The sequence below is a fragment of the Prevotella sp. C0026C3 genome (assembly GCF_056590795.1).
In genome coordinates this window covers 173,015-230,685 of record NZ_JBWPWW010000001.1, presented here as the reverse complement: position 1 = coordinate 230,685, position 57,671 = coordinate 173,015, and the positions used below count along the sequence as shown (strand labels likewise).

At 44.4% G+C, this 57,671-nt stretch carries 41 protein-coding genes, 1 pseudogene and 1 riboswitch (2 of these 43 running past the window's edge); of the genes and pseudogenes, 27 read left to right on the top strand and 15 right to left on the bottom strand.

The features are described from left to right. From AC1EK4_RS00885 to AC1EK4_RS00875, 3 genes are all read left to right on the top strand, one after another. Positions 1-220: the 3' end of an AGE family epimerase/isomerase gene (locus tag AC1EK4_RS00885; RefSeq protein ID WP_480356650.1), read on the top strand. It extends 965 nt beyond the left edge of the window; 220 of the gene's 1,185 nt are visible here — the last part of the coding sequence; the start codon falls outside the window, past its left edge; the stop codon is at positions 218-220. A 97-nt stretch (positions 221-317) separates the two neighbouring features. After that, positions 318-3,065 (top strand): bifunctional fucokinase/fucose-1-phosphate guanylyltransferase, encoded by a 2,748-nt coding sequence (locus tag AC1EK4_RS00880; protein ID WP_480356649.1) that lies wholly within the window; start codon positions 318-320, stop codon positions 3,063-3,065. Between the two features lie 5 nt (positions 3,066-3,070). Continuing rightward, on the top strand, positions 3,071-3,868 hold the full coding sequence (locus AC1EK4_RS00875) for a GSCFA domain-containing protein (protein ID WP_480356648.1): 798 nt from the start codon (positions 3,071-3,073) through the stop codon (positions 3,866-3,868). Positions 3,869-4,170: 302 nt separating this feature from the next. Here AC1EK4_RS00875 and nrdG read toward each other — a convergent pair whose 3' ends face one another. The 3 genes from nrdG to AC1EK4_RS00860 form a co-directional block, all read right to left on the bottom strand. Next, positions 4,171-4,680, bottom strand: a complete 510-nt coding sequence (gene nrdG, locus AC1EK4_RS00870; protein ID WP_480356646.1) for an anaerobic ribonucleoside-triphosphate reductase activating protein — start codon at positions 4,678-4,680, stop codon at positions 4,171-4,173. Further along, complete coding sequence (locus AC1EK4_RS00865) at positions 4,677-6,899, bottom strand: anaerobic ribonucleoside triphosphate reductase (protein ID WP_036899192.1); 2,223 nt, start codon at positions 6,897-6,899, stop codon at positions 4,677-4,679. The genes nrdG and AC1EK4_RS00865 overlap by 4 nt, the downstream gene beginning before the upstream one ends. 487 nt (positions 6,900-7,386) lie before the next feature. Beyond that, positions 7,387-7,944: an RNA polymerase sigma-70 factor gene (locus AC1EK4_RS00860; protein WP_480356644.1), complete on the bottom strand. Its 558-nt coding sequence runs from the start codon at positions 7,942-7,944 to the stop codon at positions 7,387-7,389. 197 nt (positions 7,945-8,141) lie between these two features. On the opposite strand from AC1EK4_RS00860, the gene AC1EK4_RS00855 reads away from it, so the two are divergent. From AC1EK4_RS00855 to AC1EK4_RS00825, 7 genes are all read left to right on the top strand, one after another. After that, positions 8,142-8,453, top strand: a complete 312-nt coding sequence (locus tag AC1EK4_RS00855) for a hypothetical protein (protein WP_480356642.1) — start codon at positions 8,142-8,144, stop codon at positions 8,451-8,453. 228 nt (positions 8,454-8,681) lie between these two features. Then, positions 8,682-8,831, top strand: a complete 150-nt coding sequence (locus AC1EK4_RS00850) for a hypothetical protein (RefSeq protein WP_480356641.1) — start codon at positions 8,682-8,684, stop codon at positions 8,829-8,831. Between the two features lie 77 nt (positions 8,832-8,908). Next, positions 8,909-11,203 (top strand): hypothetical protein, encoded by a 2,295-nt coding sequence (locus AC1EK4_RS00845; protein ID WP_480356640.1) that lies wholly within the window; start codon positions 8,909-8,911, stop codon positions 11,201-11,203. Positions 11,204-11,854: 651 nt separating this feature from the next. After that, positions 11,855-12,256 (top strand): BlaI/MecI/CopY family transcriptional regulator, encoded by a 402-nt coding sequence (locus AC1EK4_RS00840; RefSeq protein WP_480356639.1) that lies wholly within the window; start codon positions 11,855-11,857, stop codon positions 12,254-12,256. Then, positions 12,237-13,718, top strand: a complete 1,482-nt coding sequence (locus tag AC1EK4_RS00835) for a M56 family metallopeptidase (RefSeq protein WP_480356638.1) — start codon at positions 12,237-12,239, stop codon at positions 13,716-13,718. Before AC1EK4_RS00840 ends, AC1EK4_RS00835 begins: the two co-directional genes overlap by 20 nt. A 412-nt stretch (positions 13,719-14,130) precedes the next feature. Then, the gene (locus AC1EK4_RS00830) at positions 14,131-16,608 is read left to right on the top strand and encodes a bifunctional UDP-N-acetylmuramoyl-tripeptide:D-alanyl-D-alanine ligase/alanine racemase (protein ID WP_036899169.1); all 2,478 of its coding nucleotides are present in this window, start codon (positions 14,131-14,133) and stop codon (positions 16,606-16,608) included. 62 nt (positions 16,609-16,670) lie between these two features. Continuing rightward, positions 16,671-18,119 (top strand): MFS transporter, encoded by a 1,449-nt coding sequence (locus AC1EK4_RS00825; RefSeq protein WP_036899165.1) that lies wholly within the window; start codon positions 16,671-16,673, stop codon positions 18,117-18,119. Positions 18,120-18,247: 128 nt separating this feature from the next. Here AC1EK4_RS00825 and AC1EK4_RS00820 read toward each other — a convergent pair whose 3' ends face one another. The 5 genes from AC1EK4_RS00820 to AC1EK4_RS00800 are packed head-to-tail and all read right to left on the bottom strand — an operon-like array spanning position 18,248 to position 26,746. After that, entirely contained in the window at positions 18,248-19,300 is a 1,053-nt protein-coding gene (locus tag AC1EK4_RS00820) for a DUF1735 domain-containing protein (RefSeq protein WP_036899162.1), read from the bottom strand. 26 nt (positions 19,301-19,326) lie between these two features. After that, the gene (locus tag AC1EK4_RS00815) at positions 19,327-20,529 is read right to left on the bottom strand and encodes a DUF1735 and LamG domain-containing protein (protein ID WP_082721747.1); all 1,203 of its coding nucleotides are present in this window, start codon (positions 20,527-20,529) and stop codon (positions 19,327-19,329) included. Positions 20,530-20,555: 26 nt separating this feature from the next. After that, a complete protein-coding gene (locus AC1EK4_RS00810) occupies positions 20,556-21,791 on the bottom strand; it encodes a glycoside hydrolase family 18 (RefSeq protein WP_062434899.1) in 1,236 nt (411 codons plus the stop codon). 40 nt (positions 21,792-21,831) lie between these two features. Then, on the bottom strand, positions 21,832-23,409 hold the full coding sequence (locus AC1EK4_RS00805; protein ID WP_062434902.1) for a SusD/RagB family nutrient-binding outer membrane lipoprotein: 1,578 nt from the start codon (positions 23,407-23,409) through the stop codon (positions 21,832-21,834). Between the two features lie 31 nt (positions 23,410-23,440). Then, positions 23,441-26,746: a SusC/RagA family TonB-linked outer membrane protein gene (locus tag AC1EK4_RS00800; RefSeq protein WP_062434905.1), complete on the bottom strand. Its 3,306-nt coding sequence runs from the start codon at positions 26,744-26,746 to the stop codon at positions 23,441-23,443. A gap of 278 nt (positions 26,747-27,024) precedes the next feature. On the opposite strand from AC1EK4_RS00800, the gene AC1EK4_RS00795 reads away from it, so the two are divergent. Both AC1EK4_RS00795 and AC1EK4_RS00790 read left to right on the top strand, forming a co-directional pair. After that, positions 27,025-27,555, top strand: a complete 531-nt coding sequence (locus tag AC1EK4_RS00795) for an RNA polymerase sigma-70 factor (protein WP_036899148.1) — start codon at positions 27,025-27,027, stop codon at positions 27,553-27,555. 97 nt (positions 27,556-27,652) lie between these two features. After that, positions 27,653-28,621 (top strand): FecR family protein, encoded by a 969-nt coding sequence (locus AC1EK4_RS00790; RefSeq protein WP_036899145.1) that lies wholly within the window; start codon positions 27,653-27,655, stop codon positions 28,619-28,621. A gap of 186 nt (positions 28,622-28,807) precedes the next feature. Here AC1EK4_RS00790 and AC1EK4_RS00785 read toward each other — a convergent pair whose 3' ends face one another. Continuing rightward, on the bottom strand, positions 28,808-29,545 hold the full coding sequence (locus AC1EK4_RS00785; protein WP_036899142.1) for a nitroreductase family protein: 738 nt from the start codon (positions 29,543-29,545) through the stop codon (positions 28,808-28,810). A 171-nt stretch (positions 29,546-29,716) separates the two neighbouring features. Between AC1EK4_RS00785 and AC1EK4_RS00780 the strand changes: the two genes are divergently transcribed. The 7 genes and pseudogenes from AC1EK4_RS00780 (at position 29,717) to dnaA (ending at position 38,592) form a co-directional block, all read left to right on the top strand. Continuing rightward, positions 29,717-30,349, top strand: coding sequence for a type IV toxin-antitoxin system AbiEi family antitoxin domain-containing protein (locus AC1EK4_RS00780; protein WP_052052931.1), 633 nt, complete (start codon positions 29,717-29,719; stop codon positions 30,347-30,349). After that, a pseudogene (locus AC1EK4_RS00775) lies at positions 30,346-31,170 on the top strand (nucleotidyl transferase AbiEii/AbiGii toxin family protein). The gene AC1EK4_RS00780 and the pseudogene AC1EK4_RS00775 overlap by 4 nt, the downstream one beginning before the upstream one ends. A 434-nt stretch (positions 31,171-31,604) precedes the next feature. Continuing rightward, positions 31,605-34,184, top strand: a complete 2,580-nt coding sequence (locus AC1EK4_RS00770; RefSeq protein WP_480356634.1) for an adenosylcobalamin-dependent ribonucleoside-diphosphate reductase — start codon at positions 31,605-31,607, stop codon at positions 34,182-34,184. 80 nt (positions 34,185-34,264) lie between these two features. Next, the gene (gene folB, locus AC1EK4_RS00765) at positions 34,265-34,642 is read left to right on the top strand and encodes a dihydroneopterin aldolase (RefSeq protein WP_036899175.1); all 378 of its coding nucleotides are present in this window, start codon (positions 34,265-34,267) and stop codon (positions 34,640-34,642) included. A gap of 54 nt (positions 34,643-34,696) precedes the next feature. Beyond that, a complete protein-coding gene (locus tag AC1EK4_RS00760; RefSeq protein WP_480356633.1) occupies positions 34,697-35,881 on the top strand; it encodes an N-acetylmuramoyl-L-alanine amidase family protein in 1,185 nt (394 codons plus the stop codon). Positions 35,882-35,893: 12 nt separating this feature from the next. Further along, positions 35,894-36,799 carry an MlaD family protein gene (locus AC1EK4_RS00755; RefSeq protein WP_036899133.1) on the top strand — a complete coding sequence of 302 codons (906 nt, stop codon included), beginning with the start codon at positions 35,894-35,896 and terminating at the stop codon, positions 36,797-36,799. Between the two features lie 386 nt (positions 36,800-37,185). After that, complete coding sequence (gene dnaA / locus AC1EK4_RS00750; RefSeq protein ID WP_036899130.1) at positions 37,186-38,592, top strand: chromosomal replication initiator protein DnaA; 1,407 nt, start codon at positions 37,186-37,188, stop codon at positions 38,590-38,592. Positions 38,593-38,940: 348 nt separating this feature from the next. Here the strand turns inward: dnaA and AC1EK4_RS00745 are convergent, their stop codons facing one another. From AC1EK4_RS00745 to AC1EK4_RS00730, 4 genes are all read right to left on the bottom strand, one after another. Beyond that, the gene (locus AC1EK4_RS00745; RefSeq protein WP_480356630.1) at positions 38,941-39,582 is read right to left on the bottom strand and encodes a thiamine diphosphokinase; all 642 of its coding nucleotides are present in this window, start codon (positions 39,580-39,582) and stop codon (positions 38,941-38,943) included. After that, positions 39,557-40,177, bottom strand: a complete 621-nt coding sequence (pnuC, locus tag AC1EK4_RS00740; protein ID WP_480356628.1) for a nicotinamide riboside transporter PnuC — start codon at positions 40,175-40,177, stop codon at positions 39,557-39,559. The genes AC1EK4_RS00745 and pnuC overlap by 26 nt, the downstream gene beginning before the upstream one ends. 11 nt (positions 40,178-40,188) lie before the next feature. Beyond that, positions 40,189-42,510 (bottom strand): TonB-dependent receptor, encoded by a 2,322-nt coding sequence (locus tag AC1EK4_RS00735; RefSeq protein ID WP_036899122.1) that lies wholly within the window; start codon positions 42,508-42,510, stop codon positions 40,189-40,191. Positions 42,511-42,543: 33 nt separating this feature from the next. Next, positions 42,544-42,640: riboswitch (TPP riboswitch) on the bottom strand. Between the two features lie 70 nt (positions 42,641-42,710). Continuing rightward, entirely contained in the window at positions 42,711-42,953 is a 243-nt protein-coding gene (locus tag AC1EK4_RS00730) for a transcriptional regulator (RefSeq protein ID WP_369796373.1), read from the bottom strand. Between the two features lie 802 nt (positions 42,954-43,755). Between AC1EK4_RS00730 and AC1EK4_RS00725 the strand changes: the two genes are divergently transcribed. The 8 genes from AC1EK4_RS00725 (at position 43,756) to AC1EK4_RS00690 (ending at position 56,209) form a co-directional block, all read left to right on the top strand. After that, positions 43,756-47,175, top strand: a complete 3,420-nt coding sequence (locus tag AC1EK4_RS00725; protein ID WP_480356626.1) for a TonB-dependent receptor — start codon at positions 43,756-43,758, stop codon at positions 47,173-47,175. A gap of 20 nt (positions 47,176-47,195) precedes the next feature. Then, positions 47,196-48,767 (top strand): RagB/SusD family nutrient uptake outer membrane protein, encoded by a 1,572-nt coding sequence (locus AC1EK4_RS00720; protein ID WP_480356624.1) that lies wholly within the window; start codon positions 47,196-47,198, stop codon positions 48,765-48,767. A 105-nt stretch (positions 48,768-48,872) separates the two neighbouring features. Next, entirely contained in the window at positions 48,873-49,907 is a 1,035-nt protein-coding gene (locus tag AC1EK4_RS00715; protein WP_036899312.1) for a hypothetical protein, read from the top strand. Then, complete coding sequence (locus AC1EK4_RS00710) at positions 49,904-50,839, top strand: Tat pathway signal protein (protein ID WP_036899310.1); 936 nt, start codon at positions 49,904-49,906, stop codon at positions 50,837-50,839. Before AC1EK4_RS00715 ends, AC1EK4_RS00710 begins: the two co-directional genes overlap by 4 nt. A gap of 12 nt (positions 50,840-50,851) precedes the next feature. Continuing rightward, the gene (locus AC1EK4_RS00705; RefSeq protein WP_082721748.1) at positions 50,852-52,186 is read left to right on the top strand and encodes an endo-1,4-beta-xylanase; all 1,335 of its coding nucleotides are present in this window, start codon (positions 50,852-50,854) and stop codon (positions 52,184-52,186) included. Between the two features lie 31 nt (positions 52,187-52,217). Then, positions 52,218-54,359 carry an alpha-N-acetylglucosaminidase gene (locus tag AC1EK4_RS00700; protein WP_062434943.1) on the top strand — a complete coding sequence of 714 codons (2,142 nt, stop codon included), beginning with the start codon at positions 52,218-52,220 and terminating at the stop codon, positions 54,357-54,359. Between the two features lie 235 nt (positions 54,360-54,594). Further along, entirely contained in the window at positions 54,595-55,173 is a 579-nt protein-coding gene (locus AC1EK4_RS00695) for a sigma-70 family RNA polymerase sigma factor (RefSeq protein ID WP_231725655.1), read from the top strand. 67 nt (positions 55,174-55,240) lie between these two features. After that, a complete protein-coding gene (locus tag AC1EK4_RS00690; protein WP_480356621.1) occupies positions 55,241-56,209 on the top strand; it encodes a FecR family protein in 969 nt (322 codons plus the stop codon). Between the two features lie 126 nt (positions 56,210-56,335). On the opposite strand, the gene AC1EK4_RS00685 is transcribed toward AC1EK4_RS00690, so the two are convergent. Together AC1EK4_RS00685 and AC1EK4_RS00680 are read right to left on the bottom strand one after the other, a co-directional pair. Further along, positions 56,336-57,505, bottom strand: coding sequence for an acyltransferase family protein (locus AC1EK4_RS00685; protein WP_480356620.1), 1,170 nt, complete (start codon positions 57,503-57,505; stop codon positions 56,336-56,338). Between the two features lie 149 nt (positions 57,506-57,654). Beyond that, a protein-coding gene (locus AC1EK4_RS00680) for a fumarate hydratase (protein WP_036899299.1) crosses the window boundary here: on the bottom strand, positions 57,655-57,671 show its final stretch. It continues 1,639 nt past the right edge of the window; 17 of the gene's 1,656 nt are visible here — the last part of the coding sequence; the start codon falls outside the window, past its right edge — the gene reads right to left on this strand; its stop codon occupies positions 57,655-57,657.

The following is a 57,671-nucleotide window of genomic DNA, read 5'->3' as shown; positions in this document are numbered from 1 at the left end:
TACCGGTGATGACGAATATTTGTACCGTCATCGGCAGATAAGTGAGTGGACATACGCCCACTTCCCCGATGCACAATTCGGTGAATGGTATGGTTATTTGCATCGCGATGGAACGGTAGCACAGCCTGCTAAGGGTAATCTTTACAAAGGACCGTTCCATATCCCACGCATGATGGTGAAGTCGTATGAACTCTGTGATGAGATTTTGAAGACCTTATAAGAGTACGATAGTACACAGGAAATCCTTATTTTCTGATTCTCCAGGGGGCGAATGTGAGTTTTTTTTCTTATTTTTGCAAGAGATAAAATCTACAAAAATGAAGAAACTCCTTTCGCTCCCTCCTAATTTGGTAGGTTGTTTCCATGACCTTACCGGTTATTCTCGTGATGAATGGTTTTGTACCAACGACCCTGTTGGGCATAAGTTAGGCTCCGGTGGTGGTTCCACGTGGTTGTTACAAGCTTGCCATGAAGCGTGGGCACAAGGCCAAGATATGCACGAATGGCTCGGCAGTGAGCGTAGATTGCTGCTCCATGCCGGCGGACAAAGCCGTCGATTGCCTTCGTATGCGCCTTCCGGAAAGATTCTTACGCCTATTCCCGTGTTCCGTTGGGAACGTGGACAGCGCCTTTCTCAAGACCTGTTGTCACTGCAAATACCTCTCTATGAACGTATCATGGAGGCTGCTCCGGAGCATCTTCACACCATGATAGTAAGTGGTGACGTGTATATTCGTGCCACGAAACCATTGCAGGAAATACCCGATGCCGACGTCGTTTGTTATGGACTGTGGCTTGATTCAAGCATTGCGAAAGACCACGGAGTCTTTGTATCGTCTCGACAGACACCCGGTGTGATGAAATGTATGCTGCAAAAGCCGTCAGTGGAGACGTTGAACGGCTTGTTGAAGGATTATTTTTATCTCACGGATATTGGTATTTGGCTTTTCAGCGACCGTGCTATCGAGTTGATGATGAAGCGTTCGATGAAGGATGGAAAGCTTGTCAACTATGACATGTATAGCGATTTCGGTTGCTGTTTGGGTACCCATCCGACGATGCTTGACGAAGAAATAGCGCAATTGAAAGTCGCTGTTTTGCCGTTACCGGGTGGAGAATTCTACCATTTTGGGACATCTCACGAACTTCTTTCTTCTACTTTGGCCGTTCAAAATTTGGAGAACGACCAGCGTAAAATCATGCATCACTCACGCAAACCGCATCCTTCAATGTTCGTACAGAACTGTCTGTTGCGTGTAAAACTGACCGCTGAAAACCAGAATCTGTGGGTAGAGAATAGCTGTGTGGGCTCGCATTGGACGCTGTCTCACGAACATATTATCACCGGTGTGCCCGAAAATGATTTTGAACTAACGTTGAAAGCCGGACAATGTGTAGACGTTGTGCCTGTTGGAGAGTCGCAATACGTGGTTCGTACCTATGGTTTCCAAGACCGTTTTGATGGAGAATTACAGCAAACACCGATGTTCCCGGTGGTTGATTCGGTAGAGGATATAGGAGTGGTATTGCGCTATATGCTTGGCTTGGATGCGAGTCGAGAGGCTCAAGAACTCTTTGATGGATGTCGAAAGATGAGTGCCGAGGATATTTCTGCGGTTGCTAATCTGCGTCGACTCTTTGCGCAACGCCGCTCATTCCGTAATGATAACTGGCCGGCATTGGCCCGTAATCATGAACATAGTGTTTTTTATCAAGTGGATTTAGAGGATGCTGCTAAGGAATATGCGGATGCTAATCTGCCTGAACCGGCTGCATTGACGGGTGAAGAACCGCTGATGACGCGTATTCATGACGCGATGTTCCGCAGCGAGTTGCATCGTTTGAAGGGAGAACAGGGTTACAGTGAACAAGGTGAAAAGGCTTTTTCATTGTTACGCCAAGGTTTAATGGATCAGGTAGCTGCGGCTGGTCAGCGCCCACATCCCACCATTTATCAAGATCAAATCGTCTGGGCACGTAGTCCGGTGCGTATAGATATTGCCGGCGGATGGACCGATACGCCTCCTTATTGTTTGATGGAAGGCGGTCGAGTCATAAATCTTGCCATAGAGTTGAACGGTCAACCGCCTTTGCAAACCTATGTAAAGCCTTGCAAGGAGCGCCATATCATCTTGCGAAGTATCGACCTTGGTGCGGCCGAGGAGATTACTACGTACGAGCAATTGGGCGATTTCAACCACGTGGGAAGTCCGTTCTCCATCCCGAAAGCTGCTTTGGCTTTGGCCGGTTTCCATCCTTCTTATGGTGAAGAAAGTTTTGCTTCGCTCGAACAACAGCTTGGTGCGTTTGGTAGCGGTATCGAGCTTACGATGCTGTCTGCTATTCCTGCGGGCAGTGGATTGGGTACAAGTAGCATCCTTGCAGCTACTGTTTTGGGTGCATTGAATGATTTCTGCGGTCTGTTGTGGGATAAGAGCGAGATTGGTAGACGCACATTGGTGCTCGAACAGTTGCTTACTACGGGTGGCGGATGGCAAGATCAGTTTGGTGGTTTGCTTCAAGGAGTGAAGTTATTGCAAACCGATAGAGGCTTTGAACAGACGCCTGATGTACGCTATTTACCCAACGACCTCTTCGTACAACCCGAATACAAGGCTTGTCACCTATTATATTATACGGGTATTACGCGCACGGCAAAGACCATATTGGGTGAGATTGTACGTCGTATGTTCCTCAATCAGCACGATGAGATAGAACTGTTGCGTCGCATGAAGGAACACACCAAGGAGATGTACGAGGCGTTGCTAAGACAGGAATTCAATACAATGGGTACGTTGGTTCGCCACACTTGGCAACAGAATCAGCTACTCGATGCTGGAACAAATCCTGCCGAGGTGGCTCAACTAACAGCTTTGATAGACGATTTGTGTCTAGGTTATAAGTTGCCGGGAGCCGGTGGAGGCGGTTATCTCTATATGGTTGCGAAAGATCCGGAGGCAGCTGCGCGTATCAAGAAGATACTCAACGACCATCGTTTGAACTCTAATGCCCGCTTCGTGGATATGAGTCTCAGTACTACAGGTCTGCAGGTGAGTCGTAGTTAGAATGTATGGAACTTCAAACGAAAGTCGATATAGCAAGTTCGGCGTGGACCATTGAGCCACGCCATCGTCTCTTTTTCGTTGGCTCATGCTTTGCCGAGAACATCGGTCGACGTTTTGCCGATTCGCAATTCCGTGTGGTCGTCAATCCGTTTGGCGTGATGTACAATCCCGCGAGCATCCTTCATACTGTGCAGCGATATGAGGGTGATGTGCCCGATGTAGCTGTATTTACGCTCGGTACCAACCATGTGTATGTGTTGAAAGAGACCGGTGAGATAGTCGATAACTGTCAGAAGCGGCCACAAATACTTTTCGATGAGCAGGAATTGAGTGTAGAACAGTGTACGGATTATTTGCGGAAAGCTGTTCAACTGCTTACGAAGAAGAATCCACAGGTACATGTTATTGTGACCGTCAGTCCTATTCGCTATCGCAAATATGGTTATCATGGCAGTCAACTATCTAAATCTACGCTCTTGTTGGCAGCCCATCAACTCGTTCAGACCATGCCCGAATGCGTCACGTATTTTGAGGCTTACGAGTTGATGAACGATGAATTGCGCGATTATCGTTTCTATAGTGAAGATATGTTGCATCCCAGTGAGCAAGCTGTATCGTATATTTGGCAGCGCTTTGGAGAGACTTTCTTCTCCAAACAAACCTTTCAGTTTATTGAAGAATGGCGACCGATAGGGCAAGCTTTGGCTCATCGTCCATTCAATAGTGATGCTCCTGAATACCAATCGTTCTTGAAACAGGCGCAAGAACGAGAACAGGCATTCCGTCAAAAGTATGATTTATAGTAGTTCATTCCAATATTTTATTCTGTTTAATAGCCTTTTAAACAGAATCAATCCTTAAATTTTGCGGTTTCAAATAAATTGCGTACGTTACGCAACGTAATTTACGTAACGCTTATACATAGTATGTTCCGGGCAGGCAGCTTTACTGGAAGCGATAGCTGCGGAAGGGTGTGTGGCCTTGCCATTCAGCCATTTGTTTGTGAATGGTTATAAACTAAAGGCTGTCAGTAGTGTGAAGACGGCACTGAATACCTTGCTTCATCGTTTCTTCGGATATTGGTTGAAGCAACGTTCTTTTATGATTAAATAGCTATGGGATATGGTTGGTAGTCGAATAATATCGGACTGCCGGCCGTCAGAGAGCGGCGTACATCAATGAGTCGTTGATTGGATGAGCCGCGGAATAATAGGTCGGTATCGCGTAGCGATTGCACGAATGGGCCGTCCACCAATACATCTATTTGTTCTAAGAGCGCACGAGTGTGCTCTTTTTTTTGTAGGGTTTCAAAAGTAAAACCCGAAAAACACCAAATTGTTTTATTCGTTTCGCGTCGAATAGCCAGTGCCAATTCCAAGAATCCTTCGGCTTGAAACATAGGGTCACCACCTGAGAATGTGACGTTGGCAAATGGGTCTTGCGTGATTTCATGCATGATTTGCTGGGTCGTCATAGATGTTCCGCTGTTGATGTCCCACGATTGTGGGTTGTGACAACCGGGACATTCGTTCGGACAACCGGCACAGTAGACGGAGGTACGAAAGCCCGGTCCGTCTACTGTGGTGTCGTGTATGATGTCTAAAACACTTATCATTCTTTTGGAGTATCAATATGGGTAACGCGGTCGTTTAGCTCGGCCAATTTCCCTTGATTCCATCTATCGGTTGTACCAACGAGGTAACCGGTGATGCGTTGCAGCTTGTCGATGTGATGACTACCGCATTTTGGACATGCATCCAAATTGACATCGGCATTCTCATGACCACAGTCCATACAACGATTACGGTTGTGATTCACCGAGCCATAGCCCATATTCAGCTTGTCCATCATGTCTACCACGTTCATAATTACCTGTGGGTTGTGCGTCGCGTCGCCATCTATCTCTACGTAGAAGATGTGACCGCCACGTGTTAAGTCGTGATAAGGAGCCTCTACTTGAGCCTTATGCAGAGCCGAACATTTATAATATACCGGTACATGGTTGGAGTTGGTGTAGTAGTCGCGGTCGGTCACGCCTTCAATGTTGCCAAATTCCTTGCGGTCTTTCTTCGTGAATTTACCCGAAAGTCCCTCAGCCGGTGTGGCCAATACACTGTAGTTGTGGCCGTATTGTTCTGAGAAATCTTTCACGCGGTCGCGCATATAGGTGACAATCTTTACACCCAACTGCTGCGACTCTTCGCTTTCGCCATGGTGTTGGCCTGTCAATGCCTTCAAACATTCGGCCAATCCGATGAATCCAATACCCAAAGTTCCTTGGTTGATGACGCTCTCTATGGTGTCGTTGGCATTGAGATGATCGGCACCGGTCCATAGATAACGCATGAGTAATGGGAATTGCTTGGCGTAAGCTGTCTTTTGGAATTGGAATCGTTCGTCTAGTTGTTTGGCCGTCAACTCAAGCATACCGTCGAGCTTGGCAAAGAACTTATTGATACGTTCTGCCTTGTCTTCGATACCCATACATTCGATGGCGAGCTTTACTATATTAATAGTGGTGAAACTAAGGTTGCCTCGTCCCACCGATGTCTTGTCTCCATATCTGTTTTCAAACACACGAGTGCGACATCCCATGGTTGCAATTTCCCAATTATAACGTTCGGGGTCGTTGGCTCTCCATTTTTCATTTTGATTGAAAGTAGCATCCAAATTCAGGAAGTTCGGGAAGAAACGACGAGCCGTTACTTTGCATGCCAGTTGGTAAAGATCATAGTTACGGTCTTCGGGCAGATAGTTTACGCCACGTTTCTTCTTCCATATTTGGATGGGGAAGATGGCAGTCTCACCATTACCCACGCCTTCGTAGGTGGAGATGAGTAGCTCGCGCATCACGCAACGACCTTCGGCCGAAGTGTCGGTGCCGTAGTTGATAGACGAGAATACCACCTGATTTCCTCCACGGCTATGGATGGTATTCATATTATGGATGAATGCTTCCATGGCCTGATGTACACGTCCGGCAGTAGAGTTGATGGCATGTTGCTTTACGCGCTCTGCTCCTTGTAGGCCGTCGAGAGGTCGATTGATGTAGTCGTCTATCTCTGCATCGTAGAGCGCGGAGAAGTCTTCGCCATACAATTTCTCCAAATTCTTCACTTCTTGCTGGTACGATAAACGTACATAGGGAGCGAGATAGAAGTCGAAGGCTGGGATAGCTTGCCCACCGTGCATCTCGTTTTGGCATGTCTCCAGTGAGATACAAGCCAATACGGCAGCCGTCTCGATGCGCTTAGCCGGGCGCGAGCTGCCATGCCCTGCGGTGAATCCGTGCTTCAAAATGATGTCGAGCGGGTGCTGTACACAGGTCAGCGACTTGGTAGGGTAATAGTCCTTATCATGAATATGGATATAGTTATGCTGTACGGCCTCGCGTACTTCTTCTGATAACAAGTAATCGTCGACAAACGGTTTGGTTGTTTCTGAAGCAAACTTCATCATCATTCCGGCCGGTGTATCGGCGTTCATGTTGGCATTTTCGCGCGTCACGTCGTTGCTTTTGATGTTGACGATGTCCAAGAATATGTCGCGTGTCTTAGCCTTGCGAGCTATCGAACGCTGGTTACGATACTGGATGTACTTCTGCGCAACGTCTTTACGAGAACTCTTCATCAGCTCTTTTTCTACGGCATCTTGAATATCCTCTACGGTCATCTGTGCCTTGCCTTTGAAGTTTACATGGTCGGTGATTTTGACAATGAGTGCTTCGTCTTCTCCTTTTTCTGTGTGAAGCATGGCCTTACGAATCGCCGCACTAATCTTCTGCTCGTTGAATCCAACGATGCGACCATCTCTCTTTACAACCGTTTGTATCATGATAGGGTAAATAGTGTATTTTAAATGTTCTTATGTTGTTAGTTGATTGCTTTTGCAAAGATAGCTTATTTATTAATATGAAATTCATTTTGGGAAACTTTTGTCGTGTTAAAATATGTCAAGTCTATGATATTCAATTGGTTGAAAAATAAAATGGAAAACTTTATTTTAAATTGTATGAATTTAGTTTTCCATAAAGGTAAACTGTTATGTTGTTTTGTTTACTATTTGTTGTACTTTTTAATAGCCTCGCCATGTAGCTGTGTATGGGTCATTAGATTGCTTATTTGTCGCCCTATTTGCCAGTTAATGAATTCATTGCAGTGGCTTGGCAACATCGCTGAGTGGGCTAGGCAGCACTGCTGAAGAGGCGATGCAGCGATGTTGCCGAGCCTTTGCAGCGGAAGGATGAAAACTAGATGGTTCTCTTATAGACTAGCAAGCCATAACAATAAGAGCATAGGTAAGTCGGGTGAATCCATATCTTTCAAGCTGGTATGGAGGGTGTGAAGCACACGACTGATGTGTCTTTCCACCATTTTATAGAGATACCGAGCTGCTCGGCAATCTCTCTGTTCTTTAGATTTTCCCTTCTGCTCAGCAAGAAAATCTCTTTTGAACGTTCGGGCAAGCTCTCGAATACGGAGTCGATTTGTGCTTTCAACTCTTCGCATAAAAGTTGTTGGTCAGCATTGTCGGTAAAATCGAAGAGGTAAAGTCGCTCGTTTTCCTGTTTGTTTTGTTTCATGTATTCGGCCTTCATCTGCCTGGTTATCACCTTGTGCTCCAAATAGTTCAGGCAACCGTTACATACAATGGTGAATAGAAGTGATTGTATGGAGATGGGTTGCAGTTGTCCGCGACGTTCCCAAAGTTTGAGATAAGATTCCTGTAGTATGTCTTCGACAATGTCACTATCGCTGACGAAGCGTAGCGCGTAATTGCGCAAACGCGGGTAATAGGTCTTGAATAGATATTCAAAAACTTCAGATGAACTTTGGTTCAGTTGGTCGGGTAGATAGTTTTTGTCGTTGTATATAGTCACTGTACAGTGTGTTTGTCTATGCAAAAATACGAAAGAAAAAGATGAGAGCAAAGTTTTGTGTTGTTTTTCTTAATTTCTATTATATCTCGTAACGAATTTACTAGTTGGTATAAGATTTCCAGGAAAATTGATTTTTTATTTCATGGAGGGGGTGGGTAAACGCAAGTTGGGTTGTTACAAATATAAACGGCCGAAACATGAAGAGCAATATTGACATCAATCAACTAGCCATTCGCTATTTCAACGGAACGATAACTCCTGAGGAGGAAACGCATCTGTTGGCCTTCGTCAATGAGAGCGAAGCCCATCGTCGCCTATTCCGCCAGTGGGAGAAGGATTGGGAGAGGAATCATATCGTATCGGCTAGTACGGAACAAGCGTGGAGTCGACAGCAAGCATTGATGCAGGACGCTCTAGAAGATGTAGCTACCTCGCCGCGTCGTTGGTCTCGCTGGGTGGCAGTGGCAGCCTCTGTGGTCTTGCTAGTGTGGAGTCAAATTGCTCCATGATTAAAAAAATCATACAAAAGGAGTGAGTCTCTCAGATTTAATTTGTAACTTTGCCATGTCTATCGTCGGATTCTCTTGTTTTTTAGCAACACTAAGATAAGTGAAAATTCTGACATGGCAAAATCCTGAGTAACTTTTTGTTGCTCAGGTACTTAAAAAGTTTAATTTATAATAGTGTTGCGGAATTAAGGTTTATAATAGTGTTGTGGAATTAAGGAGGATATTAAAATGATGACAAAAAAGCAGTATGTATCTCCCCAACTTACAGCGATGTATGTGAATGTGGAGCATTTTATTTTGGCAGGTTCAGAGCCTAAAAAGGAAACCAGGCCTGTCAATTCAGAACTTGAGGGTTTTGACGAAGGAGAAACTTGGTAGGACGTGATGCCTGCGTACATATATCGTGGGTAGTGGCACAGAGAGTAAGGAAAAAGAAGAACAATATTATTATTATTATGAAAGTAAGACAAATAATCGCTGTAGCTGTCCTCGGACTCCTGTCGATGGGGCTCTATAGCTGTAGCAGTGACGAGCTAACAAATAAGAAAGAGATAGTGCCCGGAGCATCGGAGGTAAAACCCGTCACCATGCATGTGCATCTTGAGGGTCAGGCTGGAGGCAGCACAGCAACTACCCGTGCCGGTGGTGTGTATATGTCGTTTGACGGACTTGTGCCTCTCTTCAAGGTAGATGATGCAAAAACCGTGTTGGCCAACTGTGTCTTCATGCGTTTTAAGAAAGATACCGATGAGCTCGAAGAGGGTACGGAGATGTATGGGCAGCTGGAGTTTAAAAAGAAGGAAGGATCGGAGCCTAGTCTTGAAGGAGATGCGGGTTCAAGAAATGCGAAGCCTGTGCAGATGGTGTGCGACCAGACCGTGCAGCTCACGCCTGCCAATCCGGGTGTGACCGTTCGCGTAGGCGATAGATGGGCTGTCATGGGTATTGTAGGCGGTGCCTACTCTAAAGATGCAGCCGCAGGTACTCACAAGGTTGCTGTAGATGGTATGGTGATTGCTATAAAGGATGGTGGACAGTTTTCAGAACTGGATACTCCTGAAAATGCCGATTGTACTGTGCCTTTCCTTGCTAAATGGACAAAGCTCAACCCTATCGTGCAGACTAATAAGGTGTCGTCGGCAGAGACGATGAAGTTTAAGGCACAGGGCTTGCTCATCAAGATAGATCTCACCAATAAGACCAAGTATCATCTTGATCCAATGCTCATAAAGATACAGTCGACAGAGCTTGCCAAGACGATAGCCTATGACCTGAGTCCGGGCAAGCTGCCCAACTATGGTTCTGATGAGAAGAAATACCTATGGGAGTATACTGGAAAAAAAACTAAAACAGGTACATGGATGGTCAACTCGATATCCTTAAGCGGGTCTAATGGTTCTTTGTTCCATTTGGATCCTATGGAGGATGGAAAGAAGTCGGAGCTGCATGGTAAAAACGATACGGAGAAACGTACCATCTTTGTATGGTCTCATGTTGTCAATGCTAAAATTCCAAGTACAGGTTTCTATGTAGAGAGTGTCAACACGGAGGCTAAACCTTCTGGTGTAGCCAATACCATCGCTAAGCTTGAGGAAAAAAAGGAAAATCTGAAACAGTATAAGTATGTCTTGACTTCAGACAATGAACTGGATGATATTATGGATCCCTTTAACTTTCGAAAAAAGCACAGCAAGTTTAATCCAGATATCAAGATTGCTCCGGGTGTAAACTGGTTACTTGTTAAGGTGCTACGTAAGCATCTTTCCAGCAATATTGGTAAATTTGTTACGTGCCCGTTGGTCATACCACAGCGTGATGTCATGCCAATAGAGATGATGGCACAAAACAACTTGCAGGAGTACCGTACGGCATTTCCTAATGGACAGCATGAGTTTGCAGGCTATCCTAATACAAAGAATCCGGACGCTAGGAAAACTGCAAGTTATACGCAGACATGGGTTGGTGATATTCAAAAAAATAATAAGTGGCAGACATGGGCTATGCCTACTTTCGAACAGTGGACAGCTATGCTTATTGGTAACGGTAATAAAGATCATGTCAAAAACTTTGACCATGAGGATGATCATTACAATTGGATCGAGTTTGATAATGAGGCGTTAGAGTTTGCTGACGGAACTAAACGTCCATATTCATCGGCATATATCCGTCTACCAAAGGATGACAAGTATCCTAATCGTGATGTGGTCTATGGTTTGCGATTCTTTGAAGCTGGCAGTCAGACTAAGGGTTCTAAGTATTTTAGTCTCTATAGATACGATATGCGTAATTACGATGGCCTAGGTACCAAAAGCTTCTGTGTGGATGCCATCTATCTTGGCCCGCTCTTTATGCAACTCTACGAAGGATTCTATAAAGATTTGAAGGATCTGATGCACATAATTGCGATCAATGATGATGGTAAACCAGGTAGTGTCTTCACCGAATATTATTATGACACAGTGAACCGTTATCTCCTTATGGAAGATCCAAAGGATCAGCAGTATGACTATGGACATGTCAAAACTACTATTTTTGACGAGAGTATGGGTGCCGGATATTTCTACGCTCCTACCAAGGATTATACTACAAGTGCAGCAAAGGCTATTGTGTTTAAGCAAAATCGTATCTTCACAGGTAAATCTGAAAATCTGGGACCTACAGACTTTACCGACTATAAGAGAAGGCGTGGCGCTGCAGTCAAGGGGTATATCCGCCCAATCCGTAAAAACTTTATGCAGTTTAAATATTAAGATCTGATCATAGCAGAACTGCTATATACGCCAGTGGGAACATTCGACAGCGAGTGTTCCCACTGTTGGTATATAGACCTGTGCATACCAGCCTCGCCTCCTTATTTCTCCTTGGTCTTTTCTCCTCTTCGTCCCCCATTGTATTATGCACCCTCGACAATGGCATGAAAATAAAATGGACATAGAGCATCCCATGGTTGGGAGATCCGTGTCTATTGATGTAGTAGTGGTTCAGGCAGATGCCCGTGATGGTGCTCTTGCCATTCTGTGCCATGACGGAAGAGGGGGCAAGAGATAGGCAGGCCAGTGATATGATAAGGGTTTTCATGATGGTTATGTTTTGATGTTCACACCTGTTTACTTGCGTCTCTCACGATAGGTCACATCCACGATGCGGCCAAATCCTTTAAACTCAGCGGGCTAGGCAGCACTGCTGAAGAGGCGATGCAGCGATATTGCCGAACCTTTGCAGCTAGCTTCAAGTGAAGCGTTATAGAGTTTATAACATTCATATACTTGTTAATTACTAAAAATATGGTGGTGCATTACTAAATATAGAAGTTAATGTTTGGCAGTTTTTGAGAGTGTAAAAGAGTAATTACGAAAAGTTTAGTATATATTTGCGATGTGATTACTAAAACTTTCGTAGATATGAATAGAAGTAAAAAAGAATATCCGGTCTTGACGAAAAGCGAGATGGATGTGATGAAGATACTTTGGCAAATAGGGGATGAAGCTACCGTGAAAGATATATTGGCGAGGTATACAGAGCCTAAACCGGCATACACAACGGTTGCTACATTCTTGAAAATATTGACAGCCAAGGGGTATTTATCAGAGTCGAAGCGTCTCGATATGGGCAAAGCTTTGTATTACAAGCCGCTGCTTAGTCAAGAAGAGTACACCTCGCGAGTGATGGATGAAGTGACGACCGACTTCTTTGGTGGGTCGGTTGGTTCTTTGGTCAACTTCTTCGTACGCGAAGAAAAGATTAGTGTTAGTGAGATAGAGAAATTACTTCAGATGATTAAAGATGCTGATCTACGTCATTAAATCTGTGGTTTATTTGAGCCTGATGTACATTCCGTACATGTTGCTCTTGAAGAAGGAGTCGTTCTTTCGATTCAATCGATTGATGCTTATCCTTGTGATGTTACTCTCCTTGGTGCTTCCTTGGGTTAATATCCCGGCTATCTCGTGGGGCGATTATGCCGTCAGTGTGTATCTGGAGTCGGGGAGTGGAGTGGTGGTAGAGTCTACTGATGCTGGAAATACGGTAGGATTGCCCACATCGGTGTCTGTCAATTGGTGGGGTATAATTGGCTATCTATATATAATCGGTGTTGCGATAACTCTGCTTATTAAGATGTTCCAGTTGGGCATGCTCTATCGAAAAATACATCAAGGTGTACTTTGGACCGAAGTGAAAGACGGTATCCGACTGTTCTGCCATGCCGATGATGTGTCTCCTTTCAGTTGGTTTAACAGTATCGTTATCAGTCAGGCTGATTATGAGAATGATGCCGATGCGATTTTATGCCATGAGCGCGGACACGTGCGTGCGTACCATTCATGGGACATACTGCTGTTGAATTTGGTGCAAACGGTACAATGGTTTAATCCCTTGGCGTGGATTATGGGTACTTCTTTACGCGATGTACACGAGTATGAGGCCGATGATGCGGTGCTTGCCGGTGGTATAGAGGGTTCCCGATACCAGTATTTATTGATTCGTAAGGCAGTGGGGACAAGTCCTTATGCCTTTGCAAATAGTTTTAATCACAGTCTATTAACAAAAAGAATTACAATGATGTTACGTAAGAAATCTAACCCATGGATGCGTACAAAAGGTTTGTACGTAGTGTTGGTGGCATCGATTGCACTCAGTGCTTTTGCCACTCCAGAATTGAATCAACAAGTAGATAAGCTTGTTGGTGAGTCACAAAGTATGAGTAAAGGAATGGTTTCAAATGACTTCCAGAATATGGAGAGAGGTGGAAAAACTACGTTATCGGACTTTACCGATGGACAGAAGAAAACAAAAATGCGCAAACTGGTGAAAGCAAAAAAGGTGGAAGATGTGGTTCAGTGTGTTGTTTCTGATGAACAGAAATCCAAGGCGGAATATATGGGAGGCCATGATGAAATGATGAAGTTTTTGGCCATGCATCTCAAATATCCTATTGTTGCTAGAGATAATGGCGTAGAAGGTAATGTGCAGGTTACTTTTACGGTAGGGGATGATGGTAGTCTTGTAGATGTGAAGGGGGTTTATGTCCCAACACAAAAAGCAATTTTGCAGAACGATATGATTATAATAGGGTATAAAAAAGCTGATGCCGGTGAGAATGGTACGGCTGGTGCAAATGAAGAACAACTTGCTCAGGCTCGCAAAGCGCTTGTAAATGAAGCGATAAGGGTAGTGAGTCTGATGCCTAAGTGGACACCCGCCCGAAAAGACGGTAAGCAGGTTAGCTCTTCAGAGCAGTATATGTGCCGATTTAGATTGAAATAAATTGATTTAAATCAAAAAGGTGTTATATATAGAAGAAAATGCCATGAAATATTTGGAACGTATACAAAAACCATATATCTTTGCATCGTGTTTTTCATGGTATTAGATTATTAAGGTTAATAAAAGATTGGTTGTCGTGATGATAATCAATTTTTTTTTGCCCTTTTGGCAAAGGAAGTGTGACAACCATGTAGGTTATTACTAACCGACTGACCAATGTTGAGGAATAAACTTGGTGTCAACAAATCAATGATAAATTTTCATTTGTCTTTGAATAGCATTATCTTTGCATAAGATAAGCTGCACTCGGCAATTTGAGAATAAATTCTCATTGCGCTCATTTGCATTATCTTTGCAAAAGCTAAGTTGCCTTTAATGGTAGCTGTATACAAGACATTCAACACATCATACGATGACATATACTATTGAAAAAGTAACCACACTGATAGGTGCGCGTCGTTTTGGAGAACATGAAGCAAACATCGGATTCGTTTTAACCGATAGTCGTTCACTCTGTTTCCCTGAAGAAACTTTGTTTTTTGCATTGAAGTCCGTGCGTAACGACGGACATCATTATATCCCGGAATTATATCGTCGCGGTGTTCGCAACTTTGTTGTAGAACATGTACCGCATGATTTTGCACAGCAATATGCTGATGCTAACTTCTTGAAAGTGGTCAACTCATTGGAAGCTTTGCAGCGTTTGGCCGAGCGTCATCGCGATGAATTTAATATTCCTATCGTCGGAATTACTGGTAGCAATGGTAAAACGATGGTGAAGGAGTGGCTCTACCAACTGGTATCTCCACAACTAATGACGACACGTAGTCCCCGTAGTTACAACTCGCAGATAGGTGTCCCACTCTCGGTATGGTTGATGAATGAACAGACACAAGTAGGTATCTTTGAAGCAGGTATTAGTTTGCCGGGCGAGATGTTGGCTTTGGGCGATATTATTCAGCCTACTATCGGGGTGCTCACCAGTTTGGGATTGGCTCATCAAGAGAATTTCTCGTCGATGGAAGAGAAGTGCATGGAGAAGTTGAAGTTGTTCCATGATGCGCAGAATGTGGTTTATTGTTCAGACGACGACATCGTTGTGCGTTGCTTGGCGGAATCAGAATATAAGGGTGAGAAGACTGATTGGAGCATGAAGAATCCGCAGGCTGCCCTCTATATAAATAAGGTGGAGAAAGGAGAGACTACTACTCGTGTATCGTATGTGTTCCATGGCACGGAGCAAGGAGAGTATGAACTGCCTTTCATCGACGACGCTTCGGTGGCTAACAGTGTCACTTCGGCAGCTGTGGCTTTACTGCTTGGTGTGTCAAAGGAGGATTTGAATCTGCGGATGGCGGCTCTCGAACCGGTGGCTATGCGCTTGGAAGTGAAACAAGGACAGCATGGTTGCACGCTTATTAATGATAGCTACAACTCGGATATAAACTCACTCGACATAGCACTCGACTTTATGAATCGTCGACCAGACCATCAAGGGCGTCGCCGAACTTTGATTCTGAGCGATATATTCCAAAGTGGTGAACAGCCCAAGTTGCTTTATCAAGAGGTGTCGAACATGGCTGTGGAGCGTGGTGTACAGAAGTTTATCGGTATTGGTCCGCAGTTGTTGCAGCAGGCGGATGTGATAGCTGTGGGCGAAAAGTATTTCTTTGAGAATGTCGAAGAATTTATTCACAGTGATGTGTTCCATGGTTTGCGCGACGAAGTGATTCTGTTGAAAGGTGCACGCCAATTTGGTTTCGACCAATTGACGGAACTCTTGGTGCAGAAAGTGCATGAGACTATCTTGGAAGTAAACCTGAATGCGGTGGTGAACAACTTGAATTGGTATCGTTCATTCATGCGTCCGGAGACCAAACTTGTGTGCATGATTAAGGCCGATGCGTATGGAGCGGGGAGTGTGGAGATAGCTAAGACATTGCAAGACCATCGTGTGGACTATCTGGCCGTGGCTGTTGCCGATGAGGGAGTGACGCTCCGCAAGAATGGAATCACGAGCAATATCATGATCATGAACCCGGAGATGTCGGCGTTCAAGACCATGTTTGATTATGATTTAGAGCCCGAAGTCTATAGTTTCCGCCTGTTGGAAGCACTCATCAAGGCTGCTGAGAAAGAAGGTATCACCGGTTATCCCGTACATATCAAACTCGATACCGGTATGCATCGGCTGGGGTTTAATCCTCGTGAAGACATGCCGCGTCTCATAGATCGCCTAAAACACCAAAATGCTATTATCCCTCGGTCGGTGTTTTCGCACTTCGTTGGGTCGGATAGTGATGACTTTGATAGTTTCTCTGCTGCTCAATTTGCTCTCTTTGAAGAAGGTAGCAAGCAGTTGCAAGATGCTTTTGAGCATAAGATTTTGCGACATATAGATAATTCGGCAGGCATTATTCACTTCCCGAACCGTCAACTCGACATGTGTAGATTGGGACTAGGGCTCTACGGAATCAACTCTCGTGACAACGCAACCATTAACAATGTGAGCACACTGAGGACCACAATACTACAGCTACGCCATGTTCCGGCCGATGAAACGGTGGGCTATAGCCGTAAGGGAACGTTAGAGAAAGACAGTGTGATAGCTGCTATCCCTATCGGATATGCTGATGGTTTGAATCGTCACTTGGGCAATCGACATGGTTATTGCCTTGTCAACGGGCAGAAAGCATACTATGTCGGCAACATTTGTATGGATGTAGCGATGATAGATGTGACGGGAATAGACTGCAAGGAAGGCGATACTGTCGAGATATTCGGTGATCATCTGCCGGTAACGGTGCTGAGCGATGTGCTTGATACTATCCCCTATGAGGTGCTTACCGGTATCAGTCTACGAGTGAAGCGTATCTACTTCCAAGACTGATAGGGCTTTTTTGAAAGATAATAGCTACTTGTTAAACACGATATAATTAAAACCTTAATAATATGAAGCAACAGAAAACAGGCCGGATGTCTAACTTTCGTTGGGTCATCTGTGCCTTGCTGTTCTTGGCAACAACAGTAAATTATTTAGATCGCCAAGTGTTATCGCTCACTTGGAAAGACTTTATTGCTCCCGAATTTCATTGGACCGATAATGACTACGGTACCATTACCGGTTGTTTTTCTATCTTTTATGCCATTGCAAACCTATTTGCCGGAAAGCTCATAGACTGGTTGGGAACGAAGAGAGGGTATCTCATTGCTATTCTTGTTTGGTCTACCGGAGCTATCCTTCATGCCGGTTGTGGTTGGCTGGCCATGCACATTGAAGGGTATAATAGCATGGAAGAGTTGGCTCTTATACAGTATGGAAGCGATGCGGCGGTGGCTTTGGCTACTGTCAGTGTGTGGTTGTTTCTAGCCTGTAGACTCGTTCTTGCTGTCGGCGAAGGGGGGAATTTTCCGGCTGCTATCAAGGTGACGGCAGAGTATTTTCCTAAGAAAGACCGGGCTTTTGCTACTTCCATCTTCAATAGTGGAGCCTCTGTAGGGGCGTTGGCAGCTCCGGCTACCATCCCATTGCTGGCTCGTGCGTGGGGGTGGGAGATGGCTTTTGTCATCATCGGTATGCTTGGGTTCGTGTGGATGGGGCTGTGGATATGGCTTTATGATAAGCCCCGAAGCAATCAATATGTGAATAAAGCCGAGCTGACTTATATAGAACAAGATGATGAGACGCTCCCTAGCGCAACACAAAGTGTGCAGACAAGCGAGAAACCTATTGGCTTTTGGAAGTGCTTTACCTATCGTCAAACGTGGGCATTCTTTGTTGGTAAATTCTCAACTGATGGTGTCTGGTGGTTCTTTCTGTTTTGGGCGCCGGCCTATTTCTCCGACCAATATGGTTATACTTCGGACTCATCGATGGGTATTGCGCTCGTTTTTACACTCTATGCCATCTGTACCGTGCTCAGTATCGGGGGTGGTTATCTGCCTACTTACTTTGTAGATAAGAAGGGGATGAATCCTTATGCCGGTCGCATGCGGGCCATGCTGATATTTGCTTGTTTCCCTGTTTTGGGATTATTGGCGCAACCTATGGGTACGATGAGTGCTTGGTGGGCTGCTATCATCATAGGATTGCTAGGAGCAGGGCATCAAGCTTGGTCGGCCAATCTATATTCTACAATTGGCGATATGTTCCCTAAATCGACTATAGCGACGATTACCGGTATTGGCTCGATGGCTGGTGGCGTGAGCAGCTTTATGTTGAATAAGGGTTCCGGCTTGCTCTTTACCTATGCAGCGGAGCAAGGTTCGGCTTTCCGTTTTATGGGTTTTGAAGGTAAGCCGGGCGGCTATATGATAGTCTTTTGTATCTGCGCCGTGGCCTATCTGATAGGTTGGACAATGATAAAACTATTGGTTCCCAAGTATAAACCAATAGTCTGAATAGTAAAAAAATAAAAGGAGGGCATATCATATAGATATGCCCTCTACCTTAAAACCAGAGATGATTACCCGAAATCAACAATCTTTATTTATAATAATCATAATTACCTTTTTGTCTTTCAAACTTTTTATTTAAAGATTCTCAATTCGTTGATAAAAGCGGAACTGCTATCTGAAAAAGCCGATACCATTCTTACCCATATATGGCGAACTTTCTGTGGACCATAGAATACAATATCCCATTTATCATTTGGTCCTTTGGGCATGGCGGGACATGTGGCTACACCTAGTTGTACCATGTCGGCATCAGTCATTTGGAATAAGCCTTTGTCAGCAGTAGAACCGAAAATCTCTATCTCGCGAACAAATAATTCGTTGAGATCACCGAAGAATGAGGAACCGCAAGGGGTCAGTTGCAAGGCCTTGATATCGGTTTCTTTCTTCAAATCTATTTTTAAATAAGATGTAGATGAATTGCTTACCATATATTGTTGATAGGAATCATCTTTACCATCGCTTAAATTTGGGCCGATATTACCGTAGCTAGCGGCATTCACATCATAGGTGTTAACGTCGAGTTGTTCCATACCCTTGGTCGATCCCTTGGGATTTACCCAGAATATTTTCTTGCTTACTTCCCAGCAATAAGCATTGTATTTCTCACTGAGAGTCACCTCGGTAGGCGCTTCTACAGTGAAGGCTGCCATCATCTTTTTGCCATCTTCTACTCCAATCAGGCTTTTAGAGGCTGCGTCCAACTTGATATCAAATTCATCTTCCGACTCTAGTTTGCCGGCTTTGATCGTCACAGTGCCTTTTGCTACAGTGAAAGCATCTTCCTTCAGTGCCTCATGACTCTCGGCATAAGCCTGTGGAATCTTTGCATTATCTTGTTTCAGATTGAAGACCAAGTCTTTGTTGCTAGCTATAGTAAGGTGTATTTTAAACTTCAGTTCGCAACCATCGGTGTCAAGTTCCGTCGATGTACCCTTTTGCACGAAGATGTTTGCTTGAATATTTTTTGGCACATAAGAGTGATTGTCAATATAGGCTACGGGGGTAGATGCGTCTGTCATTGAAGGATAGAGCGTGCTTCCCACTTCCGGATCGCTCTCGCAGGCTGTCAACAATAATACTGTCGACACAGCCAGAAGAGCGGATTTAAATATATTCTTTTTCATTTTAGATTGTCGTTAGAGATTATTGTCTACTTTTCTTTACCATCGATACGAACATTTTTAGTCCATTCTACGTCGCCATCGCTAGAAGCTGATTTGGCTCCCTTGTTCTCATTGCCTTCGCGAGCGTCCTTGAAATCGTTGCCAACACCCTCGTTGAGCTTGAAGTAAGCATAGAGACCTTCAGCTGTTAAGTCGGTACCATACATGTTATTGGCAATCTGTGGCTGAGAAAGTGCTTTTGACCAAATGCGCAATTCGCTCACTTTCACATTAGCCTTTAGATACTGGAAGCGTTCGCCGTCGTGGTTACCAAACCACCAGTTATCGGCTTTGATGTGTACAGGTTTGCCGGAAACAGCCTCCGATTTGTCAAGAACACCATTGACATAAAGCTTCAGAGAGCTGCCATTGCTTACGATAGCCACATGATACCATTTGCCTGCAGCAAACTGTGTATTGCTATTGAGCTGGCCACCCTGTGCCTTAATATTCATTCGATTACCCTCGATAGGCGCATCACCGAAGCGTGAGAAGATTTCTCCGTCTTCACTGCTGTTACCCCAACCACAAAGTAACTGTTGATTGTTCATTTCGCCAACCTTCTCACCTAAGCGGTCGATGTTCACACAGAATTCCACTGTCCATTGGGTAGAGTTGAAGTCTTCCTTCATCTTAAACTGGAAAGGAACATGCGCATTGTATGTAGGTACATCCTGACGTACGACCTTATCGAATAATAGTATCATGGATCCTCCGGAATTAAGCACCGCTTGCTTGCCGTCTTTGCTTACCAGTTTCAGGGGCAAAGCAAACTTCTTAGCCTTGGCTTTCTGCTCTTCTGTGAAAGGATTGACATGAATGCCAATGTCGCCCGATAAACTTTCGCCTTCTTTCAGAGTGACTTCCTTTATCGGCATATCATAGCCTGATGCTGGTAAGAGTTCATAATTGGTGAAATTATCTTCATTATACTTCTTCAAGGCAGCTTCGTCGAACTCCACGCCAAAATGGGTGTCTCCCTCAGCAGGAGATGAAAGCTGTACATGGAAGGTTACAGGAGTGCCGTCATCCTCCACGGTAATCTTCTGTGCTATATTCGCATTGGTCTTTGTCTCGGCAAAGAAAGCCTGACGTTCCAACGGAGAATATTCTGCATCGTTGCATGCGCTGAAGCCCATCAAGGCTATTCCGGTCAGCGCCATTGCGATAGTACTTTTATATCGTTGCATATTATGTATTCCTTTTAATCTGTTGTTTATTTTTTGTTGGGGTTTTGTAGCTGGATGGCAGTACGTAGGTTTGGATAGGTATTGATAGTGCCGTCCTTGTCATATTCGTACTCCATATGGAAAGTTCCGATACCACCTTTAGGACAAACCTTACCGTTGATGGTGGGATTCCACATAGCGTAGGTGATGATACTGCGTGATACCCAACGCTTTTCTGTATCGCTCAAGGTGTAAGTCCGTCCCCAACGATCTTGACTGGTGGTCTGCCAAGTCATCATAGAGTTTGGTACCAAACCCTCATAATCGTGCTGATGCTCAATACCTTCAGCCATAATATAGCGGTAGGCAGTGATGTTTTGGCCATCTTCAAAGTTTTCTGTAATGATGATTTTCTTGCATAGTGCCTCAGGAGAAAGCACATCTTTGAAATGATCATACTGCGCATCGAAGCGAGTTTGGATGTCGTTTACACGGCGATAACCAGAATTTTTGTTGTGATAGGCCTGCAGAATGAAATAGTTAAAATACTTTTCCATTTCCGGTTTCTTCAATCCTTCGGGCATACCATCGATAACCAACAGTTTGTCTGTGCCCGACTGGGGACCCAACTCGGTAGCCAATACTTCTACAAATTTATGGATGTAGTCCAAATCATGCCACAATTCTTCGTTAGCTTCAAAACCTATTTGTTTGATAAATGGCTCCGCGTCGAGATCAAAACCGTCATAATTGTAGGTGCGAATAGTATCGAGAATGGCTTTGGCATACGCCTCTACGGCCTTTAGGTTCTCTTCTTTGTTGTTACCCCAGTGCCAATATTCATGGCGGTAAATCTTACCGGGATTCTTTTCTGCCCAACCTTCGGGCGCATCAGGTGTCAGCTGGTCTCCAATATCATGCACCTGCCAGCATATAAGCACCTTGGTACCCTTGGTTTCTTGTACGTATTTCAAATCGTCTTTTTGTTCCTGTGATAGGTTTTTCCAATTTCCCCACAGTGAAACGAAGTCAAGACTGTCGGGTAAGCCGCTTAGTGAGGTTTTCAAAGAGGCGTTTCTACCAGCCCAACCACCAAACCATCCCATTGATAAAGGATGGTCGCTCTTTTTGAAGTCGCGCAGTTGTGTATAATAAGCTTCCGTCCTAATATTCTTGGTAAGGTCGGTCGGGTTTTGTGTTTCAGTATCGGTCCAGTCGCTACAAGCCGTCAATGAGCATCCGACAGCAAGAGCGTAAAGAATCGTTTTGAATATATTTTTCATTTTCTTTTCTATGTTTGGTTAGGAAATTCGGTTACAGTTATCAATAGTTTCTCCACCATTTCTTCTGCCACCACATTGGTGTTGCATAAGTATCTGGTCCTTGTAACAGTTCTTTAGCCTTGGCCAAGTTTTCTGGATTCTCTGTGATTTCTGTGTCAGAGAATGGAATTCTGTTTGGCACCTTGATCGTGTAGGAACCTGTATTTTGGTCTACTGGGAACACTTTAGGATAACCTGTACGTCTGATTTCGTTCCATCCTTCTTGTCCATAAGGGAAGAGAGCAATCCATTTCTGTGTGATGAGGCGCTCCATCTTGCGTTCCATAGATTCATGATCATCCCACATGACAGTGATAGTACTTACTCTACCCACATTATGACCAAAGCCTCCGTCAGCATCTTCATAGGTAGCTTGCTTATCATAGTTGTTGTTGAGATAATTAGTTGCATCACCGGCTTCCCATTGTTGGAAAGATATTGTAATGGCTTTTTCGTACAATGTCTTGGCCGAACCGCCCATTCCGTCCCAATTCATTAAAGCTCCTTCGGCACGGCAGAACCACATTTCTGCGGCTGTGAGCCAAATACCTTTGGTAGAATTGGTTACATTGGCAGCCGAATAGAGCGGACCTGCCACCGACTTGTTACCAATCTTGGCACCGGCGCGACAACCGATAATCTCGCGTGAACCAGCCTTACGTTCGCCTACGGGCTTAAAATATTTTGCCAATCGAGGGTCGTTAAAACCGGTCATGTAGCTTTCGATGTCGGCACAGGCCCGACTGTCACCCCATTCCACAGAAGTTTTATAAAGTCCATGAGGTGTATATTCAATAGCAAGGTTTTCATCATTCTTCTCTATGACACCGGCTTTGACTGCTTCCACGCCTATCTTCTTAGCCATCTCAGGTTCTATACCGCTGATTCGTATAGCAATACGCAGTTTCAAGGAATTGGCAAATTTCATCCATTTGATAAACTTTCCGCCGTACACTTTGTCGAAACTGGCATTGGCGGTAAACGATGCGTTGCTTGTTAAAGGCTTCAGAATAGAGATAGCTTCATCCAAATCGGCCACTACTTGTGTGTAGATATCTTTCTGTGAACTATACTCTTTGCCATCTTTGCCGGCTCCGATGGTGAATGGGCCATACTTGTCGGTCATGCAAAGGATACCTTGTGAGCGCAGAATAAGAGCCCAAGCATAGTTTACATCTTTCTTTCCGTTGCTCAAACGCTTTACTTCGTTGAAAGCTGAAGTAAACTTGGGAGCCACCGTTTTCTGTGGATAGCGCACCCAATTGGCAGGGGCGTTCATCGTTGCAAAGTTGGCGTTATTCCATCCATGATTAACGTATGTCATGTAACGAGCTAAATAATTGCCTATTAGGTCTTCGTCCATTTGGAAGTCGTTTTCTTGTTCTGGGAAGACAGCATTCTGCATTTGTACAAGGAATGAGCCTATGGTATAGTTGTCACGACCCAGTTCCTCTGCAGAAGCATTATTTCCCGGGCGGTTGGCTTCTTCAAAACCTGCCGTACATGAGGAAAGACTGCTCATGGTAAAAGCAGCTGCCATTCCCATCATGGCTACTCTTGAAATATATTTATTTTTCATTGTGATGTTTTAATTTAATTAGGACGGGAACTTAGAATTTCAGGTTTACATTGAAACCTAGTGAGCGCAGACTTGGCTGCATGAAGTAGTCAAAGCCTTGATAGTATGTACCGGTTGAGGCAGTTGATTCTGGATCAAACGGGGCTTTGTTGTAGATCATGAAGAGATTGTGCGCTGTCAGTCCAAGCGTTAGTTGTATATGCTTGAGCCATGTTTTGGGAAGCGTGTAGCTAATGTGGGCTTCTTGTAGACGAGCATTGGTGGCACTATAAATGTATTCCGACCAAATGGGGTTGTTACCACCTACTACTGCAAAGTAACCTTCGGCTCCCACCTTGCCACTATTGACGTTGATGCCTCCGTTATCACGAGCATCAGCCGATGCCTTGGATACTCCATATTGGTCGAGGATGGCTTGTGTCTGGCTCATTACGATACCACCAAAGCGTGCTGTAACGAGAAAACCGAAGTTCATTCCCTTATAAGAGAATTCGTTAGAGAAACCTACGTTACCTTTGGGGAGCACAGAACCACGATAAACAGGGTTGCTTAGATTTTCTTGCATCACGTTGCCACTAGCATCCAAAGCAATGTTTCCATCGGCATCGCGCTTGAAATCAGTGCTGGTATAGACATCGCCCATGGTACCACCTTTCTTCAAAATGATGTTGATACCATTGAGTCCACCCATGTTGAGCACCTCGTTGGGATCGTCGAGCAGGTTGATAATCTTATTGCGATTCATACTGTAGGTCAGATTGGTGTTCCATCCGAAATTACCCCATGTCTTGTTATAGCCGAGCGAAAGCTCCAAACCGCGGTTGCGGACATTACCTGTTTGAATGTATTCTTGGTTATAACCACCTCCGGCAGAGATTGAACGAAGAAATGTCTGCTTGCGAGTGTTGCTCTGATAAACCGTCAAATCCATTGTCAAGGCATTGTTGAAGAAGCGTGCGGTAAGGCCGGCCTCCCACGAATCAGTACGTTCCGGATAGAATGTTTCGGGGAATTTATAGGTCACAGTGCTATATGTTGCAGATGCAGGATTGTACCCGTATCGCCACAAAGAAGAAATATTAGGCTTGATAGCCGAACCTACGCTGGCCCAAGAAGCACGTACCTTCATGTAATTGATGAAACGAGGGAGCTTGGCCATTTCTGAAATAACGGCCGACATACCTACTGATGGATAGAAGAATGAACTCTTTGCCGTACCATCGAGGGCAGAATCCCAGTCGTTACGGCCGGTTAATGTCAAGTAGAGCATGCTCTTCCAACCCAATTCTACGTTGGCAAACAATGAATTGATGTAATGTTTGTTCAAGTTGAATATGGGGCGGTTGTCATTCGTTACTTGGCTATAATCGATGGCATTAGGTGTAAATAGATTGGAAGGAGCTTTGAGTCCGCCTTGAAAACCGGTCACATCGTACTTCGTACGTGAGAACGAACCACCGATATTGGCACCTACGCTGAATGTATCCCACGACTTGTTGATATTAGCCATGAGGTCTCCATAGAGACTCTGGTCGTTGATTTTGTCGTATCCATAGAAACCGTAGTTGGAGTGAGAGAACAGGTTGATGGTAGAGGCATAGCGTTTATCTTCTTGCTTAGTGGCCGCATCGTCCCAACGCAGACGACCGGTTACGTCTAGCCACTTGGTGATTTGGTATTTCAAAGAGCCGTTGACCATGTAGCGTCCCTTCTTATTGGTGCGTACCATACGGTTGGCTATCCAGTAAGGGTTTTGCATACTCAGAGCATCACCAAAGTTCCAGTTCTGCATATAGATAAGGCGTGTAGGATCCCAAATTTCGTATGTGCGGATAGCATCGAAACTCTCGCCACGTGGGAAGAGGTATGCGGCAGGGATAGGATTGAAATATTCACCTTGTGCAGTGAGGTTCTTGTCGTTTTCAAGGATGTAGTTGAAACCGAAATCAAAAGTCAGTTTATCATCCAAAAAATGTGTTGTGTTGCGGAAAGTGAAGTTATAGCGATTGTAGCTATTGTTAGGCATGATACCCTTGGCATTTGTCGTACCTACCGAGAGATAAGTCTGATTCTTGTCAGAACCTACGGTCAAAGACACATTGTTCTGTATATTGCTACCTGTACCAAAGAAGTTTTTGGGTTCATAGTTTCCAAACTGCGACTCAGCTTTGGCTCCCCAAGATGCCACTTCATTCTGCCTGTTGACATAAGAGTTTTGAAATTGAGGCATGATGAATGGGCGGTTGAACTGTGAACTGTTGGAAACGCTCACTTGGATACGGCCTTCTTTGCCCTTCTTGGTGGTAATCATGATGACACCTTGGGCTGCTGCCGAACCATAAAGAGCTGCTGCGGCAGGACCACTGAGCACAGAGATGCTCTCAATGTCTTCTGGATTGATATCGGCGATGCCTTCTGAACCGGGCTGTGAGCCATATCTTCCGTTGGCTACTTCGCCTTGGCTGGTGTTGGTCATGGGTACTCCGTCTACCACATAGAGTGCTCCGTTACTCTGGGTAATCGATTTAGGACCACGCATCACTACACGAGCTGCACCACCGGCACCCGAAGCTGAAGAGTTGATGTTGACACCGGCCACCTTACCGGCCAAAGAATTCATGAAGTTAGCACTCTTTACGGTGTTCACATCCTCACCTCCTACCTTCTGTACATTATAACTCAAGGCTTTCTCAGAGCGTTTGATGCCAAGCGCTGTTACGACAACGTCACTCAACGTATGGGCTTCTTCGCGCATCACGAGATCCATTTTGTTGCGTCCTTGCAATTCCACTTCTTGGGTTGCATAACCAATATAAGAATAAACCAGTACGGGATTGGCCACATCTGTGGTGAAGACGTAATGGCCGTCAAGGTCGGTTACGGCTCCAAGCGTAGAACCTTTCACCTGCACGCTGACACCTATCAGTGGCTCGCCATTGGCATCGGTGACGGTTCCCTCAATCTTGTGGCTTTCGCTGGTACGCTGTTGAGCTTGTTGTTTCTTTTGCTGTTCGGTAGCTTTACCCTTGGAGAGATAAACTACATCATCGACAATCTTATAGGTGATGTCTGTTCCTGCGAAGAGCTTGTTGAGCACATTAGGCAATGGCTCATCCTTGGCGGTAACGGCATTGACCTCTACCTTTGCCAATACATCGTTGTAGAAGAAACGATACTTGGATTTGGTTTTCAATTGTTTAACTACAGCTTCGAGCTTGGCGCGTGGAGTTACGAAGTTCACTTGTGCCTTCATGCCTTGCATGGGAACGCAGAGTAGGAAGAGCACCAAGATGGTCTTACATAACGTCAAACCATGTTCATAGTGTTTATTGTCCATAGCTGGAAATGAATTTATTGTTTTAAGTTATTAAAAAATGGTTTAAGTTGCGGAACCCCGCAATATATGATAGCTTTTATAATGATAACAATCCTTTGCAGAGAATTGCGTATCCTAAAACTATTTTTTTTATTATTTTTCTAATTAGTCTGCCAAATAGTAGTTCTGTTAGGTCTTTTAGCTGTGAGTTAAAATAATTAAAAAGCGCAAGGTAGTGTTGCTTTCTCGCGTGAAATACGTAATTTTACATGACTAATATCTAAAGAAGCGCGTGATAGATGAATATTACAGAAGATGATTTTAGGCTGATTTTCAGGGAGTTATATTCGCCCTTGGCCTATTATGCATCGCATTTGGTGGACGAGGATGAGGTGAAAGATCTTGTCCAAGAGGCCTTTGTGGAACTCTGGAAATATCGAGAAAGTATGACCGACCGTGAGCACATGAAGGCTTTTCTCTACCGAGCAGTGTATAGTAGGGCTATCAATATAATGAAACATAAGGCTGTGGTGAAAGATTATCAAGATGCCCGTACACAGATAGAGGCAAGTCGTATGGACTTCTTTCATCCGGAACACAATGATGTCATACGCTATATGGAGAGTCGAGAACTCCACCAACAGATTCATACGGCTATTGATGAACTACCCGACAAGAGGCGACAGGCATTCGTGATGAGCTATGTTCACGGTATGAAAAATAAAGAGATTGCCGATGTGATGGAAGTTTCCGTTCGTACAGTCGACGTACATGTCTATAAAGCACTGTGCTATCTGCGCGATCGGCTGGCTTTTCTCAAGAAGAAATAACATTTTTTTGCTTTTTCGCAATACGCTATTTTCTCTTTAAAGGTGTTTCTATATATAAAAGGTAAATAAGAAATTAAAATCAGGATATTACGACAGCATGAATTTTAAATTAATAAAAAACTACATATTGGGTAAGGACTCGCACGCCGATGATACGCAACTCCTTGATTGGTTGCGCCAGTCTAAGGACAATGAGCGCATGCTCTTCAGTGCCGAGTTGGCTTATCGTGAAGGACTACGCAGGCCTCAAGACGCTATACCTGATATTAATAAGGTGGAAGCATCACTATTCGACGAGATTCACCGGTTGGAAAATCGACGTGCCAAAGTGCGTCGACTTGTATGGACACGCTATGCTGCTGCCCTCACCATTGTAGTGGTGGGAGGTGCTGTTGCTTTATGGTCTATGCTGAAGAATCCGCAAATGACAACTGTTACGGCCAACGGTAGGGTGCTGGCAGTGACGTTGCCCGACAGTACAAAGGTGTGGCTTAATAAGAATGGTACGATTAGTTACCCCCGCAATTTCGATGGAGACGAGCGTAGGGTAGAACTTACGGGCGAGGCCTTGTTTGAAGTTACCAAGAATCCGACAAAGCCTTTTATCGTCAATAGTAAGGGAGTGGAGACGCGTGTTTTAGGTACCGTTTTCGACTTTAAGACTGAAGCGGGCAATGGACAGGAAGAGGTGACATTGCTGGAGGGGCGTCTTGAAGTATCAGGTCTTGATGGAGAAGGCAAGGTTATCATCAAACCAAACCAGAAAGCTATCATTAATAAGAATTTGCACACCATGGAGGTGAAGAACGTCTATGCACAGCTAGAGGCTGTATGGCACGATGGCATGATTCCGTTTGAGAATATGTCGATTGCCGATATTGCGCTTGTGTTGTCGCGTTTTTATGGTGTAGATATTACTTTGGCCGACAATATGGACCGCCGACAGACTTATTCGGGCTATATACGTCGCAATGAAACCATCGACTCTGTATTGAATGCGTTGACCTATACCATTCCTTTCCGCTATCATACCAGCGGTAAGCATATCACACTGGAACGCAAATAAAACTCTCGGAGACAGTAAATGATTCCTCTGTCTACCTTGTTTTTATATTTCATACCGCCCCAACGGCTACTGAAAACGAGTCTCTTCGTAGTCTCTTCTTCAGTTCTCGTTGGGGCGGTATTCTTTTGTCTTGTATCTTTTAGTATGCGCCTGTTCGATAGCTAAGTTTATTCTCGTATAACAACATTAAAAACCTTGAGATTTTAATGCTTTCATGAAGCCTTCCGACAAAGCTTCATTATCTTTCTTGGTATAGCGAATATCCGTGAAGATCTGAGCCAAAGTCTCTTTGTCATTGATTTCTACGAAGTGCTTATTTTCTTCCAATTGCTCCTTTGATGTGTAGTATTCATCAATACTCTGTGGCGTATAGTCGGTGTAGATTTCTTGATGAATGAAAGCTTTCAACGGCAAACGGTCACTGAGTGCCGGCTCCTCGTCGGGCCAACCTACGGTCAGTGTGGCCACCGGCATCACGAGTTGAGGCAGTTTTAGTGTATCAATGATGAGTTGCGGCATATAGATGGTAGTGCCAAGGAAGCAGGTTCCCAATCCGACTTCTTCTGCCAAACACGTAAAAGTCTGCGTGTAGAGCAGGGCATCTGTCGCTGCATTCATGAACGAGAGGAAGTTGTCGTATCCCGGAACGGCCTTTCTATTCTCTGCCCAGACGCTTGTTCGGCGAAAATCGGCGCAGATAGTGAGTACCACGGGAGCTCCTGTTACCATCGGTTGATTGAAGTGTGCCGGTGCCAAGGCGGATTTTCGCTGCTCATCGCGTGTCACGACAACACTGTAGAGTTGCAGGTTTCCCATCGTGGGAGTTCGTCCGGCTGCCTCCAACAGGTCGTTTAACAGTTCTTCGCTCACTTCCTTTTGGCTATATTTACGAATTGTTCTTCGTCTTAATATCGTTTCTTTCATGTTTGCAAAGATAATAAAAACGAAGATAACAGAAAATATTTAACCTGAAGTTATTTGTCGCTCTAAGAAGAAATAGTATTGGTAAAAAAATGTCGAGAAAACGAGAAAAATTCTCTTTTACTATGTATGTTTTTACTATATTTGCCTTGTAAACATTCTAAAAAGGTGGTAATGGATATTAGACGACAACTTGAAAAGCTTGGTAGTGTGCCTTTTAGTGCAGACGTTTTAAAGTCTATGATGCGTGATATAAAAGCTCCCGATAAGAAACTTTCGTATATGGAAAGGCAGGAAGATATTATTCGTTTAAAGCGAGGGCTGTATATTGTGTCCCCGGAGGTAAGTCGTGTACATATTTCAACATCCTTAGTTGCCAACCATCTCTATGGACCTTCTTATGTATCGTGCCTTACAGCGTTACGCCATTGGGGCATGATTCCCGAACAAGTCTACTCCATCCAGTCTATCACAATGAAGCGTTCAAATCAATTTGATAACTCTGTAGGGCGCTTTGAATACCTTCATGTCGATGTAGACTATTATCCTATAGGCGTTAAGATAGTCAATGAAGATAATCTTTCGTACCTGATGGCATCGCCTGAAAAGGCTTTATGTGATTTGATAGTGACGACACCATATTTGAATATGAGGTATCGCCAAGAATTACTCCGTTATTTAGAAGAAGATTTGCGATTGGACATGGACGAATTCCGTGCGATGGATGCCTCTGTATTTGAAGCTTGTGCTACTGTCGGGAAAAAGTCTGTTTTGATTCAAAATATAGCTAATATACTGCGCTCATGAATGATATTTTTGATAATATGCTTGCTGCCCATCGGCGAACCACAGACAGTGACAATCGCAATGCGATGTATGAAGTGACTCAATAGATAGCTTTGGCAGGGCTTTATAGAGGTGGTTTTTTTGAAAAGGCAGCTTTCTATGGAGGTACATGTTTGAGAATCGTACATGGATTGAATCGCTATTCTGAAGATATGGACTTCTCGTTGTTGCAAAAAGATAATGACTTTAAGATTGAGAATTATTTTGATGCGATTGTCACCGAGTTTAAAGCGTTGGGACGTGAGCTTGTAATTACCAAGAAAGACAAAAAGAATTTTGGAAAGGGTGAGTCGGCTTTCTTGAAAGATACTACTGAAGTTTACGACCTAACATTCCAAACAGAGAAGAGCATTACGGTGAAAATAGAAGTAGATACCGCTCCTCCGCTTGATTTTCAGACAGAACAAAAGCTTATACTTCAGCCTTTTTCTTTTATGGTTAGATGTTTTGCCTTGCCCGACCTCTTTGCTGGAAAACTCCATGCGCTAGTATTTCGGAATTGGAAAAACCGTGTAAAAGGTCGCGATTGGTACGATTTTGAATGGTATATACGGCATGGTATACCGCTCGACTATCGCCATTTGCGAGAGCGCATACGTGAATTTAACGGAGTAGATATGAGTGTCGAGCAGTTTCTGATGCTGCTGCGAGAACGATTGTTGACTGTAAACCTAGATCAAGTGAAGACAGATGTTCGTCCATTTATTCTTGATGCTACTGCCATAGATATATGGTCGAACGACTATTTCGTACAATTAGCCGACCATCTGCGTATTTTATAGCAGTCTGCAAAGGCTTAGCAGCAATGCTGCCAAGCTTATTCAGCAATGCTGTTTAGCCTAGGCAGCGATGCTGGTAAGCAGTTGCAGTAATCTCTTTTCAGTTCTATCTCAAGGAGAGAGAGGAGGAAATAAGGGGTTAGAGAAGAGAGAAGAGGGGTGTATTATGGAGCTTGTTTTCATTTGTTTTTGACTTTTTATATAGAGTATTTAGTGTTATTTATTTTCAAAATGAAACGTTTTGTGAGAACAAATTCATAGTAAAGAGTTTGCAAGTTACTCAAAATGGGAAACTTTCAGCTATTCTCTTCGAGAAAATGTTCTCTGTTTTAGAAAACTTGGGCGTGTTAATTATGAAATTAATCTACCGAAAAGAGGAGATTAAGTGAAATATATTATGTACATTTGCAACATAAATCCTACTGATCAAAACAAACATGGAAAAGAATAAGATTTACTCTTATGAAGAAGCTTTTCAGGCTTCTTTGAAGTACTTTGACGGTGAAGAGCTGGCTGCTAGAGTGTGGGTTAATAAGTATGCGATGAAAGACAGCTTCGGAAATATTTTCGAACAGAGTCCCGAAGATATGCATTGGCGTATCGCAAATGAAATCGCACGTATTGAAAAGAAATACCCGAATCCGATGTCGGCACAAGAAGTGTTCGACTTGATGGATCACTTTCGCTATATCGTTCCGGCCGGTAGTCCGATGACCGGTATCGGAAACGATCACCAAGTGGCTAGCTTGAGCAACTGTTTTGTAATTGGTTTGGATGGCGATGCCGACAGTTATGGCGCTATCATGCGTATCGACGAGGAGCAAGTACAGCTGATGAAGCGTCGCGGTGGAGTAGGGCATGATCTGAGTCATATCCGTCCGAAAGGCTCACCGGTGAATAATTCGGCATTGACAAGTACTGGTCTTGTGCCTTTCATGGAGCGTTATAGCAACTCTACGCGTGAGGTAGCGCAAGATGGTCGTCGCGGTGCGTTGATGCTCAGCGTGAGTATTAAGCATCCCGATAGTGAGGCTTTTATCGACGCAAAGATGACAGAGGGCAAGGTTACAGGTGCCAATGTATCGGTGAAGTTGGACGATAGGTTCATGCAGGCTGCCGTCGATGGTAAGCCTTATGTACAGCAATATCCCATAGATGGCAACAATCCTAAGGTGTCGAAGGAAATCTCTGCCAAGGCTTTATGGGAGAAAATAGTGCATAATGCTTGGAAGAGTGCTGAGCCGGGTGTATTATTTTGGGATACGATTCTTCGTGAGAGCATTCCCGATTGCTATGCCGATTTAGGCTTCCGCACGGTAAGTACCAACCCTTGTGGTGAGATTCCATTGTGTCCTTACGACTCTTGCCGTCTGTTGAGTATCAATCTTTATAGTTATGTAGAGAATCCATTCACGGATAAAGCTATCTTCAATTTCGAGAAATTCAAGAAGCATGTGCAGTTGGCACAGCGCATCATGGACGATATCATAGACTTGGAGATGGAGAAGATAGACCTCATCATGAAGAAGATAGAGGTCGACCCTCAGAGCAACGAGGTGAAAGGAGCAGAATATCATCTATGGGAAAAGATTCAGCGTAAGAGTGGTATGGGACGTCGTACAGGGGTAGGTATCACTGCCGAAGGCGATATGCTGGCTGCTATGAATCTGCGTTACGGCACCCAAGAGGCTACCGACTTCAGCGTAAATGTGCATAAGACTTTGGCATTGAATGCTTATCGTAGTTCGGTAACGATGGCTGAAGAGCGTGGAGCATTTGAGATTTACGATGCGAAGCGTGAAGCTGCCAATCCTTTCGTGCTGCGTATCAAAGAGGCAGAACCAGAGTTGTATGCCGATATGGAGAAATATGGTCGTCGTAACATTGCTTGTTTGACCATCGCTCCTACGGGTACTATCTCGCTGATGACACAGACGACTAGTGGTATTGAGCCTGTATTCATGCCGTTCTATAAGCGTCGTCGCAAGGTGAATCCCAATGATGCCGACGTACATGTGGACTTTGTCGATGAGGTGGGCGACTCGTTTGAAGAGTATATCGTGTACCATCGCAAGTTCTTAACATGGATGCAGATCAACGGTTACGACCCCAACAAGCGCTATACGGCAGAAGAGATAGAGGCATTGGTGGCTAAGTCGCCTTATTATAAGGCTACGGCTAACGATGTAGACTGGCTGATGAAGGTGAAGATGCAAGGCGCTATTCAGAAATGGGTAGACCATTCTATCAGCGTAACAGTGAACCTGCCGAGCAACGTAGACGAAGAACTCGTGAACCGTCTGTACGTAGAGGCATGGAAGAGTGGATGTAAAGGATGCACCATTTACCGCGATGGAAGTCGTTCGGGTGTGATGATTTCTGTGTCGAAGAAAGATAAGAAGAAGGAAGAAAATAAAGAAACACCGGAACCATTGACTGCTCCGGCACCTCCATGCCATCATACAGAGGTGACCGAAGTGCGCCCGGCAGAGTTGGAATGTGATGTCGTGAGATTCCAAAACAATAAGGAGAAGTGGGTGGCTTTCGTAGGTCTGCTCAATGGTTATCCTTATGAAATCTTCACCGGATTGCAAGATGATGAGGAAGGTATCGTGTTGCCAAAGACCGTTACCAAAGGTAAGATTATTAAGAAAAAGAGTGAAGACGGCAGTAGTCGTTACGATTTCCAGTTTGAAAACAAGCGTGGTTATAAGACGACGGTGGAGGGTTTGAGCGAGAAGTTCAACCCCGAATATTGGAATTATGCCAAGTTGATTTCTGGTGTTTTGCGTTATCGTATGCCTATTGACCATGTGATGAAGTTGGTAAGTTCGCTCCAGTTGAAGGATGAAAGTATCAATACATGGAAGAACGGTGTAGAGCGTGCGCTGAAGAAGTATATCACCGACGGCACTCAGGCAAAGGGGCAGAAGTGCCCGGTTTGTGGTAACGAGAGTTTGGTATATCAAGAGGGATGCTTGATTTGTACCAACTGCGGTGCCAGTCGCTGCGGATAAAGCCGTAGATAAAGTTAATAGAGATGTTCCGCGGGACGGCAAATGCTGTCTCGTGGAATTTCGGATATAATACGACCCATATGAAATTGAAAGAAAGTTTCATTTGTTTGAATGGTTTGCGGTATCATGCTTTCCACGGTGTGCTGCCGCAGGAACGCCTTACGGGCAATGACTATGTGGTGAATCTGAAAATAGGTTATGACGTATCAAGAGCCATTCGGTCGGACCATGTGGACGACACGTTGAACTATGCCGACATATATCTCGTGGTATCCACTTCCATGTTGGAACCTTGCAATCTGCTGGAACGTGTGGCCGGAAATATAGGTCAGCGCCTATTGACACAATTCCCGGATATGCAATCGGTCGAAGTGGAGGTAGTGAAAGAAAACCCTCCAATGGGAACGGATGCGGGAAACGCAAGCGTGAAACTACTTTTAATAAATGATAAAACCTAGATGTAGATAGTGGTTTTGTAATATTAAATCATTACCTTTGTCAATTATACCTCTATGATAAATAAGAAAATATTGTTCTCATTGATAACATTGCTGTTGGTTGCAATCACTTCTAACGCTGCCAACCGACGTTTTACCCTTGTTATCGACCCGGGACATGGTGGTCATGATACGGGAGCTATGGGGGCATTTTCCAAAGAAAAAGATATAAATTTGACGATTGCACTGGCTTTTGGTAAGTTGGTGGAGCGTAGTTGTCCTGATGTGAAGGTAGTATATACACGCCGTTCGGATGTATTTATCCCTCTGAAAGACCGTGCAGATATAGCCAATCGCAATAAGGCCGACTTGTTTGTGTCGGTTCATACGAATGCACTGCCGGGTGGACACATCGCTCGTGGATTCCAAACTTATACGCTTGGTAGTGGAAGAGCGAGTGGTAGCAAGCGTGGCATCGTACAAAATCTGGAAGTGGCAAAGCGCGAGAATGCTGTTATTTATCTAGAGAAAGACTATCGGCAGACCTATCAGGGCTTTGATCCAAACTCGTCTGAGAGCAATATCATGTATGAGTTTATACAAGATAAGAATATGGAACAGAGTGTGGCTTTGGCAAAACTGATGCAACGCAATGTTTGTTCGGCTACCGGTCGTGCCGATATGGGGGCGCATCAAGATAATCTAGCTGTATTGAGATTGTCGTCTATGCCTAGTTGTCTGCTGGAATTAGGATTTATCTCCACGCCCGATGAGGAGCAGTTTTTGAATACTGCCGATGCTGTAGACCGCTATGCGAAGGGTATATTCAATGCTTTCGTGGCTTATAAGTCGAAATACTATGGTGGTGATATTGTTGTGCCTTACAAGGTAACTGAACCGGTAAAGTCGACCATTCCGAATATAGTGCCCGATCAATATAAGGAGTCTGAAACTCCGGTACCCGCAGTGGAGCCGGTGCAAGAGACAGATAATCGACCCGTATTTAAGGTGCAAGTGTTGACTTCCGGTCATAAACTCAGTGCCAAGGAAAAGACTTCTCGAGGCTTGGAAGATGCCGATTTCTATCAAGAGAGTAATACATATAAATATACATATGGTGCTTCGAACGACTATAATGAAATAAATAGATTGCGTATTCAGTTGCGTGATAAATTCCCGGAGGCTTTTGTTATAGCCTTTAAGGGCGATATGAAGATGGATGTGAGGGAAGCTATCAAGGAGTTCAAGCAAAACAAATAATCAATAAGCGAAATGAAGAAAATGTTCACAAGGGAGGTTAAGATAGCCATTGTAGCCATAATGGGCGTGACAGTCTTGTATTTTGGGTTGAATTATCTCAAAGGAATGTCGATATTCTCTAATAAATATACATACTATGTGAAGTTTACGGATATCAGCGGACTGTCTTCTTCCAATCCTATCTATGCTGATGGCTATCAGGTGGGAGTGGTGAAAGCGATAGAATACAATTATAATCAGGCTGAGAATATTTTGGTAAAAATCGATGTTGATAATAATCTTCGAATCCCAAAAGGTAGTTCGGCAGAGATTGTAAGCGACTTCATGGGCAACGTGAAGATGAATATTCTCATGGCTAATAACCCACGTGAACGTATGGCTTTGGGCGATACCATCATAGGAGTTATCAATGGTGGCGCACTAGCACAGGCTGCTTCGATGATGCCGACGGTACAGAATATGTTACCCAAATTGGATAGTATCTTAACGCGTGTGAATCAATTGCTGGCTAATCCGGCCATAGCGCAGACTCTAGAGAATGCACAACAGGTATCGGCAAACTTGACTACGACCACGCAACAGCTTAATACGCTGATGGCAGGGCTGAATAAGAACGTGCCCGGAATGATGACAAAGGCAAATACGGTGCTTGATAATACTAATCGGTTGACAGCTAATTTGGCTGCTGTGGATGTTGCCGGGACAATGGCTAAAGTCGATGTTACGATAGCTAATGTGCAGTCTGTGACAGCTAAACTGAACAACAATGAGGGGAGTTTGGGCTTGTTGATGAACGATGCAAGTCTTTATAACAATCTGAATGCAACCATGTTGAGTGCCGACTCTCTGCTTAATAACTTGCGTGAACATCCCAAACGCTATGTTCATTTCTCACTCTTCGGACGCAAGGATAAATAGTTAATTCGATAAAAGGATTAAAATTGTAATTATTTAAAAATGGTCTAAATAATTCGTTTGAATGTTTCACGGCTTCTTGAATGGCTCGAAACACGTTTTATAGTAGGCGATTCAGGCAATGTTTATACCATGCTTGCGTACAAGGACTGTAAAGTTGTGGAAGCCGTGTAATGTCCGTAATATCAAGAGGTTGTAATTATGAAAGCCTATTTATACAACTTTGAATTCTCAAAAAGGCTAAATATCACAGTATAAAGGGGTTAGAGCATATTTCTTAACAAACGCTAAACTGGGCTCATTTGTTTTATTCATAATTCTTTGCTAAATTTGCATTCACGTTAATAGACTGAGAGTCGAAAGACATACTAAATAAGAATAAGTTTCAAATGAAGATGAGTCCTGATGCTTGTTGGGGCAAAGCCCTTACGCTCATAGCTGAAAATGTGAGCCAACAGCAATTTGCGACATGGTTCAAGTCGATTGCCTACGAATCATTCGATGCGGAGACGAAAACGCTTCTTTTGCAGGTTCCCAGCTTATTTGTATATGAATATCTGGAAGAAAACTACATAGACCTGCTGAGTAAAGTGCTTTGTCGTACCTTCGGAGAGGGTGTGCAATTGCGTTACCGTGTCGTTACTGATAAGGAACATAAGCTTTCTCAGGACTTAATGGCTGATCCGGCAGATGCTGTGGAGCGCACTCCAAAGAAGAATGCAAATCAATCTCCGACGACACTTGATGCCGCTCAACCGCAACAAATCGACTCTCAACTGAACCCACATCTTACTTTTAAGAACTATGTGGAGGGCAATAGCAACAAGCTTCCACGCAGTGTGGGACTCTCAATAGCCGAACATCCGGGTAATAACCAGTTCAACCCGATGTTTATTTATGGTCCTTCAGGCTGTGGAAAAACCCACCTTATTAATGCTATAGGGTTGAGAACGCATCAGTTGTATCCGGAAAAGAGAGTACTATATATCAGTGCCCGACTCTTTCAGGTGCAATATACGAATGCTGTTTTACAGAATACGACCAACGATTTCATCAACTTCTATCAGACCATAGATATGTTGATAGTTGATGATATACAAGAGTGGGCCACCGCAACTAAGACACAAGACACCTTCTTCCATATCTTTAACCACCTATTCCGTAACGGAAAGCGTATCATTTTGGCTAGTGATAGACCTCCGGTCGACCTTAAAGGCATGAACGAGCGATTGCTTACCCGTTTCTCTTGTGGCTTGATAGCGGAGTTGGAGAAGCCAAATGTGGAGCTTTGTGTGGATATCTTGAAGAATAAGATTCATCGAGATGGCTTGCATATCCCTGAAGATGTGGTGATGTTTATTGCTTCGACAGCAAATGGAAGTGTCCGCGATTTGCAGGGAGTTATCAACTCTTTATTGGCTTATAGCGTGGTTTACAACTGCGATATAGACATGCGACTAGCCGAACGAGTTATCAAACGGGCTGTCAAGATAGACGATAAACCTTTGACGATAGATGAGATTGTGGAGGCTGTATGCAATCATTTCAATGTTACACCGACCGCTGTAAATAGTAGAAGTCGCAAACGCGACTTGGTAGAAGCGCGCCAAGTGTCGATGTATTTGGCTCAGAAATATACCAAGATGCCTGCTTCTCGCATCGGGAAATTAGTAGGTAATCGTGATCACTCGACCGTTATTCACAGTTGTTCGCAAGTGGAAATACGGAGAAAGACCGACCATTCTTTCAGCGATGAGTTGGTATCAATAGAGAATACCTTTAAACTAAAGAAGTAAAATGATATAGCCTTGAAGAAATTCAAGGCTTTTTTGTGCCTTTTAATCCCAAATATAAGGGCAAAAAAATAGCGCCATAATCTCACGATCTCAGCGCTAGGTATTTACTAAAATAAATTAACTCAAGTCTTTCCGCACTCTCACGAGCTTAGAAACAACCTCTCACAAAGGTGAGATTTATATATATGCGAAAATTTTCAAAAGTCATACATGGTCACTGTATCAAACCAAAAACCACGTTATAGTTGCAAAGATAAATAAAAAAATGAATGTAGCATACATCTTCCTCATCTTTTTTGGAAAGAATATGAAATTATATTTGAATTTTGAAATGGATGTATATAGGAATCACTTAAAGTCTCTGAAGACCATATAGTAGGCATTGGCATGAAATTCTATCTTTTCTCCAAGCGATTCATTCAGTGTACCTTGCCACCATTGTTCATACGCATAGCTTTGCCATTTCAGTCCTTTGCTCTTGATTTGTGAGCATCCGAAGTTGAAAATACTAATCTGTTGCCCCGGCCAACTCTCAAAGGTAGAGTCTTTATATGCAGGAGTAAACAGGCCATGATCGGTTATCATGGTTGGTTGTATGGCCATATTTTTTAGGTAGCGCACCATTAACGAGATGTTTCCCAAGGCATGGTCTTCTCGCTTCCCCGTTGCTCCAAGGTAGGCAATGTGACGCATTCCTAGCCTCATACAGTGCCGTGTAGCTTTGGACAAGTCGTTGTCGTCCTGCTCGTGCACTTCGTGGAAGATGTCGGTATACTGCTGTTTTAAGTCAGGAGAGAGTGAATCGCCGTCTCCAATGATGGCATCGGGCGTGTAGCCTCTATCAATACACTCGGCAGCAGCACCATCGCAACAGCATAGATATGTTGCTTTAGCCAATATAGCTAATGGTAATGAGTGGGTAGGGAAGTCGCCTGCCGCCAATACAACGGCGTCGAACTCTGTATCAGGCGTTATGAGTGGATAGTCCATCGTTCATCATTCTTTTCCATTTGTAGTATCCCATGATGGCAATCACGACGTACAAGGCATATAGTCCAGCCTTAAATGGTATACCTTTATATAAATATAGCACGGCCAGCACAGCATCTACAACAATCCAAACAAGCCATTGTTCCACATATTTACGTGCCAATGCCCACAAGCCTACGAAACTTAAGGCGTTGGCAAAACTGTCTGTAATAGGAACATTGCTGTTGGTAAAGGTAATTAAAATCCGGAAAATAATGGCCCATGTCACGAGAAAAGCTATGGTTACAGGTAACCATAGCTTTTTTTTCATTCTAGTGATGGGCATCTCTTCGCCCTCGTGTTGATTGCGTTTCTTGCCGAATTTCCAAACCAGATACCCATAGATAGCTGCCAATGTGTAGTAGATGGCCATACCAAAATCGGCATACAGTCCTGCTTCATAGTAGAGAAAGATGTCTACTAGGGGCATGATAATACCTGTAAGCCATAGATAGATGCTGGCATTATACTCCTGCCAGATGTAGATGAGGCCTAAGATGGTGGCCATTACATCCAGCGTTAGCAGGAAGTCGGGACTGTTTAGAAATTCTTGCATCGTATGTTTGTTTAGAAGTTGATGGATAGATGAGCCATCCAGTTGAATGGGGCAGAGGGCGCAAAACCTGCTTTGTAGAGTTTGTCTTTGGTATATGCGATGACCTTTCCGTTACCATCGGCCTTGTAGTTGGGCGCTGCCCATCCGTTATTATCATATTTGGCGCTGAACAGATTGTATAATGTTACACCGATAGTGGCATCTTTCAAGCCCAGTTTTTTGAGTCCAAAGTGGTAAGCCAAGTTCAGATTGGTGTTGAAATGTCCATCTATCAGCATGCTAACCTTGGTCTCCTCTCCGTTTTTACCATACGAAACATACTCCTTAAAACCTGTATTAGTGAGGTATTGGTCGCTGATATACTGGCTCTGAAGACTAGCTGTGAAGCCTTTATAGTCGAACGAGAAGATGTTGTTGAAGATGAGATCGGGCGAGAAACTCAATGGAGTATCACCCAAATTCAATGGCTTTTCTGTCTTCGAGTCGGTCACTGTCCAGTCTTTTGCACGGTTTTTACTCCATGTAGTGTTGGCATCCCAGCGGAACCAATCGACCGGTTTCCATGAAGCTTCCAACTCCAATCCCATGCGATAACTATGTCCTGAGTTGTCGTTGCTGGCTTTCATTTCGCCTATTTCGTTCAATTCTCCCGTCAGTACAAATTGGTTACGATAGCTCATATAGTAGAAGTTGGCACCTGCCGAGAACTTTTTGCTCTGGTATTTATAGCCCACTTCCAAGTCGTTCAATTGCTCTGCTTTCAAACGAGTGCCTATGTTATCCTCATAGTCGTTGCGAGTTGGCTCTTTATGTGCGATGGCATACGATGCATACACCTTGTGATTGGCTGTAATATCGTAGTTCAATCCGAATTTGGGATTGAAGAAATCATAGTTGTCTTTCATACCATAAACCACTTGTTTCGTTCCATCCCACTTGTCGGTAGGCCCATTTAGCTTATAACTTATGTGGCGATACTGTAGATCGATGAATGCACTCAGTCCCTTGTAGAACTCCCAATTTACCTTACCATATACGTTTCCGTCAACCTTTTCCGATGAGTTGCGATAATATTCCGTATCGGGGGAGAGTGCAGGCGAAACGATATACTGATTTGTCTCCTTGTCATTTGCGTCCTTTACTACGTAATATGGACTTCCTGCCCATTTCACCCGGCCGAAGTGATCGCCCTCGTATTTGTTCCAACCACCGCCTATTGTAGCCGTTAATCCGCTCAGATTGTTATAGTTCAGGCTCGCAATAGCTCCGTAGAAATCATTATCCATCTTCTTTTGGCGTACTAAATCGCCCAACATGTTCCAATCTTCAGTCAAGCGGAATTGTGCCCACGAGCGCTTGCTTTTATACTCTTCGTAATAGCCTTGGCCTTTGGTATAATGTAAAGCTGCGTTGAGGTTCCAGTTACGATTGATAACTTGGTTCCATATTAACTGATAGTGTTGTTGGTGATAGTTGTCGGTCTGTCCGTCATAATAATGTACATTGCCGTCACGATCGCAGTATTCGCCACACGAATTATATCTACGTCCATACAGACTTTGCTCGTATTTCGACGCATAATTCCAAGCATGATAGGTCTGTTCCATACCGTTGAAGGTGATAAACTTCACCATCGTGTTGTCGCCGAAGTATCCTGCCTGTACGAAATAAGAATTTAGTTTGGTGAAAGCACGGTCCAAATAACCCTTACTACCGATGTTCGACAGTCTACCTTGGATTCCCCAGTGGCCACCCAGCAGTCCGGTTCCGAAGCGCAATGTCTCCTTATGCGAATAGTACGATCCACCCGAAAGATCCAATCCGATATAGGGTTTCAGTCCGATATTCTCTGTTTGCATATTCAGCGTGGCTCCGAAGGCTCCCGAACCATTAGTTGATGTACCCACACCGCGCTGTATCTGCATGCTCTGAACGCTCGAAGCAAAGTCGCCCATGTTCACCCAGAACACTTGAGCACTCTCTGCGTCGTTCATAGGGATGCCGTTTGAAGTGATGTTAATACGCGAAGGGTCGGTACCACGTACACGCAACGACGTGTAACCGATACCGTTTCCGGCATCTGAAGTCATGGTGACCGATGGGGTGAGTGATAACAGGAAAGGCACGTCTTGGCCGAAGTTTACGGCTTTGATTTGCTTTTGATTGAGGTCGTGATAAGCCACCGGCGTCTTTTTGTTGGCGCGTGTAGATGTCACTTGTACGTCTTGTAGCTCGTAAGTACGCAACGTATCAATCTTTTCTTGTTTGGGATTAATTGCATGAACTGTTGCTGTGCAGGCGAGCACAGACACGAACAATACACTTTTTTTCATGAAAACACTAAAATAAAAATACACAAAAAGGGGCACTTTTCATGTCCTTATCCCTACGCCGGCATTGCCCGGATCAGGTCAGAGGGTCTATTCTCAGCCACGAAATGTCGTGGCACCCCTTAGCCTACAGTCTGTAAACCGCTGCAAAGGTATTGCTTTTTCAGTGAAATCCGTGCTGTTGGAGCAAAAAAAGATGGAAACTATGATTTTTTCACTAAATCTGTAAAATCAGACCAACTTTCTACTTTAAATCCTCTAATATCTCGAACAGATTTCTTAAACCAGTCTTGATAGCCAAAGAATATATTCCCATCTGCGGTCTGTGCAGAAATAACAATTCCTGCATATGGATTGTTTTCTACCTTGATAACTTCTCCTTCTATCCAGTCGGCAAGATGGGTTAGATCGGGTGAAACCAATACTTTGTCTCCAATTTCCATCATATAATTTTTCTTTTTTACAAAAATACAGAATTAAAAATGTATCTATCAAGAGAATCATAATATTTCAACCATCGCTTATTCTTCTTGATTCGCTTCATAGTAATACTCTCTTTTACCCACAATTCAATAACTCATCAACTTGAAGACTTATAAACTTAAATTGCTGCAACGGTTTCGCAGGTTTGTTGCATGGCTTGTTCAGCATCGCTGCAAAGGCGAGGCGGCAAAAGTGAAGAGCCTCTGCACCAAAGTGACAGAGGCTCAGACTTGAGTTTAATTTATTCTTCTAGGATTCTAAGACAGGCGCCCTTGTGTCTTCATTGAAATCGATTTGTATTGATAGTCGACTACGATGAGCAGTATTGGGCGAGTGGTGTACGACTGCACCCAGTCTATCTTCTTAGTGTAACTGAAAGTTAGAGTGTTATTCTTGCATATTTCATTCCATGTTTGTTAGTTTCTATATAAATGTGTAAATTAGCCTTTTCTTGCATTGATGGTCAAGTTTTTTGTTGGATAATCTTCTATTTAAATACGGATGTGAGGCTCTTTTTCGAGATAAGTTTTCAGTAAAAGAAAAAATAAATTCATATTTTTAGTTATAAAATGAGGTTAGCTGTGTCTAATCTTAATATAATGACGAGACACGACGTGAGCAAAAGTGTTCCGCCGGCTACCAAGAAAACACGAACCATCTAGATGTGATGAGATGAAAGCAGCATTGTCATGAATACCATCATAAATATACTAACCTATGTAATAATTTAACCTAAAGCTTATGTGTGGATTAATAAAATCGAGAATGTTTGCCTATGTTTTGGCTGCACTGTTAATGGGGAATCCCCTCCAAATAGTAGCACAACAACAGAAGGTATCGCTCAAACTCAACCAAGTGAGTTTGAAGAAGGCATTAAGCGAAATTGAAAAACGAACTCAGTACAAGTTTAGCTATCGCGATGTGACGCTAGATGGCTGTGCCCCCGTGAGTCTTCAGAAGCAGAATGTCACTGTAGAGGCTGTGTTGAAAGAAATCCTTGAGGAACGTGGATTGGAATACAGATGGGTTCAACCCTCAACTATTATCATCTCGCCTAAGGTAGATGCGAAGTCTCGCAACAAGAAAGCAAGTAAGGCTAGTGGTATGGTGACCGACGCACAGGGTGAACCTGTTATTGGCGCCATAGTACAGGTGGTGGGCAAGAATCGCAGGGCATCTACCAATTTAGATGGGAAGTTTGTCCTCGATACAGAAGAAGGAGATGTGTTGGAAGTCAGTTATGTGGGTTTCCAAACGGTTCGTGTGCGCCCGAAAGATAATCTAAGCGTGGTCATGCAAGAGAATATGGAGTCGCTCGACGAGGTTGTGGTCGTAGGTTATGGCACTCAACGTAAGCGCGATCTTACCGGTTCTATCGCCATGTTGAAAGCCGATGACATGAAATTCGACGGAATTTCGTCGGTAGGGCAGGCACTTGGTGGTAAGGCTGCCGGCCTTTATGTACGTCAGAACAGTGCTCAACCCGGTGGAGGTATCGACATTCTTATACGTGGCGCGGGCAGTGTCAACGCCGGCAACGACCCTTTGTATATTGTTGATGGTTTTCCTATTGCAAAACTTGACCAGCCGGATGGTGGTGATAAAAAGATGAGTCCGGGAACACAAAGCATACTCAACTTCCTAAATCCGAATGACATTGAGTCGATAGAAGTATTGAAAGACGCCTCCGCCACTTCCATCTATGGTGCACGTGCGGCCAACGGTGTAGTTCTCATCACGACCAAGCGTGGTAAGACCGGTAGTGCTAAAGTGTCTTATTCGTATGACTTTTCTTATCAGAAATATTCCGATATCTATAATCTGCTGTCGTTGAAAGAGTGGATGCAGGTGCGTAACGATATGGCCTTAGAAAACTATATGTGGAACAACCGAGTAGCTCCATACGGCACAAAGACAATGAAAGAGGTAGCTGCTAATCCCTATAACGGGATAAAATTGAGTTATCCTTATACCGATGCGCAGATTGCGGCAGCCGGAGAGGGTACCGACTGGCTCGGACTGATTACGCGTAACGGCCGTATCAATGAGCACAACGTCAACCTGCAGGGCGGTAGTGACAAAACACAGTATATGCTGTCGTTCAACTACTTCGACCAAAAAGGTATCGTGAAGAACTCCGGTTTGACTCGATACACGCTGAAAACCAACATCGACCAGAGCTTTCTCAAGATATTCAAAGCTGGTTTGAACCTGACGATGACACGTATCAATAATGATAATACACAATTGGGGGCTGCACGTTATGAGAACTCCGGTATTATCCGCTCGGCCATTCAGATGAGTCCGGAGGTGAAAGCCTACGATGTCGAAACGGGTACTTATCCTGTCAATCCCCTGTTGGCCAAACAGCCTAACCCGTACTCGTTGCTGACGAATACCGACCAAGGACGCACTAATCGATTAATCGGTAACGTCTATATAGAGGCTCGTCCGTTAGAAGATTTGCTGTTGCGTGGTGCCTTGGGTATAGATCATGCGCAGATAGATCGTAAGACTTACCAACCTCGCACAACCGTAAATGGTAATGCCAACGGTGGAGTAGCCTATATTTATAATACAAACAACGATCAGTATCTGGCAGAAGCTACGGCCACTTATCACAAGACTTTGGCCGATATCCACAATGTTAATTTCATGGTGGGTGCCTCCTACGAAGAATTTAACAATGATATATCCGAGTTGGGAAACAACAACTTCCTGACTGACGCTTTTCTTTATAACAATATTGACGCCGGAACGGGAACCAAGATAACCAAGTCCAACGCTACGAAAAACAAGATGGAATCTTATTTTATGCGTGCTTCCTACGTACTCATGGATCGCTATCTCTTTACGGGAACCATGCGTGCCGATGGTGCCAGCGTGTTTGCCAAGAACAATAAGTGGGGCTATTTCCCCTCTGTTGCTTTAGGTTGGCTTATCAATGAAGAAAGTTTCTTGAAGCAGACAAAATGGCTTTCGAATCTAAAACTGCGTCTCAGTTGGGGACAGACGGGTAATGCCGACATCGGAACCAGTGCCTTTGCAAGTTTCGCAGCCGAGAATTCCTATGTCAACGGTGACCATAAGACCGTTATCGGTGTAAAGAAAGGTAAGTTTGATAATCCCGACTTGAAGTGGGAAACCACCGAGGAATGGAACTTAGGTCTTGACTTTGGTTTCTTAAAGGGACGTATCAGTGGTTCGATAGATATTTACCAACGCACTATTTCCGACTTGCTCAACTATCGTCTGCTCAACTCTTACCAAGAACTTCCCAAGGTAATGTCGAATATCGGTAAAACACAGGGACGAGGAATCGAAGTAATGCTTAATACTCGTAATATTGAAACGAAAGACTTTGGTTGGACTACCAACTTTACATTTACCATGTATCGCGATAAATGGAAGGAGCGTACACCCGATTGGAAGCCTGCTGTCTATGAGCGGGCCAATGATCCTATTCGTCCCATCTACGCACGTAGAGCCGACCATATCTTACAAATAGGCGAAAAAGCTCCTGCTGCTCAGCCCGATTTGCTGCCGGGTCAGGTTGTCATCAAAGACCTTGACGGTTATAAGCGCGATGCTTCGGGCAATCCAATGACCGATGAAAACGGGCACTTTATACTTACCGGAGCTCCCGATGGCAAGATAGATGATGCCGATACCAAACTTATTGGTTCAAGAGACCCTGGATGGTTGGCTGGTCTCAACAATGTATTCCGCTACAAAGACTTTGAATTTTCGTTCATGTTCAATGGTATGTTCGATCGAAAGATAGAAGATCCCACGATGGCCTTTTACGGTATTAACAGCTATGGTGTGGCAGGCTCAGGAATAAATGGTTTGAAAACCAATCTTGAACGCTGGACACCGACCAATCCTTCTTCCCGATATCCAAGCGCATTCTACAACATGGGACGTGGCAAATACTATACGAGTGGTGACTTTTTCTATCAGAACGCATGGTTCATCCGTTTGCAAAACGTGTCGTTGAGCTACAATTTGCCTAAGAAATTGTTGAGTAAGGTTGGATTTATCAATAGTCTACGCGTGCATCTTTCGGCCAATAACCTTTTTGTGATTACGCCTTATGATGGGCTTGATCCAGAGACTGATGCCTATGAGGCTGCCTATCCCAACGCCAAGACCTATAGCTTTGGCGTGAACATCACATTTTAATATTTCAACAGCATTATATTATGAAACCTTTCAAACAATTCAAATATGTATCCTGTATGGTGGCTTTAAGTTTGGCTACCACCATGTTTACAGGATGTGCCGACCTGAATCCGGTGGATTATTCCGAGATGAATAGCGAACTATTTCCCAAGGTTGAGAGCGATTATACCACACTTGTGAACGAATGCTATCGCTCTATTCGCTCCAGTTGGTTCGATGGCTTGTTCGCCACAGACGACCGAGGATGTGTCGCCCTTAATGACGCGACTACCGAAATACTGACTGCCCGTAGTCATATTTTTAAGAAACAACACGATCTGGACTGGAATTCTACCGACGATTACTTGGTCGGATTCTATTATACGGAGAAGGATCCATCGGGTGGTGGCTTTCGTGATGGCTTTGCCAATGATATTAGTCGTTGCACGTCGGATTTAGCTTATATCGAAAATGCTACTTCTTTGAATGAAGCACAAAAGAAAAAGATGACAGCCGAAGTGCGGTGTGCCCGTGCTTTTATCTCTTATACGCTTTATGATATGTTTGGCCCCTTGATCATTGCGCCACAGAAACTACTGGAAACTCCACGTGAAAATAAGCCTTTGCCACGCATGTCTCGTGAAGAAATGGTGAAATTCATAGAGGCGGACTTGCTTTATGCGGCTGAAAACCTGCCGTCTCCCAATGCGGTTGAATATGGTAGGTTCAGCACCGGACTGGCCAAGATGCTGCTTATTCGTCTGTATTTGCATGAGACAAAGGACGACAAGAGTTATTATGCAAAAGTGGAAACGTTAGCCCGTGAACTGATGCAACCTTCCTTTGGTTATCAGTTGCAGCCGAGTTATACACGGATGTTTGAGGTAGGCGGACAGGGAAAAACTAATAAGGAAATCATCTTTGCCTTGCCCGTTAATACCGAAATGGTAAGCTGGAATGACTGGCACATGTTTGTATTGCCGTCTGATTTTGGAAGCAATGGCATGAAAGGCGGCTACCATAGTTTGACGAGTACTTGGCATTTCTACGACGGTTTTGAAGCAAACGACGTGCGCCGCACCTATCTTTTGGCCGAATACACGAGCAACAAGACCGGAAAACTCGTAAAGCGAGGCGATTATCCTAATCTTGACCTCGGCCCCATCCCCATGAAATATGGCTACGATACCGACCTGTTTAGCAATAGCGGACGTAGCAAGATAGACCCCATTCTCTATCGTTATGCCGACGTCTATCTGTCCTTGGCAGAGGCTTTGTATCGCAAGCCTGGAGCTTCGGCTGTCGATAAGCAGGAGGCTTTGAAGTATATCAACGTTATTCGTGAGCGGGCGGGTATAGCAAGTATAGATTATTCGGCCATTGACACGGATGAAAAGTTTGTCGAAGTGTTGCTCAAGGAGCGTTGTCATGAGTTCTGGTGCGAGAACGGACAGTATCGTGCCGACCTTATTCGACTGGATAAATTCATAGAATATGCCAAGACCATCAACGGTTCTCCTTATGCCGAAAAGGCGAAGGAAGTTTATCCTTTACCCAAGAGCGTTATCCTAGATGGTAAAGGCGTGGTCATTCAGAACGCAGGTTACGATTAAAAAATACACAAACGATGGATTACCACACGCTGGTAATCCATCAAAAGATAAGGTATATCGACTTTAATTTTACCGAACAACGGCAATATTATAGAATAAATATTTATGGATCGACGTAGTTTTTTGAAGCGTGCGACAGCATTTGGCATGGCTGCAACCTTGCCCAAGGTGCTGTTGGGTACTTCTCTGGTAGAGCAAGTTGCGGAGTCCCAGTCTTCAGGAGAGAAGTTTTGGGCTTGTCTGATGCATCTTTCCTTTAATTTTGCAGGCCAAATAAAACTGTATGGAGGACTACGAACAGAATTTGAACCCGATATGGCTGTGTGGAACGCGGCCATCGAACGCATGGCTAAAAACCATGTAAACATGCTTTTTATCAATCTGGATGATTCGTTGGCTTGGCACAGTCATCCCGAGATTTCCTTGGCTCATTCGTGGACACACGAACAGTTGCGGGCACAGTTGATCAAGATTAGGAAGGCAGGAATAGAGCCTATTCCGATGTTTAACTTTTCTACGACACATGATGCGTGGCTGGGTAAGTATTCAAAAATGGTGTCATCGGCCAAGTATTATGAAGTTTGCGCCGACTTGATAGCCGAAGCCATCGCGCTCTTCGATACGCCTCGCTTTATTCATTTCGGCATGGACGAAGAACGAATCGACTACCAACTGTCCGATTATATCGTGATACGGCAGCAGGAAACATGGTGGGCCGACTTGTATTTCTACATCGGCGAAGCCATGAAACGGGGCGTTCGCCCTTGCGTATGGGCTGATTACGTGTGGCACCATCCGGATGATTTCTTCAAGATGATGCCCAAGTCGGTGGTACAATGTAATTGGTGGTACACCGAGAAGTTCTCTATCAACGATGTGGCTATCCGTTCTTATCTTGATTTGGCCCGTGAAGGCTATGACGTAATGGCCACCGGTAGTTTTGATCAAGAGAACCCCAAGAGCATTGGAAATACGGTGAAGTTCTGTAGCGAGCATATTGACGGCAATCATCTGTTGGGCTTTATGCAGACATTCTGGAAGCCGACGATAGAAACTTATCGTGCGCCTATCCTACAAGGGATTGACTTGATAGGAGCCGCACGTTCGGAATATGAAAATAAAAGGAGAGCGAAGGTATGAAAGACAGATTGATATGGGGATGTTTAATCCATCTTAGTTTCAACATGTGGGAGGAGTATATATGGCCGGGACGCCCTTTCCGAGGCTATCGACCCGACTTGGAACTGAGCGAACCGCTATGGAATGACGCCATCGAACTGATGGGCAAGAGCGGTGTAAACATGGTTGTTATTGATCTGGGTGATGCCATAAGATACCAGCGGCATCCCGAAATAGCCGTCAATGGAGCCTGGACGGTTGCCCGTTTGAAGCAGGAGTTGCGACGTATGCGGTCGTTGGGTATAGAGCCGATACCCAAATTAAACTTCTCCGCAGGGCATGATACCTGGATGAAGGAATACTCCAAGATGGTTTCTACCGATGAATACTATCGTTTCTGTTCGGATATGATAGCCGAAGTGTGTAGTATTTTCGGCCAGCCTCGCCTGTTCCACATCGGAATGGATGAAGAAGGCTACAATATGCAGAGTACCTACAAGCATGTGGTGGTGCGCAAAAATGATGCTTGGTGGCACGATTTCATGTTTCTGGTGAAGGAATGTGAGCGCCGGCATGCGCAGGCTTGGCTCTGGCCCGACTACATGTTGTGGCACCATCCCGACCAGTTTTTCAGTAAGATGCCTAAGAGCGTGATGCAGAGTAATTGGTATTATGATGAAGAGTTTAATCCCGAATGGGACATGGTGAGGCAGTATATTGATTTAGAAAAACATGGTTACGACCAAATTCCGACTGGTAGTTATCATTTTGAAAATCCTAAAAGTATAGCCAACACCGTGGCTTTCGCAGAGAAATATATCAGTCGGCAACACCTTAAAGGTTTCTTGCAGACGTGGTGGAAGCCTACGATAGAGGAAAACAGAGAGCGCATTCTAAAAGGCATTACACTATTGGGCGAAGCTCGTAAAGCTTATGAAGAACGACATACTTAAAACGATATATTTATGAAATACCTATTCTTTATTTTTCTTTTCAGCTTTATCTGTTCCTTTTCTTCCGCTCAAGTGCCTCATCGAGCGGCCGAAGACGTATGTCATGTGATGGCGCCAGACTACTGGAAGATGTGGAACGATTCTCTACAAGCTGCCATCGACCATGATATTGAGCTGTATAGGAAGGGTACGGCTACCATCGAATTGCCGGAGGTAAAGCCGGGTACGACAATCCGTGTGGAACAACTGACTCATTCGTTTATCTTCGGTGGTAACCTTTTTGTTTACGGACAGTTGGCTACTGAGGCTATGAATCGGAAATACGAAAACACTTTCGGTTCGCTGTTCAATGCCGCAACCATTCCATTTTATTGGAAAATGCTTGAACTGGAGCAAGGGAAACCACGCTTCGAGGGCGGTAGTTCGTATGTTTATCGTAGACCTCCAACCGATCCGATGGTTGATTTTTGCAATCAGAAAGGTATATTGACCAAGGGACATGCCATCATTTATGGCTTGCGGCTGCATGGTCATCCCACGTGGATGCCCGAAGACCGCCATGTGATGGACAGTCTTTTTCAGGCCCATATTCATCGGTTGGCACAGCGATATGGCGACCGGGTGAAGTTGTGGGATGTGGTCAATGAACCCATTGATCAAGCTAACAGAGGACTTATGCCCGATGATTACACCTTCAAATGCTTTCAATGGGCACGCCGGTATTTTCCATCTTCGGTACAACTGAATATCAACGACGTAGACCTTCATGGCCCGGTGGATTTGCATCGTCGCTATGCCGAGCTGACCCGCAATCTTTTGTGTCGTGGTTCGAAGATAGATCACATCGGTATAGAAATGCACATTTTCGATCCTTTGGAAGCTGCCGACATCGCAAAAGGCAAAGACCCCTACATCTCACCAGCACTTTTGCAAGCAAAACTCGATTGTCTGAAGGCTACAGATTTGCCAATTCACATCAGTGAAGTAACAGTTTGCGCACCCGATACCACTGAGCATGGCAAGCTGATTCAGGCTGTGATAGCTCGCAATTTGTATCGGTTGTGGTTCAGTTATCCCACGGTAGAAGCCATTACGTGGTGGAATGTGGTTGATGGTGGTGGTGCTTCGGGCGAGCCTTCCTACTCAGGTATTTACGATAAGCACATGGTTGAGAAGCCTGCCTATACCGTTTTAGATAATCTTATCAATCAAGAGTGGAAGACAAAGTTTGAAACTCGTTTGGCAAAAGACCGTACCTTGCGTTTCCGTGGCTTCCGTGGGAAGTATCTACTGACGTGGAAAGACCGCCGAGGCAAGGAATGTAAAAAAGAAATAGAAGTGAAATAGTGATATAATCATCTTTTAGAAGATATTCAGAATGAAGAAGCATATACTGTTGTTGTTATCATTTTGGTTGACTACCGTCATGGGCATGGCCGATAATCGCTTCGCCGGTGTACAGTCATTGGTAGACCGTCGCGTACCATGGCTTAAAGATAAGGTGATGTTTGAGTTGCTGCCACAGACCGATAAGGTTGAAACTTTCACCTTGGCTACGCATGATGGTAAACTCATTATCAAAGCTACAGGCGAGAATGTGGCTTGTATGGGGCTCAACCATTATTTGGAAGACTACTGTCACCGTTCCATGTCGCACATGGGAGATAACCTTGGACCGGTCAATCGTTTGCCCGAAATAACCTCACCTGTAACTCGTCGAGTTGACATGCCATTGCGTTATGCCCTTAATTATTGCACTTTCAACTATACCATGTCGTTCTACCAATGGGAAGACTGGGAGCATGAATTAGATTGGATGGCTCTTCATGGTGTCAATTTGATGCTCATGCCCATCGGTATGGAAAAGGTTTGGCAGAACACACTCCGCAAGTTTGGCGTCACCGAACTGCAAATTCGCAATTTTATTCCCGGTCCCGGTTATACAGCTTGGTGGCTTATGGGCAATTTGGAAGGTTGGGGTGGTCCTGTGTCACAGACTTTTATAGACGGTCAGGCACAGATGGCTCGTCGATTGTTGGGGCGCATGGAGGCATTGGGCATACGACCGGTGATGCAAGGTTTCTATGGTATGGTATCTAGAAGTATTCGCGATCGACATGCCGATGCCGTGATTCCACAAGGTATGTGGGGATTCTTCGAGCGCCCAGACATCCTCAAGCCTACCGGTAAACTCTTTGGAGATATGGCCGACGTGTATTATCATGAGATGAAAAAGCTCTATGGTACTAACCTGAAATACTTTGGAGGCGACCTCTTCCACGAAGGTGGACTCACTGGAACGCTGAATGTTTCAGACTGCGGTTTGGCAGTGCAAAGCGCCATGGAGCGTCATTTCCCCGGAAGTACATGGGTATTACAGGGGTGGAGTGGCAATCCTAAGCCGGCATTATTAGCTAAACTTAATCGCGAAAAAGTGTTGGTGGTCGATCTTTTCGGTGAGAATTCTGAAGTGTGGGAGCAGACACAGGCCTATGGCGGTACTCCTTTTATATGGTGTGTTGTGTCTAATTTTGGCGAACAATGTGGCATGTATGGTAAGTTACAGCGCATTGCCCTGCAGATAGATAAGGTACGCCATAGCCCTTATAAAAACTGTTTGAAAGGTGTAGGTATCATGCCTGAGGGTATCAACAACAATCCGGTGGTCTACGATTTGGTGCTCCATGCCCCCATGACCGACGGCAAAATCAATGTAGAAGAATGGCTTCGGTCTTACATTACCTATCGTTATGGAGCTTTCAATGAGGATATTTATGCTGCTTGGCTCATTTTCTTGCAGACCATCTATGCCAGTGTGCCTGAGAAATATGGTCTTCCTGAGAGCGTGTTCTGCGCTCGTCCGGGTACTAAAGTAGTCAATACCTCATCGTGGGGAGTACGTGCCCGATACTATGATATGGACTTCTTTAAGGAAGGTGTGAAACGCTTTATGAAAGCACGTGCGGCCTTTTCCAATTCAGAAACTTACTCCTACGATATGTTTGATTTGCTGCGTCAGGTGCAATCGGATAAGGGAAACCGCGCTTATGATGACATGATAGCAGCTATTGAGGCTAAGGATGTGGCTCGATTTGAGCGTACTTCCGACCGTTTCCTCCACCTTTTGTTGCGTCAGGATACCCTCCTTGCCCAAAGCAAGGGATTCACCTTAGACCGGTGGTTGGGTAAAGCAGCGTGTTTCGGGAAGACGGAGGGCGACCGCGCTTTGGCTCTGAAGAATGCTAAAATGCAGTTAACCTTCTGGGGACCTGACTGGAATCCCAATACTACCGTGCACGACTATGCAGCTAAAGAGTGGAGTGGTATGCTCAAAACTCTCTATTATGAAGAGTGGAAAATGTTTGTCGACGTATGGCGTCAGCGTGTTCGGGGTATCGAGATGATAGAGCCCGACTACTATGGATACCAAATTGCATGGAGCAAAAAGCCGGTGAACTACACGCCGGTGAAGCTCAATGAGGTACAGATGGAGGCTCTTGTGGCCGACATCCTTCGCTAAATGGTGAAATAAGTGTCAATTGCCAACCTCCTTCGGACGAGTTGATTGAATCTTCCGAACGGCGGTTGGCAAATACGATAGATAAGAGTTGAAGTGATAGATAAGAGTATGTTTCTAGGCATAAAGTTTGGTTTTCTGTTTGGTTTTGCCTACTTTTGAGTTCTGAAAAACAGTTAGTCTTTTAACGATATGACCTTTTGAAAGAACCTAATAAAATAAGTGGCATCACATGAACATGACATCAACAAAAGAAGATATGCTGATTTGGCTGCTCAAACACGACTCTCAATGGGCTTTTGACAATCTTTATCGCATGTATGCACATAGACTTATGGCCTTTGCCATGGAATATTGTCATCATAACGAGACTGCGGGTGAGATAGTGGAAGATACCTTTATCTGGATATGGACTCATCGTCACGAGATAAAACAGGAGAAAACACTGTTCAAACTGCTCTTTATCAAAGCACGCCATCTGCTTATCAATGCTTACAGGGCTACTCTTAACAGTCCTCGTTTTGAAGACTACGTGGACTATGTAGACAGTCTTGGTACAGAGAGCAACGGCGCACAGATGGATTATGACGACTTTGTACGCATCATCAGGAATGGACTTGAGCAGATTCCACCCACACAGCGGCGAGTCATAGAGTTGTCGCGATTCGAGCAGAAAAGTATCAAAGAGATTGCCGAACTCATGAATCTGAAAGAACAAACGGTGAGGAACCAATTGTCATTAGGGCTTAAGCAGCTGATGGCTTTCATCAATCGAGCGGGCTATGGAGCGTTTACGTTATGGCTGATGATTTGTTAATAAAGCATAAAAATCGGTATATCTTACATGATTTCATGTCTATTCCAATAATAATAAAGATAAGGTTATGACCAATATAGAGGAAAAATATAGGACCGGAAGGTTGACAAAGGAGGAATTATTGCAGTTCCGTGAATTTGTAAACCAGTCGACTGATGCTGAACAGGGCGCTGCCATGGAAGCTCATTGGCAGGAGGATATTGATACATCACACGTCAATGAGGCTGAGATAGATGCCATTCAAGAGCGTTTGGATGAGCAAATCAGTGGTTCACAGACATTGCATCGTCGGCTGTGGCACATCTTAGAGCGAGTGGCTGTGGTGCTATTGCCTATCTGTTTGATAGGGTTAGGCTATTTAAGCTACGAACGTTTGCGATCCACCGATAACCTTCTAACCATCTCTACGCGCCATGGTGAGCAGACAAGTATTACTTTTCCCGATAGTACACATGTGCAGGTAAACGAGCAATCTACAGTATCGTATCGGCCTCAGGTCTTCACACCTAACAAACGAGAGATAGATTTTCAAGGCGAAGGTTACTTTGAAGTGCATCGTGATAGTCGTCATCCGTTCATCATTCACACGCCCGATATGAGTGTCACAGTGACTGGAACGAAATTTAATCTCACTAATTATCCACAGTCGGCTACGGTGACGTTGTGCCTTTTCGAGGGTTCTGTGTCTCTCCGTTCTATGAAAACACAGGAGCAAATTACAGTGAAACCTCACGAACGATGTGTGCTTAACCGTCACACCGGACACTTTTCGGTGGAGCCATTTGATGAAGATGAGGCTTATTATACAGCTTGGCAACGCCATGAATTGGTGTTCCATAGTGTGCCGTTACGGCAGGTGGTGCAGAAGTTGAGTGTTGTCTATGGTGTTGAAATAGAACTGAAGAATGTCAATACCGACGATTATTTCACCGGCACACTGCCTTCGTCGGATTTTGGTAAGTGCATGGTTGTTATATCAGATCTCTATCGTTGCAAGGTGAGTCGTACTGACAAGTCAGTAATATTGAGTCGCTAAGCAGAACCAAATTCTCTGAATGACAGAAATATAGTGATTAATATATAAGATAAAAGGGCTGTCTCCTTATTCGGAAGATAGCCCTTTTTGTATCTTATTACCTTTTGAAAGAAATTCAAAAGGCTATTATGCAACTGCTTTCTTAGCAAATAGTTTGCCTTTGAGCCACTCTCTTACTGGCATATCGTAGAGTTTGTAAGAAGCGTAGGCTAGCATGATAGCGATGAAGAAGAGGCCTACCGACAACATGATGTGGGCATGTAGGGGAGCGTCGGGATGTGTTTCTTTCCATGCCATCTGTGCATATACCAGTGGATAATGGGTGATATAGAGCGGGTAGGAAATCTCTCCGAAGAATTTACATACAGCTGCCGAGTGCTTGTCGGTGACTTTACTGCCTGCGCCTATAGCAACAATGAGTGGGAAACAAGCCAAGATGACAATGAGTTCGTAAACGCCATTGAGCCAAGGAGAGCCTTCGGCGCCGGCATAAGGCATCACGAGTAAGACGGCAACAAGCAGTGAACACCACCAGAATCCAGCACGAATGGTTATCAGTCGTCCCATACGAGAGATGAGCAATCCCATGAAGAAGGGGTAGAGCAGGCGTGTGCTGCCTATTAAGAGTTGGTCGGGAGTAAGGCTCCAACCACCTATCACGGTATAAATGGCATATTCGCGAGGCTTCAAAATGCCGCCGAGGTCAATGTTTAAACATAGGTTGACAGTGAGCAAAGCAAAGAGAGCGACACACACCATGAGCATTTTCTTGGAGAAACGGCGAATGATAAGAGCATAAAGCAAGTTGGCCAAATACTCCCATTGTAACGACCATGCTGGTCCGTTGAGTGGATTGGTCTCTGTCCATCCGCGTATATCCATCGACTTGGGCAACGGTATCATGGTGCAGGTGAAGAGGAATACGACGATAACCATCCACCAAGGAGTGTTTGAAATCATCGGGAATACCTCGCTGGCACCAAAGTAAAACATGCACATACCGAAGAAAGAACCGAAGATAACCATGGGGTGAAGGCGTACTAAACGACGCTTGATAAAATTCCAAGTAGACATCTTGTCCCAACGATCATCGTATGCGTAGCCTATCACGAAGCCCGATAAGACGAAAAAGAAGTCCACAGCTAGATAGCCATGGTTGAGGATTTGGAACTTAGGACCGGCTGAGTAGGTTTCAAAAAGATGGAAAGCCACGACGATTAATGCCGCCAATCCACGCAGTCCGTCGAGTATTTCGTAGCGCGGTTTAGAGGCTAGATAGATGTTATTCTTATCCATTTGATGTTTTGAAAAATTTGTATTAGTAGTGATGGGGGCAAAGGTAGCGATTTCTTTTGGTATCTTCTGCCCCCTAACATGAGAATGTTAAACAAAAAATCCCTGCAACCTTAATGGTGCAGGGATTTTTATATTGAAACTCGAAGTGTTTACTTCATAGGACAGC

What these genes read in the sequence shown, in the direction of transcription:
- AC1EK4_RS00735 (WP_036899122.1), bottom strand. Translation starts at nt 42,510, where the DNA reads ATGAAAAAAAGTGTATTGTTCGTGTCTGTGCTCGCCTGCACAGCAACA.
- AC1EK4_RS00810 (WP_062434899.1), bottom strand. Translation starts at nt 21,791, where the DNA reads ATGAAAAATATATTCAAAACGATTCTTTACGCTCTTGCTGTCGGATGC.
- AC1EK4_RS00745 (WP_480356630.1), bottom strand. Translation starts at nt 39,582, where the DNA reads ATGGACTATCCACTCATAACGCCTGATACAGAGTTCGACGCCGTTGTA.
- AC1EK4_RS00780 (WP_052052931.1), top strand. Translation starts at nt 29,717, where the DNA reads ATGGATATTAGACGACAACTTGAAAAGCTTGGTAGTGTGCCTTTTAGT.
- AC1EK4_RS00755 (WP_036899133.1), top strand. Translation starts at nt 35,894, where the DNA reads ATGAAGAAAATGTTCACAAGGGAGGTTAAGATAGCCATTGTAGCCATA.
- AC1EK4_RS00845 (WP_480356640.1), top strand. Translation starts at nt 8,909, where the DNA reads ATGAAAGTAAGACAAATAATCGCTGTAGCTGTCCTCGGACTCCTGTCG.
- AC1EK4_RS00690 (WP_480356621.1), top strand. Translation starts at nt 55,241, where the DNA reads ATGACCAATATAGAGGAAAAATATAGGACCGGAAGGTTGACAAAGGAG.
- AC1EK4_RS00685 (WP_480356620.1), bottom strand. Translation starts at nt 57,505, where the DNA reads ATGGATAAGAATAACATCTATCTAGCCTCTAAACCGCGCTACGAAATA.
- AC1EK4_RS00865 (WP_036899192.1), bottom strand. Translation starts at nt 6,899, where the DNA reads ATGATACAAACGGTTGTAAAGAGAGATGGTCGCATCGTTGGATTCAAC.
- AC1EK4_RS00825 (WP_036899165.1), top strand. Translation starts at nt 16,671, where the DNA reads ATGAAGCAACAGAAAACAGGCCGGATGTCTAACTTTCGTTGGGTCATC.
- AC1EK4_RS00725 (WP_480356626.1), top strand. Translation starts at nt 43,756, where the DNA reads ATGTTTGCCTATGTTTTGGCTGCACTGTTAATGGGGAATCCCCTCCAA.
- AC1EK4_RS00705 (WP_082721748.1), top strand. Translation starts at nt 50,852, where the DNA reads ATGAAATACCTATTCTTTATTTTTCTTTTCAGCTTTATCTGTTCCTTT.
- AC1EK4_RS00800 (WP_062434905.1), bottom strand. Translation starts at nt 26,746, where the DNA reads ATGGACAATAAACACTATGAACATGGTTTGACGTTATGTAAGACCATC.
- AC1EK4_RS00850 (WP_480356641.1), top strand. Translation starts at nt 8,682, where the DNA reads ATGATGACAAAAAAGCAGTATGTATCTCCCCAACTTACAGCGATGTAT.
- AC1EK4_RS00770 (WP_480356634.1), top strand. Translation starts at nt 31,605, where the DNA reads ATGGAAAAGAATAAGATTTACTCTTATGAAGAAGCTTTTCAGGCTTCT.
- AC1EK4_RS00710 (WP_036899310.1), top strand. Translation starts at nt 49,904, where the DNA reads ATGAAAGACAGATTGATATGGGGATGTTTAATCCATCTTAGTTTCAAC.
- AC1EK4_RS00875 (WP_480356648.1), top strand. Translation starts at nt 3,071, where the DNA reads ATGGAACTTCAAACGAAAGTCGATATAGCAAGTTCGGCGTGGACCATT.
- AC1EK4_RS00695 (WP_231725655.1), top strand. Translation starts at nt 54,595, where the DNA reads ATGACATCAACAAAAGAAGATATGCTGATTTGGCTGCTCAAACACGAC.
- pnuC (WP_480356628.1), bottom strand. Translation starts at nt 40,177, where the DNA reads ATGCAAGAATTTCTAAACAGTCCCGACTTCCTGCTAACGCTGGATGTA.
- AC1EK4_RS00835 (WP_480356638.1), top strand. Translation starts at nt 12,237, where the DNA reads ATGCTGATCTACGTCATTAAATCTGTGGTTTATTTGAGCCTGATGTAC.
- dnaA (WP_036899130.1), top strand. Translation starts at nt 37,186, where the DNA reads ATGAAGATGAGTCCTGATGCTTGTTGGGGCAAAGCCCTTACGCTCATA.
- AC1EK4_RS00785 (WP_036899142.1), bottom strand. Translation starts at nt 29,545, where the DNA reads ATGAAAGAAACGATATTAAGACGAAGAACAATTCGTAAATATAGCCAA.
- AC1EK4_RS00795 (WP_036899148.1), top strand. Translation starts at nt 27,025, where the DNA reads ATGAATATTACAGAAGATGATTTTAGGCTGATTTTCAGGGAGTTATAT.
- AC1EK4_RS00880 (WP_480356649.1), top strand. Translation starts at nt 318, where the DNA reads ATGAAGAAACTCCTTTCGCTCCCTCCTAATTTGGTAGGTTGTTTCCAT.
- AC1EK4_RS00760 (WP_480356633.1), top strand. Translation starts at nt 34,697, where the DNA reads ATGATAAATAAGAAAATATTGTTCTCATTGATAACATTGCTGTTGGTT.
- AC1EK4_RS00820 (WP_036899162.1), bottom strand. Translation starts at nt 19,300, where the DNA reads ATGAAAAAGAATATATTTAAATCCGCTCTTCTGGCTGTGTCGACAGTA.
- AC1EK4_RS00840 (WP_480356639.1), top strand. Translation starts at nt 11,855, where the DNA reads ATGAATAGAAGTAAAAAAGAATATCCGGTCTTGACGAAAAGCGAGATG.
- folB (WP_036899175.1), top strand. Translation starts at nt 34,265, where the DNA reads ATGAAATTGAAAGAAAGTTTCATTTGTTTGAATGGTTTGCGGTATCAT.
- AC1EK4_RS00730 (WP_369796373.1), bottom strand. Translation starts at nt 42,953, where the DNA reads ATGATGGAAATTGGAGACAAAGTATTGGTTTCACCCGATCTAACCCAT.
- AC1EK4_RS00830 (WP_036899169.1), top strand. Translation starts at nt 14,131, where the DNA reads ATGACATATACTATTGAAAAAGTAACCACACTGATAGGTGCGCGTCGT.
- AC1EK4_RS00700 (WP_062434943.1), top strand. Translation starts at nt 52,218, where the DNA reads ATGAAGAAGCATATACTGTTGTTGTTATCATTTTGGTTGACTACCGTC.
- nrdG (WP_480356646.1), bottom strand. Translation starts at nt 4,680, where the DNA reads ATGATAAGTGTTTTAGACATCATACACGACACCACAGTAGACGGACCG.
- AC1EK4_RS00790 (WP_036899145.1), top strand. Translation starts at nt 27,653, where the DNA reads ATGAATTTTAAATTAATAAAAAACTACATATTGGGTAAGGACTCGCAC.
- AC1EK4_RS00855 (WP_480356642.1), top strand. Translation starts at nt 8,142, where the DNA reads ATGAAGAGCAATATTGACATCAATCAACTAGCCATTCGCTATTTCAAC.
- AC1EK4_RS00815 (WP_082721747.1), bottom strand. Translation starts at nt 20,529, where the DNA reads ATGCAACGATATAAAAGTACTATCGCAATGGCGCTGACCGGAATAGCC.
- AC1EK4_RS00720 (WP_480356624.1), top strand. Translation starts at nt 47,196, where the DNA reads ATGAAACCTTTCAAACAATTCAAATATGTATCCTGTATGGTGGCTTTA.
- AC1EK4_RS00805 (WP_062434902.1), bottom strand. Translation starts at nt 23,409, where the DNA reads ATGAAAAATAAATATATTTCAAGAGTAGCCATGATGGGAATGGCAGCT.
- AC1EK4_RS00715 (WP_036899312.1), top strand. Translation starts at nt 48,873, where the DNA reads ATGGATCGACGTAGTTTTTTGAAGCGTGCGACAGCATTTGGCATGGCT.